Source organism: Mesorhizobium sp. M0408 (assembly GCF_040321495.1).
Taxonomy (GTDB): Bacteria; Pseudomonadota; Alphaproteobacteria; order Rhizobiales; family Rhizobiaceae; genus Mesorhizobium.
Window position 1 is genome coordinate 1 of sequence record NZ_JAMYRO010000021.1, and the last position, 57,671, is coordinate 57,671.

The following is a 57,671-nucleotide window of genomic DNA, read 5'->3' on the forward strand; positions in this document are numbered from 1 at the left end:
CCTTCGCTTCCCCCCCCCTCCTCCCCTCCTCCTATGCCCTGATCCACCTCCTCTCCCTCTGGGCGCCGGCTGCTGTTCTTTTCCGTCGGGGGCCCCCCCGCCCCCCGGGTGGGGGGGGGGGGGGGCGCCCCCCCCCCCCGCCCCGGCCGCCCCCCCCCCGCGCACTCCCACGCCCCCCTCCCCGGCCGCTGCGCGCCCACCTCTCCCCCCGCTTCGCGGTGGGCGAGGAACCCAAGTCTACGCCTTGCCTGGAAAACAACTAGGCCCGGTAAACCCACTGCTCCGGCACGCGCACCGAAATTTCCTCGCCGGCCGCGATCATGCCGGGCTTCTCGACCCAGGCGACGAGCCCGCGCAACCGTTTCGCCGCTTTCGGGAACAGCAGCGCGCCGGCCTCGACGTCGGCCATACCGGCATTCTCGGCGACCGACCTGCCCGCAATCCGGCAAGGCCCGTTCTGCGCGTCGATCTTGACGGTCGCGCCGCCTTTGAAGAACAGCAGCGTGCCGGACGGCAGCATCGAGAGGCGCGGCAGGCCTTCGATCAGGAGATTGGCGCCGATCCATTCCGGCTTGATCTCGGTAATGCCCATCCGTTCGGCGACGATCGCCAGCTCGTCCTCCGCCACGATCGACAATTGCCGTTCGTTGCGCATCTCGGTGCCGCGCGGATACCACGGCTCGCGCCCACCAGAGCGCCGCGTTGTGCCGGCGTGGAAATCGCCGTCGATGCCGTCGAAGCCGACTTGCAACTGATCCACTGCCCGTGTCTCGAAATGATCGAACGGTGCGAGGTAAAGCGCCGCCACCCTGGCGGCGAGTTTTCGCGACGGGACGATCTCGACCGGAGTTTCGGCTTCGGGAAAAAGATCCAGCATGGGTTCGTGCCTCGCGTGATACGCGCAATTAGCCGCGGTCAGCTCATCAGGTCCAGTCGAAAGCGCTGATGCTCCGATCAAGCGGACTGATGCGATTTGCCAGGCGCGCTCCGATGCGGGTGCCGTTCGCGCCGAGCTGATGCATGTCGCCCAAAAGCATGCCCTCGGGCTTGAACCGAGGGTGTGCAGCGGTTTTGGGACAACGACATGCGTAAAACAAAAATCTAGAGCATGCGCAATAGAGCGCCGCCGATCGAGTAGCCGGCGCCGAAGGCGCAGAGCAGGCCGTAGTCGCCGGCCTTCATGTCGGCATGGTTCTCCGACAGGGCGATGATGGCGCCGGCGGCGGCGGTGTTGCCGAGGCGCTCCAGCACCATCGGCGCGCGGTCGTGGTCGACGTCATGGCCGAACGACAGTTTCAGGATCATGGCGTTCATCCGCGCATTGGCCTGATGCAGCCAGAAGCGCCGGATCGCTTGCGGCGTCAGCCCGTGCTCGGCCAGGAATTCGACGATGAATTTGTGGCCGGCGACGGTGACTTCCTTGAACACCTTGTTGCCGATCTGCTTGATCAGATTGCCTTCCAGATCGATCATGTACGGATCGTCCTGGGTGGCGCGGGTATAGTAGCCGAGATTGGTGCGGATGCTGTTCGACATCTGTGTCCAGGCGCGCGTATCGAGCACCTCGAAGCGGCCCGGCCGCTTCTCGCCCTGGGCAAGCCCTTCGACGACCATCGACACGGAAGCGTCGCCAAAGATGAAATGCGTCTGCCGGTCGCGAAAATTGAGGTGTCCGGTGATGATCTCCGGCGTCGTCACCAGCACGCGTTTATGCGCCCCTGCCCGTACCAGATTGACCGCGATGTGCAACGCCGCCGCTGCCGAAGAGCAGCCAAGCCCCATATCGAAGCCGGCGCCTTTCGTGCCCAGCGCCTGCTGCATTTCGATGGCGATCGCCGGATAGGGCCGCTGATGGTGCGAGGCCGAGCAGATCACCAGGTCGATGTCGCCAGGCTTCAGCCCGGCATGATCGAGCGCCTTGCGGGCCGAAGCGATGCCGAACTCGGCCTCCAGCGACAGCGCATCGTCGGGCCGCGCCGCGAAGCGCGGCGCCATGCGGGTCGGATCGAGGATGCCTTCCCGTTCGATGACATGGCGGGTCTGGACGCCCGAGGCATGGACGATGAAGGCACTGTCCGATTTCTGCAGAAGCGGCTCGCCCGACACCTCGCGGCGGACGTTTTCCATATCCACCCAGCTGTTGAAGCTGGCGACGAGTTCCTCATTGGTGATCGAGGCTTCGGGGATTTCAACGCCGATGCCGCTGATGATGACGCGATGCATTTCCAGTTCGTCCCGTGCGCAGGCGTTGCGGCTTCGCCGTAAAAAGCTCGGCGCAACCTCTTTTGCACCTAGCCAGTTTATGCCGGCTTAAATCAAGTCCCTGGGACGGGTCTTTACCAGGCGCAGAGCTTGGTATTGGTCTGCGGGTTGTTCCAGCAGGCACCGTCATCGCGGCTGCGCACGAATTGCCCGGGCAGCGGCACGTTGCGGCGGCCGAGATTGACATAGCCATAGGCAAAACCCGGTCCGTCGATTTCCAGGACGTAGGTCGGATAGCCCGGCGCCGAGATGCGAAAGCTGCCGGCATCGTCCAGCGCCCGATAGCTGCACGAGAAATAGCCGTCGTCGCTGGTGAAGCAGCGCGCTCGCTTGGCCTCCGCCGATATAGACAAGGCAAGCACAGCGGCCGCACAAACGCTGCCGCCGAAACCCATCTTCTTCAGTGTCATCATCCACCCCCATGGCCCATGAAGGGCCTTATCCCTGCCCCAGCGAGATGCGCATGACGGCGAAAGCCGGTCAAGCATCCGCTGCTGGCTGTTTTTGGGTGTAGCTAAGAGTTTCTAAGCAGAACGCCGCGCCACGATGAAGAGACGGGGAAAGCGCAGCAATACCTTGCCGCTTGCCGTTTTCGGATAGGCTTCGCTGATCCCGGCCGTGTAGCGCTTCAGGAAAAGCTGCCGCTCGTTCTCGTCGAGCGGATCGAGGAACGGCTTCAGCCCCGTCGACTTCACCCATTCGACGATCGCCTCGGCATCGGCCAGCGGATGGTTGTAGATCGTGTGCCAGATATCGAGCCGATCCGAGAATGGTGACAAAAGGTCGTAGTAGAACGCGACCGGCGGCAGCGGCGCGCGGGCCGCGCGCTCGAGCTTTTCGGCAAACGGCATCTCGGCCGCGGTCTCCCGCATCAGCCGGTGCGAAGGCTCAGCCATATTGTCCGGCATCTGCACGGCAAGCGCGCCGCCGGGCGCCAAAAATCCCATCAGCCGCTGGAAGACCGCCGGATGCTCCGGCAGCCATTGAAACACCGCATTGGCAAAGATCACGTCGACCGGTTCGTTCGGCTGCCACGCCGCCGCATCCGCCAAGGCAAAGGTGACGCCGGGCAGGCGCGCCTTCGCCTTCTCGATCATGTCGAGGGAGGTATCGAAGCCGCTGATCTGCGCCTGCGGCCAGCGCTCGACCAGCAATTCGGTCGAATTGCCCGGCCCGCAGCCAATGTCGACCACCCGGCGTGGTTCCGGCACCGGCACCTGCGCAACGAGATCGCGCGCGGGGCGGGTGCGCTCGTCCTCGAATTTCAGGTAGAGGGCGGCGGACCAGTCGGCCATCTTGGTTCCTCAGATCATTTGAGAATTCGCCGCCCTGTAAATGTCTTACCGCGTCAGCCGCTTATACGTCATGCGGTGCGGATTGACCGCGTCCGGGCCGAGGCGGCGGATCTTGTCCTGCTCGTAATCCTCGAAATTGCCTTCGAACCATTCGACGTGGCTGTCGCCCTCGAAGGCGAGGATGTGCGTCGCCAGGCGATCGAGGAACATGCGATCGTGCGAGATGATGACGGCGCAGCCGGCGAAGCTCTCGAGCGCGTCTTCAAGTGCAGCCAGCGTTTCGGTATCGAGATCGTTGGTCGGTTCGTCGAGCAGCAGCACATTGCCGCCGGTCTTCAGCATCTTGGCCAGATGCACGCGGTTGCGCTGGCCGCCGGACAGGTTGCCGACCTTCTGCTGCTGGTCGCCGCCGCGGAAATTGAACGACGCGCAATAGGCGCGGGTGTTGGCTTCGAACTTGCCGAGCTTGACCACTTCGGCGCCGCCCGAGATCTCTTCCCAGACCGTCTTGGTCGGGTCGAGCGCGTCGCGGCTCTGGTCGACATAACCGAGCTTGACCGTCTCGCCGACGCGGATGGTGCCGGCATCGGGCTTTTCCTGGCCGGTGATCATGCGGAACAGCGTCGTCTTGCCGGCGCCGTTCGGGCCGATGACGCCGACGATGCCGCCGGGCGGCAGCTTGAATTCGAGATCGTCGATCAAAAGCGTGTCGCCAAAGCCCTTCGACAAGCCCTCGACCTCGATCACCACATTGCCGAGCCGCTCGCCATGCGGAATGACGATCTGGGTGTCGCTCGGACGCCGCTTGTCGGCTGCATCCAGCAGATCCTGGAACGCCTGGATACGGGCTTTCGACTTGGTCTGCCGGGCTTTCGGGCTGGACTGGATCCACTCGCGCTCGCGGCCGATCGCCCGCTGGCGCGCATCGTCCTCGCGGCCTTCCTGCTTGAGCCGCTTGGCCTTGGCTTCGAGATATTTGGTGTAGTTGCCTTCGTACGGGATACCGCGGCCGCGATCGAGCTCGAGGATCCAGCCGGTGACATTGTCGAGGAAGTAGCGATCGTGGGTGATGATCATCACCGCGCCCGGATAGGCCCGCAGATGCTTTTCCAGCCACGCCGTCGTCTCGGCGTCGAGATGGTTGGTCGGCTCGTCGAGCAGCAGAAGGTCGGGCTGGCGCAGCAAAAGCTGGCAAAGCGCGACGCGACGGCGTTCGCCGCCCGACAGCTTGGTGACATCGGCCTCCTTGGGCGGGCAGCCGAGTGCCTCCATCGCCATCTCGACCTGCTGTTCGAGATCCCAGAGGTTGAGCCGGTCCATCTCGTCCTGCAGCTTGGCCGACTCGTCCGCCGTCTCGTCGGAATAGTTCATCATCAATTCGTTGTAGCGCTCGATGATGGCGGTCTTGGCGGCGACGCCTTCCATGACGTTTTCGAACACGTTCTTGTTCGGATCGAGCGCCGGCTCCTGCGCCAGGTAACCGACGGTAGCACCCTCGGCCAGCCAGGCCTCGCCGCTCCACTCCTTGTCGATGCCGGCCATGATCTTGAGGATCGTCGACTTGCCGGCGCCGTTGGGACCGAGGATGCCGATCTTGGCGTCCGGATAGAAGGACAGATGAATGTTCTCGAGCACCTTCTTGGTGCCGTAGGCCTTGTTGAGGCCGGCCATGTGATAGATGAACTGGCGTGCCACGCGCGCTTTCCCTGAAAAGTCGACTGATGTCGGATTGAATGGAAGTTGGGGGCTATGTAAGCGATGCGGCCGCGAACGGCAAACAGTTTTGGCCCCAAGCGGATTTGGTCGCACCCACAAACGCTTAGCCGCTTCATTTCGTGCCGGCGCCCAGGCGAAAGCTCCGGTTAACCATTCCGCGTCAAACAATGTTGGATGGGAAATCGCTGGCAGCCGCGATTTCGGGGAGAGAGATCGGGCCGTGTTGAACAGTTTCCTGCTTTTTGCCGAAGCGGTTCTCTATTTCGGCATCATGGTCACGCTTTTCCGGTTCAGGGGCCGCATCGGCCTCGGCGTCTTTGTTTGCGCCCTTGGCGTCATGCATTTCCTGGAAACCTATCTCGCCAGCGTCTTCTACGTCGCGCTGCCGTTCGGCATGGTATCGCCGGGTTCGGCCGTGCTGTTTTCCGGCAAGCTGGTCATGCTGCTCCTGCTCTACATCAAGGAGGACGCGGCAACGGTCCGGCAGCCGATTTATGGCCTGCTGCTCGGCAATGCCCTGATGATCGGGCTCGTGCTGATCCTGCGCCTGCACGACATCGCACCGCTGCCCGACGGCAAGCTTCCCGACATCGGCTTCATCGACGAGATGGGCTGGCTGATGGTGTGGGGCACGACGCTGCTGTTCGTCGACGCCATCCTGATCATTCTGCTCTATGAAAAGCTCGGCAAATATCTGCGCAAGGCGCTTTTCACCCGCATCCTGGTCTCCGTCGCCTGCGTGCTCACCTTCGACCAGGCAGGCTTTTTCACGGCGCTGCATTTCGTCACCGGCGCGCCGGTCGCGGTGTTCTTCGGCGGCTGGTTCGCCAAGATGGCAGCGGCCCTGGTCTACAGCACCATGCTGGTCGGCTATATCAGGTGGTTCGAGGCGCGGCAGGTGCCGGCGGCGCGCGGGCTTTCCGACATTTTCGACACGCTGACCTATCGCGAGCGCTATGAGGCGCTGGTCGAGCATGTCGGTCGCGACGGCCTCACCGGCCTCCTGCACAGGGGGCGCTTCGACAGCGATGGCGAGGCCGCCGTCGCCGCCAGCCTGCGGACCGCCAGGGCGCTCAGCCTGCTGATCATCGATGTCGACCACTTCAAATCGATCAACGACCGCTTCGGCCACGCCGAGGGAGACAAGGTGCTGAAAGCCCTGGCAATTTTGCTTGGCGAACTTGTCGGGACCGAAGATCAATTGTTCAGGATCGGCGGTGAGGAATTCGCCATCCTCGGCTGGCGTCCGCAGCCGCTCGCCAGACTGCTGGGCGAAACCGTCAGGCAAGCGGTCAAGACGTCCGCGAGCACCAGCCGGTTCGACATTACCGTCAGCGCCGGCATCTCGACGGTCAGCGAGACGACCCGTTGCCTTGCCGATCTCTTTGCGCTGGCCGACCAGCGTCTCTACAAGGCCAAATCCACGGGACGCGATCGCGTTGTCGGCGAACCGGGCGGCAACGAAGCAGACGCCCGCAACACATGGACCAGGCCGGAGCGCAGCGCCGGCGCGTAACGCTGCCCAGGCCTGCGATTGGCTCAATCAGGATTGTTTGCGCCGCTGCCATCCGCCGATCGCAACCGAAACCGCCATCAGCGCGATCGCCAGCCATTTCAACGCGGTAATAATCGGGCCGGCTTCGATGTCGTAGGCAATGAACAGAAGAATGCCCGGTACCAGCAGGCCGCAGAGCACGAGCGTGATCCGGTTGATCTGCCATGACACTTTTGCCGCAAGCGCCTGGTCGCCGGGCACGGCGACAAGCGCGGCCCGCATTGCCTTCGGCGCCACCAGCGTGGTCGAAAGACGCAGCGAAATCGGCAGGCCGATGCCGATGATCAGGAAGGCGCATGCCGCCAGGAGCAGCGAAAACTTGATCGCACTGGTTTCGGCCGGTACCGGGAACAGCAGCGCCGCCAGCGGCAGGAAGACACAGAATATCCCGAGCGCGGCAATGGCGATGAAGATCGCCGCGTTGACCAGCGTGAACAATTGGTAGGTGCCGCCGCCGACGGGTTTGGCGAGCGTGGTCATGCGCGCCCACTCCACTTCGGTGTAGGAAAAGCCCGGCCACTCCATATGGCCGTCGCGGATCGCCGTCATGCCCTTGGCCCAGAACGCCAGCCGCGCCAGCGCGCCGCCCGTCATACCACTCATCGCCACCCCCTATGAATGATGCCCCCGGGATCATACCATCCCCGGTGCAAAGCGACAGTCGCGTACGGCCTGTTTACTGGAACCCGACGGCATCGACCGCGCCCTTCGGGCAGCCAGCCTTGGCTGTCGGCGCCGAGGCAAGCAGCAGGGCACCGAGCGAAGCGTTCGAAGCGATCGGGCCGGTCAGGCCGAGCGTCAGTTCGCCGATCAGCCGCCTGCCGTTCGAAGGATCGACCACGCAGGACACGCGGACCCGGTCGCCCGCGCCTTTGCCGAAGGCACTGTCGAAGGTGCTGCGGATCTGATCGGATGTCAGTTGCTTGCCGATGTTCTTGATGAAGAGATCGCGCACCGGCGACGCATTCATCGCGCGCATCAGGTTCAAAGCGACGGCGAAATACTCCTGCTGGCTCTTGCCGTAGCAGGTGCCGTGCTTGATCCATTCATGCCTTTCGAGGGCGGATGCGGTGCCCGGCATCACCTGGTCGAGTTCCGCTCGCGTTTTCGGGTCAAGGGTGACCGGCGGCAAGTCTCGCCAGTGCGCCGGATCGTCGTTCGCCTTGTCGCTTGCGGCGACCTGGCAATAGAAATTTCCGTTCGGCTGCGGCCACAACCCATGCAAGGTGAAGTGGGTCGCCTCGAAACCGGCGGCGGTCTGCGCACGGCATTCGGCCTTGCTGGATTTGGTCTCGCAGAAAGCCGGCTGCCAGCTCAGCGCGAAGACATATTCCGGCTTTCCGGACGCCGATGGCTTGTTCGGCTCGGCAGGCGCCGGTGCAGCCGGCATCGTCGACGCGCTGCCGCCCGAAACACGACCGCAGCTGATCTTAACCCAGCGGCGCTCCGGATCGGCGCCCGGCACGCGAATGAGATAGTGCGTGGGCGCGTCCTTGTTGCCGGCCAGCAGATCATAACTCTGACCAGCCGCGGTCGAGACATTGCCGGGATTCTTGCCGCTCTTGATCGCCTGCGTTGCCGGACAGGCGGCATCGGCGACGAAAGAGCCGGTCATCTTCACATCGGCGCGCGCCGCGCTTGCGCCAGCAAACGCAAGAAACACCGCCCCCCATATCGCCCAAATCCGCATTCCGGCACTCCTCGTGATTCACGCCGCAAGCTAGAAACTTGCGACATGTCAGACTTACGATTTCTTTCGCCCGGCCGTAAAAACAATCGCCAGCGCATTGAGACGGCTCCCGCGCGGTCGATCAGGATCCGCCCGCCTCCACCCGTTCCGTCAGGGTGCGCAGCAGATCAAGCGAGGCTTTCAGCGCGTCGGCGTCCATACCCTCCGAAACACGGTTCGCCCAAACATGCTGGCGTGTGCCGATATTCTTGACCGCTGCCCGGCCGGCATCGGTTATCGACAACAGCTTGGCGCGGCGATGCGCCGGGTTGTCGGCGTAGGCGGCAAGCCCCTCCGCAGCCAGTATGTCGGCCAGCCGCTGTACACTCTGACGGGCGAGACCCATGTCGCGGGCGATGTCGGCCACAGATTTCGGCTCCTTCAAAACTGCACCCAAAACCTGCCAGCGCGCTGCCGTCAGCCCGGTTGGAGCGGCCAGCCGCTCGGCCGCATCCAGAAAACTGCCGTTCATCCTGAACACGGCAAGCACCAGTTCGGTGAGCACATTTGCCGCTTCGGTCCTGGTCGTCATTTCTGGCCGGCCTCGATGGTCGCGACGAAATTATTAACGGCTTCGGCTACGACCTCCGGCTTGTCAAGCATCACCCAATGGCCGCTGCCCGCCACGATCTGGCGCGGAATGTCCGTGCGCAGCCGATAGAGCGCGGCTGGAGTGTCACTGGCCTCGGTAGCCAATACGAACATAGGCCCGCGATACGCATCGAGTGCCGGCTCCGGGTTCCATTCGGCCAGTGCCTTGCCGACACCTGCCCTCGCCGCCGGATCGACCACTGCCGCATCGGCCAGAACACGCTGGCGAACAGCCGCGTTAGGGCCGGCAATCGACGTGTAATAGGCGTTCAGGACATCACGGCCTTGCGGACCGGCCAGATCGCGGACAAAGCCGTCACGAATCGCCTGCGGCAGCGCACGAGGATCGGTCGCCGGGTCGACGAGCAAGACACCGGCGACCCGGTCGGCATGGCTGGCGGCATAAGCGAGCGCCACGCCACCGCCGCCGCTGTGCGCGACAATGAGAAACCGCTTCAGGCCAAACGCGTCGGCCACGGCACCGACATCCATTGCACGACCGTCATAACCATAGTCACCGTCCTGCGCCGGCGCGGAGGCGCCATGACCGCGAAAATCGAAGGCTACCGCCTCGCGGCCTTCGACGGAGAGCTGCATCACCCGGTCCCAGTGGGAAGCGCGGCTGCAATCTCCATGCAGGAACATGATCGGCAGGCCATTGCCGGCGTTGATCCTATAAGTGGCAAGCTGGCCTTGCGGGCCTGGAACAGTGGACGTCATCATGGATCATCTCCCTGGTTTCCTGACTGAACGCAGCAATCCCTGACAACAGGGTGGCCGTCGTGAAGGCGAAGCCCGCCAGCAAGATTGCACGCCGCGAAATGGCCCCGGTGGTTTTCATAGTCATACCCCCAATCTGCCGCTGACCATTTGACAGTATGCTGTCATGTAGTCACATTGACAGCATGCTGTCAACTACCGTCGAATGGGTACCCTACGTCCCTTGACGTCGATCGCTGCGTCGCCCAACAGTCGCCGACGGGAGCGAGACATGCCATTTGACAAGCAGAGGATGCTGGCATCGCCGACCGGCGCCGAGCTCAACCTTTATGTGAAACACGCCATCGGCCAACCGCGCGCCATTGTCCAGGTCAATCACGGGTTGGCCGAGCACGCGGCGCGCTATGCCCGTTTCGCCGATTTCCTTGGCGAGCGCGGCTACCAGGTCTACGCGCACGACCACCGTGGCCACGGCGCCACCAAGGCGCCCGACGCACCACCTGGCAGGTTCGCCGATGCGGATGGCGGTGCCAAGGTCATCGCCGATGTCGCCGCCGTCCATGATCTCATCGCCAGGGAACAACCTGGCCTGCCGGTCATCGTCTTCGGCCACTCCTTGGGCGCGTCGATCGCGCTGAACTTTGTCCTCCGCCACTCGGCGCGCATCCATGCCGCCGCGATCTGGAACGGCAATTTCTCGGCCGGACTGCTCGGCCAAATCGCGCTGGCCATGCTTGGTTGGGAAAAGTTCCGGCTTGGCTCAGACGTGCCGTCGCGCCTGCTGCCCCGGCTGACGTTCCGGGCCTGGGGCAAGGCGGTGCCCAATCACCGGACGCCGTTCGACTGGCTGTCGCGCGATGCCGTTGAAGTCGAGAAATACATCGCCGACCCGCTTTGCGGCTGGGACGCGTCGGTGTCGATGTGGCAGGACATCGTCATGATGACGCTGCATTGCGGCAGCGACCGCAATTTTTCCGGCGTGCGGCGCGACCTGTTCGTCAATCTGGTCGGAGGCGAGCAAGATCCGGCCTCGGACGGCGGCAAGGCGGTCAGCCATCTTGCCGGCCGGATGCACATGATGGGTTTTTCGAATCTCGTTTCAAAGGTTTACGCCAAAACCCGCCACGAAAGCCTGAACGAGATCAACCGAGACATCATCATGGAGGATTTTGCCGCCTGGGCCGACCGCGTGCTGAGGGCACAGTGATACTGGCCCATTGCAAGGGCCGTGACAGCGGCGCGCGGGATTGATAGAGGCTGCGCTTTCGATCAACCACGGTGATCCATGACTGAGCCTCCGCTCAAAGGCATCCGCGTCATCGAACTCGCACGCATCCTCGCCGGGCCATGGGCCGGACAGCTGCTTGCCGACCTCGGCGCCGACGTGATCAAGGTCGAGAGCCCGGACGGCGGCGACGACACCCGCAAATGGGGACCGCCCTTCGTCATCGGCCATGACGGCGAGAACCTTTCGGCCGCTTATTACCATTCCTGCAACCGCGGCAAGCGCTCCATCGCCATCGACTTCTCGACGCCCGAGGGTGCCGAGACGGTGCGCCGGCTGGTCGCGACATCGGATGTGCTGATCGAAAACTTCAAAGTCGGCGGACTGAAGAAATACGGCCTCGACTATGACAGCCTGAGGAAAATCAACTCGCGGCTGATCTATTGCTCGATCACCGGTTTTGGCCAGTCGGGACCGTATGCGCCGCGTGCCGGCTATGATTTCATCATCCAGGGCATGGCCGGCATGATGTCGATCACCGGCGAAGCCGGCCGCGAACCGCAAAAGGCGGGCGTCGCTATATCGGATGTTTTCACCGGGCTTTATTCGGTCATCGCCATCCAGGCGGCGCTTCGCCATGCCGAGAAGACCGGCGAAGGCCAGCATATCGACATGGCGCTCTACGACACCCAGATCTCGACGCTCGGCAACCAGAACCTCAACTATCTCGTCTCCGGACAGTCGCCGGTGCAGATGGGCAATGCGCATATGAACATCGCGCCCTACGAAGTGGTGCCGGTGAAAAATGGCCACATCATCCTGGCGGTCGGCAATGACGGCCAGTTCGCAAAGTTCTGCGCTGCCGTCGGCCTCGACGAGCTGGCGTCGAACCCTGACTTCGCCACCAATCCCGCCCGCGTCGCCAACCGGGCAAAGCTGCGCGAGCATATGATCGAGGCGCTGAAAGCCTTCGATCGCGACCCGTTGCTGGCCAGACTTGAGACTGCCGGAGTGCCGGCCAGCCCGATCAACAACATCGGCCAGATGTTTGCCGACCCGCAGACCATAGCGCGCGGCATGCGGCTCGACCTCGATGACGGCCATGGCAATCTCTTGCCCTCGGTGCGGGCGCCGATGGTCATGTCCGGCACGCCACTGGTCTATGAGCGCCCGTCGCCGCGTCTCGGCGAACACACCGAAGAAATCCTTGCCGAACTGGAGAGGTCAGGAAAATGAAGACCGGCGGACAACTCATCGTCGATGCGCTCGAAGCCAACGGAACGGACCGTATCTATTGCGTACCTGGCGAATCCTATCTGGCGGTGCTCGACGCGCTGCATGATTCACCGATCCGCACAATCGTCTGCCGCCAGGAGGGCGGTGCCGCAATGATGGCCGACTGCCATGGCCGCCTAACCGGCAGGCCCGGCATCTGCTTCGTCACCCGTGGCCCAGGCGCCACCAATGCCTCGGCCGGCATCCACATCGCGATGCAGGATTCAGTCCCCCTCATCCTGTTCATTGGCCAGGTCGCCAGCCACGCCAAGGGGCGCGAGGCCTTCCAGGAGGTCGACTACGTCAGGTTCTTCGGCGATATCGCCAAATGGGTGGTCGAGATCGACGACGCCGCACGCATACCCGAATTCGTCACACGCGCCTTTGCGGTGGCGACGTCCGGTCGCCCGGGCCCGGTCGTCATCTCGCTGCCCGAGGACATGCTGACCAGCCTCGCCGAGGCACCGGACGCCCGGCATTACACCCCTGTCGAGACGCAGCCCGGCGAAGCCGAGCTCGACGCACTGGAAGTGTTGCTCAACAAGGCAAAGCGGCCCTTCGTCATCCTCGGCGGTACGCGCTGGGACGCGCAGGCCGTTGCACGGATGCGGACGATAGCCGAAGCCTGGTCGCTGCCGGTCGGCTGCTCCTTCCGGCGCCAGATGCTGTTCGACCATCTCCACCCGAACTATGCCGGCGATGTCGGCATCGGCATCAATCCCAAGGTAGCAACCGCCATCAAGCAGGCCGACCTTGTGCTGCTGATCGGCGGCCGCATGGGCGAGATGCCGTCATCCGACTACACGCTGCTGAAGAGTCCCTACCCCGACCAGACGCTGGTCCATATCCATGCCGACGCCGGCGAACTCGGCCGCGTCTACCGGCCGGCGCTGGCGATCAATGCCTCGCCTGCCGCTTTCGTCGAAGCCTTTGCCAGACGCAAGCCGGCCGCAACGCCGGTGTGGGCGGCTGAGGCAGCGAAGCTGCACGCCGCCTATCTCGACTGGTCGACGCCTCCGGAGAGCGGCCCCGGCGCCGTCCAGATGGGGCCGATCATGAATTATCTCGAAACGATTCTGCCGGACGACGCCATCCTCGCCAACGGCGCCGGCAACTACGCCACCTGGGTGCATCGCTACCATCGCTTCCGGCGTTTCGGCACGCAGGCAGCACCCACATCCGGCTCGATGGGCTACGGCACGCCGGCGGCGGTCGCCGCCAAGCAGCTTTTCCCCGACCGCGACGTGATCGCCTTCGCCGGCGACGGCTGTTTCCTGATGAACGGCCAGGAATTCGCCACCGCCGTGCAATACGGGCTGCCGATCATCGTCATCGTCGTCAACAATGGCATCTACGGCACCATCCGCATGCATCAGGAGCGCGAATATCCCGGCCGTGTCGTCGCCACGGACTTGAAGAATCCCGACTTTGCTGCTTTGGCCCGTGCCTATGGCGGCCATGGCGAGACGGTGGAAAAGACCGCCGACTTCGCCGCGGCCTTCGAGCGAGCGCGGGCCAGCGGCAAGCCGTCGATCGTAGAGATCAGGCTCGACCCTGAAGCCATCACGCCGACCCGCACGATGACCCAGATTCGCGACAAGGCCTGACAAAACAGGATGATTGCCCTGTTTTGTCGTCGTGATCTGCCTATTTGGCCTTCTCGATCTGGCCGCGGATCTCGCCATCCGCGTGGGCCGCGGTGTGGATGTTGACGTAATATTTGCCTGCCTCAAGATCGGTGGCCTGGGCATCAGTCAATGTCGCCGAACCCTTGATCGGGCTCTTCAGCTTGCCTTCGAACGGCACCACCGGATCGGCGTTTTGACCCTTTGCCGCCGGGCCGTGAATGTGTGCGGCCTTCGCCGGCCCGCTGAGGCCGGAATATCTCACGGTCCAGCCGAGTTTCTTGGTGGCGGTGTTGAACCTGAGCGTGGCGGTGCCCTTGCCCTTCGTGGTGACGGGCGGGTTCTGCTGAGCACCATCGAGCGTCGCCGTCATCTTTATGGTTTCGGCCAAGGCCGGTGAAGCAGAGAAGATGGCTGCAGAAATGGCCAGCGCCGAAAGCATCGGCGTGAAGGACTGGATGCGCATGGAAACCTCCGTTGTGACACCCTTGAGGCGGGTGCACCGGCACAACGATTTTGCGAGCGGATGTTTCCGCCGGTAACGTTCATTTTACCTCCCACTAAAAAGGGGCGGTCGCCCGCCCCTTTTCCGCTACAAGCCAGTTTGACAGCCCTATTTGATGGCCTTGTCGGTGATCGCCGTCGTGTAGGCGCCGGTAGGCTCCTTGCTGATGATCTTCTGGTCGAGCAGCGCCTTGGCGGTGCGCTCGTAGGTCGCCGGATCGAGCTTGCCATCGGCATTGTCGATCAGCTTGGCGACTTCGCCCATCATGCGCTTTTGGTGATTCTCGTCCTGGCCGCCATTGTCCATGACAATGCCGGCCGCTTCGTCGGAATTGTCGACGGCGTATTTCCAGCCCTTCATCGAAGCGCGTACGAACCGCACCATCTTGTCCTCGAAGGCCGGATCCTTGAGCTTGTCCTCCAGGGCATAGAGCCCGTCTTCGAGCAGATCATTGCCCATGGCGGAATAGTTGAAGACGGTCAGCTCTTCCGGCTTGTAGCCGGCGTCGATGAGCTGCCAGTACTCGTTATAGGTCATGACCGAAATGCAATCCGCCTGCTTCTGGATCAGCGGCTGCACGTCAAAGCTCTGCTTGAGCACGGTGACGCCGTCCGGCCCGCCATCGGTCTTGAGGCCAAGCTTGTTCATCCAGGCATAGAACGGATATTCATTCCCGAAGAACCAGACGCCGAGCGTATGGCCCTTGAAGTCGGCTTCCGTCTTGACCGGACCGTCCTTCGGGCAGACCAACTCCATGCCGGCCTTCTTGAACGGCTGGGCGATGTTGACCAGCGGCACGCCCTTCTCGCGCGCAGCCAGCGCACCGCCCATCCAGTCGACGATGACGTCGGCGCCGCCGCCGGCAATAACCTGCTCCGGTGCAATGTCCGGTCCGCCGGGCTTGATGTCGACGTCGAGGCCCTCGGCGTCATAGAAGCCCTTGGCCTTGGCGACATAATAGCCGGCGAACTGTGCCTGGGTGACCCATTTCAGCTGCAGCGTCACCTTGTCCGCGGCCATCGCCTGGAACGCGGCAAGCGACATCGCGCCGGCCAGCATCGAAACAACAAGTCTTTTCATGTTTTACCCTCTGAAGTTAGCGCCCTAAACCCACCGCCCCTATCCACCACGGACAGAGGGATGCCAAAACGTGACTGCTCTCTCGAAAAGAGCGACCACGCCATAAAAGACCGAACCCGCAAGTGCTGCAACTGCGATTTCCGCCCACACCATATCGATGTTCATCCGCCCGACTTCCGTCGAAATGCGGAATCCCATGCCGACCACCGGCGTGCCGAAGAACTCGGCGACGATGGCGCCGATCAGCGCCAGCGTCGAATTGATCTTCAACGCATTGAAGATGAAGGGTGCCGCCGCCGGCAGCCGCAGCTTGAACAGCGTCTGCCAGTAGCTCGAGGCATAGGTGCGCATCAGGTCGCGCTCCATATGGCCGGAGGCGGCAAGCCCGGCGACGGTGTTCACCAGCATCGGGAAGAAGGTCATGATGATGACCACCGCTGCCTTCGACTGCCAGTCGAAGCCGAACCACATGACCATAATCGGCGCGACGCCGATGATCGGCAGCGCCGACACCATATTGCCGATCGGCAAAAGCCCGCGCCGCAGGAACGGCACGCGGTCGGCGGCGATGGCAACGAGGAAGCCGGCGCTGCTCCCCACCACATAGCCGAAGATAACCGCCTTGAAGATGGTCTGCCTGACATCGGCCCCCAGCACCGGCAGCGAGCCGACGATGCGTGCACCGATGGCGCTTGGCGGCGGCAACAGGATGAAGGGAATGCCGGCACCACGCGTCACCGCCTCCCAGATGATCAGGATCCAGGCGCCGAAGATGGCCGGAATGATCAGGCGCAGGGCGGTTGACGCCCAGCGCGATGTCGGGCGAAACGACGACAAGACCGTTACGCAGCGCCAGGCCAAAAACCACGCCGCGACGAGCAGCAGATAGAAGGATGCGCGAGCGCTGCCCTCATTGCCGGTTATGCCGGCGAGCAGCATCCACGCTGCGCCATGCGCGCCAAGGAACAGCAACACCACCCCGATCATCGGTGGAAAGTTGTCGGCCTCGATTGCCACGAGCAGCAAAATGAAAATCAACACCGTAGTCGCCATGCCGTAACCGGGCGTAGCACTGACGAGCGGCCAAAGAAGCAGCGCGCCGACAAGCAGGACAAGCGCGGCATACCCCTGCCAGGATCGAGGCGTGATTGAGGAAAGGCTCAGGATGGAGCTCATGCCGGCCTCCCGCCCATGGCGCGGTCGACAAGGCGCCCGGCGATGCCGACGACCATCACCAGCAGCGCCGCGACCACCGACCCGGCAACCAGAGCCGACCAGATGTCGATGGTCTGGCTGTAGTAGGCGCCGGCGAGCAATTTGGCACCGATGCCGGCGACGGCGCCGGTCGGCAACTCGCCGACGATGGCGCCGACCAGGCTGGCGGCCACCGCCACCTTCATCGAGGTGAACAGGAACGGCACCGAAGCCGGCACGCGCAATTTCCAGAAGGTCTGCGAGGCACTGGCATTATAGGTGTGCATCAGGTCGAGATGGGTGAGCTCGGGCGAGCGCAGTCCCTTCACCATGCCGACCGCCACGGGGAAGAACGACAGATAGGTCGAGATCAGCGCCTTCGGGATAAGCCCGGTGATGCCGACCGCCGCCAGCACGACGATGATCATCGGCGCCACCGCCAGGATCGGAATGGTCTGCGAGGCGATGATCCACGGCATCAGACTGCGGTCGAGCGTCGCCACATGCACGATGCCGACGGCGATGACGATGCCGAGCGCCGTGCCGAAAGCAAAGCCGAGCAGCGTCGACGACAGCGTCACCCAGGCATTGTAGACAAGGCTGCGGTTCGAGGTGATGCTACGCAGAAAGGTGTTTTCGAAAAAATTCACCGCCACCTGATGCGGCGCCGGCAGCGTCGGCTTCGGCTGTACCAGCGTCTTGCCGATGAATTCCACAACACCCGGCGTCTGATTGGCGCGGCGGTCGAGATCGCGCTGGAACGGCGCGTTGAGGATGACAGCCATGACGTACCAGACGACGACGACGCCCAGGAGGATCGAGGTCACCGGAACGATCTTGTCGCGAAACGAGTCCATCTAGTGGTCCTCGCAGGATGGGTGCCCTCCTCTCCCCAACGGGGAGAGGGTGGCCGGAGCGAAGCGGAGGCCGGGTACTTTTGCTACGGCAATCGTTTCTTTCGTCATCCTAGGGCGAAGCAAGGAGCGAAGCGACGCGGCGCAGACCCTAGGATCCATGCCGTTACCTCCCTGCTTCGCAACGGTGCGGAACATTACTCCCTCTCTAGAAGGAACAGCGGCTGCCTTGGCTTGCCGGGCGGATACCCTGAACCATGTGCACCCTTCGGCCGACGTCACGGCATGGATCCTAGGGTCTGCGCAGGCCGCTTCGCGGCTGCTCCGCCCTAGGATGACGAAGGCATGGGTGGCCCCGCTGGCCCCGACGGGGAGAGGAGGGAGGTCATCCCGCTCAATCATCATAGCTGTGCCCTGCCCTCAGCCCGTCGCGCACGCGTGCCGCGATGGCCAGGAACTCCGGCGTCTCGCGGATATCGAGCGGCCGCTTTTTCGGCAGCGTCGATTCTATGACGTCGCTGACACGCCCCGGGCGCGGCGACATGACGACGATGCGCGTCGACAGATAGACCGCCTCAGGGATCGAATGGGTGACGAAGCAGATAGTCTTGTTGGTCCGCTCCCAAAGCTCCAGCAGCTGTTCGTTGAGGTGATCGCGCACGATCTCGTCCAGCGCGCCGAACGGCTCGTCCATCAACAAAAGGTCGGCGTCGAAGGCGAGCGCCCGCGCGATCGAGGCGCGCTGCTGCATGCCGCCCGAAAGCTGCCAGGGGTATTTCTTCTCGAAGCCGCTGAGGTTGACAAGGTCGAGGGTTCGCTTGATGCGCGCCGCCTGCTCCGCCCTGGACAGGCCCATGATCTCCAGCGGCAGTGCTACATTGCGCTCGATCGTGCGCCACGGATAAAGTGCGGCCGCCTGGAAGACATAGCCATAGGCGCGGCTCTGGCGCGCCTGCTCGGGCGTCATGCCGTTGACGGAAATGCTTCCCGATGTCGGCTTCTCCAGATCGGCGATGACGCGCAGCAAGGTCGTCTTGCCGCAGCCGGACGGCCCGATGAAGGACACGAATTCCCCCTTGCCGATCGTCAGGTCGACATTCGACAGCGCCTGCACCGGACCATCATTGGTCTGGAAGGTCAGGCCAAGCTTGCTTGCCGAAACAACGGCTGGCGATACTCCCGTCATCGGCCGTAGCCTGTCGCTTCCGGCCACTGCGGCGCCGGCCGGAATCCCATTGATTTTACCCTGATGTTGCTTTCCACTCGCCCAGTCCTACTCGCCCCAGTTTTACTCGCCCCAGTTTTACGCGCCCCAGTTCTACGCGCCCCAGTTCTACGCGCCCTTGTCCCATCAGATAGACGCCCGGAGTTGCCCCGATGTCGCCCAAACCGACTTGCCATCTTATCCGCCCTGAAAGCTCTTATGAAGGCAAGCAGGGCCTGAGTTATTTCGCCGGCATCGCCGCCGAAACAGTCGGCTCGTCCGGCATCTGCATGCATCTGCTGACCATGCCGCCGGGTGCCCGCGCCAAGGCGCATATGCACGAAAACCATGAAACCGCGATCTATGTGCTCTCCGGCGAAGTCCATACCTGGTATGGCGACCGGCTCGAACAGCATATCGTGGTCAAGGCCGGCGATCTTTTCTATATTCCCCCCGGCGTGCCGCATCTGCCGGCCAATCTGAGCGACGGCCCCGCCTCGGCGGTCATTGCCCGCACCGATCCCAACGAACAGGAAAGCGTCGTCCTGCTGCCGGAACTGGACGGGTTGGTCGCCTGACGCCGGCATCGAGGCAGCGGTCGTCATCGGCACCGTCACGAACATGATTTCAGCGGCCCTATCTCCTCAAGGCCGGGAATGGTCACGAAGAAACCGTCCCCTCCTCTGTTGATGACCTTGACGACATCCGTGGTCGTGCCCTCCTCGCCCTCGGCGAAACAGGTGGAGCTCAACAACAGGGTGCCAGGCGCCGTCGTCAGTCGCTGTGCGAACTGGCAGCCGCTGCCATAGGTTTCGACGCCATCGGCGGTCAGCACGACATAATCGTCGCTGTCCTGATAACCGAGCCGTACACCAGCGCAACCGACCTCATTGCCAAAGGAGCCGGCAAGGACGTCAGCCGCCGCCGGCCCCGCGGCAAGGATCACCGCGGCCATTGAGATAATCGCTCCGTGGCTCGCCAAGCTCAAACGCCCGTCGCCGGGATGCCCGTCCGTTCTACCTTGCGCGGCGCGGAAATTTCCTTCCACGTCGACAGCGCCCGGTTGACCGCCGCGTTCGGCTCGCGAGCGACGAACTCGCCATGGCCGGGCTTCGCCTTGACCTCGTTTTCCTCGATCGACAGTTCGCCGCGCGAGAAGACGAAGCGCGGCAGGCCGGTTACCTCAAAACCTTCGAAGACATTGTAGTCGATCACCGACTGCTGCTTCTTGGCCGTGATCTTCTTCTTGCGCTTCGGATCCCAGACGACGATGTCGGCATCCGCGCCTTCGACGACGGCGCCCTTCTTCGGGTACATGTTGAGGATCTTGGCGATGTTGGTCGAGGTCACCGCGACGAACTCGTTCATCGTCAGCCGGCCAGTGTTGACGCCGGTCGTCCACAGCACCGGCAAACGATCCTCGAGCCCGCCCGTGCCGTTCGGGATCTTGGTGAAGTCGCCGACGCCGTTGCGCTTTTGTTTGGTGGTGAAGGCACAATGGTCGGTCGCCACCACTTGCAGCGACCCGGCCTGCAGGCCGGCCCACAGCGAATCCTGGTGCCATTTGTTGCGGAAGGGCGGGCTCATGACACGCCGCGCCGCATGGTCCCAGTCCTTGTTGAAATACTCGCTCTCGTCCAGTGTCAGGTGCTGGATCAGCGGCTCGCCGAATACCCGCATGCCTTTCTGGCGCGCCCGGCGGATGGCCTCGTGCGCCTGCTCGCAGGATACATGCACGACATAGAGCGGCACGCCGGCCATGTCGGCGATCATGATGGCGCGGTTGGTCGCCTCGCCTTCCACTTCCGGCGGACGCGAATAGGCGTGTCCTTCGGGGCCACTATTGCCCGCCGCCAGCAGCTTCTGCGACAGCGCCGCCACCACGTCGCCATTCTCGGCATGAACCAGCGGCAGCGCGCCAAGATCGGCACAGCGCTGGAACGACGAATACAGCTCATCGTCATCGACCATCAGCGCGCCCTTGTAGGCCATGAAATGCTTGAACGAGGTAATGCCCCTGTCGACGACGGTGGCCATCTCGTCGAACACCTGCTTGCCCCACCAGGTGATCGCCATGTGGAAGGAATAGTCGCAGGACGCCTTCGAGGTCTTGTTGTCCCACATCTGCAGGGCCTCGAGCAGCGATTGCTGCGGCGCCGGCAGACAGAAATCGACGACCATCGTCGTGCCGCCGGCAAGTGCCGCGCGCGTGCCACTCTCGAAATCGTCGGCCGAATAGGTGCCCATGAACGGCATTTCGAGATGGGTATGCGGGTCGATGCCGCCCGGCATCACATAGCAGCCGCTGGCGTCGAACTCATGGTCACCATGCAAATCCGACCCGATGCCGATGATCTTGCCGTGCTTGAACAGCACGTCGGCCTTCCACGTGCGGTCGGCGGTGACGATGGTCCCATTCTTGATGACTTTGGACATTTTCTTGTTCCCTTATTCTCTTCGCGCTTCTTGTGAGCGGCGTTGCGAGGCTATCCCATCATTGGAAATCATCGCCGTGTCGACCACCGCATGGAACAGCACGTCGGCGCCGGCCGCTGCCCATTCCTTGGTGATTTCCTCGGCCTCGTTGTGGCTGAGCCCGTCGACGCACGGGCACATCACCATCGCCGTCGGCGCGACGCGGTTGATCCAGCAGGCGTCATGGCCGGCGCCGGAGACGATGTTGCGATGCGTATATCCCAGGCGCTCCGCCGCATCCCGCACAGCCTTGACGCAGCCCGCGTCGAAAGTGACCGGATCGAAATGGCCGACCTGATCGATTTGATATTTGATGTCGAGCGCGTCGCAGATCGTGTCGATGCCTTCGCGGATGCGGCCGTCCATGGCGTCCAGCACCTCCTTTTCCGGCGAGCGGATGTCGATGGTGAAGACGGTGCGGCCGGCGATGATGTTGCGCGAATTCGGATAGACCTCCATATGGCCGACCGCACCGACGGCGTCGGGTTGGTAGTCCATGGCGATCTCGTGCACCAATTCGATCACCCGCGCCATGCCGAGCCCGGCATTGCGCCGCTTCGGCATCGGCGTCGAGCCGGTATGCGCCTCCTTGCCGGTCAACGTCACCTGCAGCCATTTCAGTCCCTGGCCATGGGTGACGACACCAATGTCGATGCCCTCGTCCTCGAGGATCGGGCCTTGCTCGATATGCAATTCGAAGAAGGCGTGGATCTTGCGCTCGCCGACTTTCTCGGTGCCCTTCCAGCCGATCCGTTCGAGCTCCTCGCCGAATTTCTTGCCATCCTTGTCGACATGCGAATAGACGTCGGCCTGATCGAGCACGCCGGCGAATACCCCGGACGCCATCATCGCCGGCGCAAAGCGGGCGCCTTCCTCGTTGGTCCAGTTGGTGACGACGATCGGATGCTTTGTCTTGATGCCGAGATCGTTGAGCGAGCGCACGACCTCCAGCCCGCCGAGCACGCCGAGCACACCATCATACTTGCCGCCGGTCGGCTGGGTGTCGAGATGGCTGCCGACATAGACCGGCGGCAGGCTGGCATCGGTGCCTTCGCGACGGGCAAACATCGTGCCCATCTCGTCGACGCCCATTTCGAGCCCCGCCTCATCGCACCAGCGCTTGAACAGATGCCGCCCTTCGCCGTCCTCGTCGGTAACGGTCTGGCGATTGTTGCCGCCGGCAATGCCGGGGCCGATCTTCGCCATCTCCATTATCGAATCCCACAAACGGTCTGAATTGATTCGCAAATTCTCGCCGGGGGCGGCCATATTCTAAAACCTCATTGGTTGCGGCACGCCAGCGTCCCCCTCCCCCTTGAGGGGAGGGTGGCCGCGAAGCGGTCGGGTGGGGTCGGCTGACATGCGCGCGACCTTATCCTTGACCACTTGTGCGACATGCCAGGCGCTGTTTATGACATCGGGCTCATCGACGCGAAAGATATCGAACCCGAGCGATCGCAGATAGGCATCACGGACGGCGTCGTGCCGTTTGCCCTTCTCCTGTTCGTGCAGATCACCATCGACTTCAACGACCAGCTTTACCGCAAGGCAAGCAAAGTCGACGATATAAGGCCCGATCGGACACTGGCGGCGGAATTTCATCCCGGCCGATTTCAATTCGCGCAGTTCATACCAAAGCAGCGATTCGCCTTTGGTCGCATGAACTCGAAGCGCGCGCGCCTTCTGGCGCATTTCGAAGCTCACGCGGGTCCGGGGCATCACAGGCACCTATGCGGCCGAAGGTCAGGCTGGCGCGTTGCCGCGCCGACCCCACCCGGCCGCTTCGCGGCCACCCTCCCCTCGAGGGGGAGGGAAAGCTGCGGCACATTCGTCAATCCACAGCCCTCAGCACTTCGCGCACATGGTCGATCAATTCGTTGATCTGACCCTTGGTGATGATCAGCGGCGGCGATAGCGCGATGATGTCGCCGGTGGTGCGGATCAATGCACCGCGCTCGAACGCCTTGACGAAAGCCGAGAAGGCCCGCTTCGTCGGCTGGCCGGCGATCGGCGCCAGCTCGATCGCGCCGATCAGGCCGATGTTGCGGATGTCGATGACGTTCGGCTCGCCCTTCAGCGAGTGCAGCGCGTCCTCCCAGTACGGCGCCAGTTCCTCGCCGCGCGTCAGCAGCCCCTCTTCCTTGTAGGTGTCGAGCGTGCCCAACGCCGCCGCGCAGGCGATCGGATTGCCCGAATAGGTGTAGCCGTGGAAGAACTCGATCATGTGCTCGGGCCCGGTCATGAAGGCGTCGTGGATTTCCTTCTTCACGAACACCGCGCCCATCGGGATGACGCCGTTGGAGACGCCTTTGGCGGTGGTCATGATATCCGGCGTGACACCGAAATAGTCGGCGGCGAACGGCGTGCCGAGACGGCCGAAACCGGTGATGACTTCGTCGAAGATCAGCAAGATGCCGTGCTTGGTGCAGATCTCGCGCAGCCTCTCGAGATAGCCCTTCGGCGGCAGGATGACGCCGGTGGAACCGGCCACCGGCTCGACGATGACGGCGGCAATGGTCGAGGCGTCGTGCAGTGCGACGATGCGCTCCAGCTCGTTGGCCAGTTCCGCGCCATGCTCCGGCACGCCCTTGGTGAAAGAGTTCTTTTCCGGCAGATGCGTGTGCGGCATGTGATCGACGCCGCCGAGCAGCGTGCCGAACATCTTGCGGTTGGTGACGATGCCGCCGACCGAGATGCCGCCGAAATTGACGCCGTGATAGCCGCGCTCGCGGCCGATCAGACGGGTGCGCGAGCCCTCGCCTTTTACGCGGTGATAAGCGATTGCCATCTTCAGCGCCGTCTCGACCGATTCCGAGCCGGAATTGGTGAAGAACACATGGTCCATGCCCTTCGGCGCGATGTCGACCAGCCGGTTCGCCAGCTCGAACACGATCGGATGGCCCATCTGGAACGCGGGTGCGTAGTCGAGCTCTGCCGCCTGGCTCTGGATCGCCTCGGTGATCTTCGGGCGGCAGTGGCCGGCATTGACGCACCACAGGCCGGCGGTGCCGTCGAGCACCTTGCGCCCGTCGCTGGTCGTGTAGTGCATGTCCTTGGCCGACACCATCATGCGCGGCGCCTGCTTGAACTGCCGGTTTGCCGTGAACGGCATCCAGAATGCGCTGAGATCGTTCGGCGTGACTTTCAGCCGGTTGGACATGACCAAGACTTCCCCTTGTAACCTGTTTCGGTGCGGCTAACGCTTGGTCTTTCCAACGCTTGGTCTTCGCGACGTTTTCGTGCTACGCAAATTTTTGACCGGTTGGACAAACGTTAGCACCGCCTTATCAGCGGTCAAGGGATTACTAGCGGAAATGCGGCTTTCGAAGTGCGCTCCACAGGGCGAGGAAAAACTGGTCCAGAGAATTGGTCCAGACACTCCTCCCAGCGAAGGTTTTGCGGGGTGACGGGGGCGGTCGAAAGCTCCGCTCCTCGCCGCACCCGCATTCAGCTGGAAAAGCGCGAGCTCATCCTGGAGGCGGCGCTCGAAGTCTTCTCGACCAACGGTTTTCGCGGCTCGACCATCGACCAGATCGCCGAAGCCGCCGGCATGTCGAAGCCGAACCTGCTCTATTATTTCCGCCGTAAGGAGGACATCCACGAGACGCTGATGCAGCGGCTTCTCGACACCTGGCTGGCGCCGCTGCGCGAACTCGACGATATCGGCGATCCCTTGACCGAACTGCGCAGCTACATCAGGCGCAAGCTCGAAATGGCGCGCGATTTCCCGCGCGAGAGCCGGCTGTTCGCCAACGAGATCCTGCAGGGCGCGCCGCGCATCATGCCGATGCTGGAAGGCGAGTTGAAGACGCTGGTCGACGAGAAAGCCAACGTTATCAAGGGCTGGATGCGCGCCGGCAAGATCGCCCGCACCGACCCCTGGCACCTGATCTTTTCGATCTGGGCGACAACGCAGCATTATGCCGATTTCGACGTGCAGGTCCGCGCCGTGCTCGGCCCCGATCGCGGCGGCGACGGCCGCTTCGAGGACGCCGCAAGATTTCTCGAGCAACTGTTCATCGACGGGCTGAAGCCGAAGGGCTGAGGCAGCTCGGCTGTCGCAAACCTCCCCCATTGCTTCGTCATCCTGGGGCGCAGCAAGGAGCGGAGCGACGCAGCGCAGACCCCAGGATCCATGCCGTGACCTCAGAGCGTTGCTGCAGTGCAGTATTCTGCTCCGCTGCATTCTTCGGCAGATGTCACGGCATGGATCCCAGGGTCTCCGCGACGCCGCTTCGCGGCTGCTACGCCCTGGGATGACGAAGCTGGGTTCACGCGCTGCGCCGCTCGGCCGGAAGCGTCTCCAGCAGCTGTTCGAGCTTGGCGATCGAGTTCTGCTCGGCGAGCGGCGTGTAGACGATCAGCTTCATGTCCGAGCCGTCGTCGATCGACAGGCTCATATGCTCGAACGCCATGGCGCCTGCCGTCGGATGCCTGACATGCTTCACACCCGACAGGTTGCGGGCCACATCGCGCAGCGGCCACCATGCCCGAAACTCCGGGCTTGAACGTGTCATCAGCGCGATCAGCCGCTCGAAATCCGGGTCGCCGACATATCTGGCGCTTTCTGCCCGGAATGACGCCAGCACGGCACGCGCCAGTTCCTCCCAGTCAACGAGCAGGCGCCGATGCTGCGGGCTGGTGAAAACCATATGGACGATGTTGCGGGCATCGCCCTCCAGCAGGCCATAGTCGCCGAATACGGCTGCCGCGGCAGAGTTCCAGGCCAGCACGTCCCAGCGACGCCCAACGACATAGGCCGGCTGCAGGACCAGGCTTTGCAGCATGTGCAGCAAGGGACCGTCGACCCTTTCCGGGGCGTCGACGCGACGCTCCGGCTGCGGACGGCCGGCAAGGATGAACAGATGCCGTTGCTCGGCCGCATCCAGACGCAACGCCTGACTGAGCGCCGTCAGCACCTCCACCGATGGCCTGACGTCGCGCCCCTGCTCCAGCCAGGTGTACCAGGTCGTGCCGACGCCGGCGATCATCGCCACCTCCTCGCGCCGCAGCCCGGGCGTGCGCCGGCGCAAGCCGGTCGAGATGCCGGTGGCCGAAGGCGTCAGCCTTTCGCGCCGCGAGCGCAGAAATGCGCCAAGCTCGCGGCGACGGCTGCCTTCGGCGGAGTGCGTGGTGGAATCCATCGGCGCTATTATAGCAGTACCGATACCAGGATAAAGTTTGAACTGTTTGGCATGCGTCTGGTGCCCCATCTTTCTGCTCAGAGCGATGACATGGAGGCTCTGAACATGGAACTGAAAGACAAGACGATCCTGATTACCGGCTCGACCGACGGCGTCGGCCGCGTTGTCGCGCAACGGCTCGGCGCCGGCGGCGCCCGCATCCTGGTGCATGGCCGCGACGCGACAAGGGGCAAGGCGATCGTGACCGAGATCGAAGCCGCCGGCGGCAAGGCCGAGCTGCTTGTCGCCGATCTCTCCTCCCTGGCCGAGGTCCGCCGCCTCGCCGAAGCCGTGCGCGCCAGGACTGACCGGCTCGATATCCTCATCAACAATGCCGGCGTCGGCACAGCCGGCCCCAACGCGAAACGGCAGGTCAGCGCCGACGGCTACGAGCTGCGCTTTGCCGTCAATTATCTCGCCGGCTTCCTGCTCACCACGGAGCTGCTGCCGCTGCTCAAGGCCAGCGCGCCGGCGCGCATCATCAATGTCGCCTCGGCCGGGCAACGGGCGATCGACTTCAGGGATGTCATGCTGACCCGCTCCTACGACGGCGTTCGTGCCTACTGCCAGAGCAAGCTGGCGCAGATCATGTTTACCATCGATCTGGCGGAGCAGCTGAACGGCACCGGCGTCACCGTCAACAGCCTGCATCCGGCAAGCTACATGAACACCACGATGGTGCGGCAGGCGGGCATCACGCCGTGGAGCTCGGTCGAAACCGGCGCCGAAGCCATCATCAATCTCGCCACATCGCCCACGCTGGAAGGGCGAAGCGGCCTCTATTTCGACGGCCAAAGGGAATCCCGCGCCGATGCGCAAGCCTATGACGCGAAGGCGAGGCAGCAGTTGCGTGAATTGAGCCTCGGTCTTGTCGGGCTCGCACCCGCTTCCGCCACATCGAAGAAAGAAAATTCATGATCGAGAAAACGCAGCACGCCGTGGTCGTCGGCGGCTCCTCCGGCATCGGCCTCGCCACCGCGAAAAAGCTGCTCGGCCCGGGGATGAAGGTGACGATCACCGGGCGCAGCCAGGAAAGGCTCGACAATGCATGGCAAAGCCTTGGCAGCGCGGTCGAAAAAGCTGCCTTCGACGCCGCGAAGCCGGACGAGGTTCGCCGGTTCTTCAGCGAACTCGGCCCTTTCGATCACCTGGTGCTGGCCGCCAGCGGCGGCAAGGGGCTCGGCCCGTTCGAAACGCTTGACCTGACCGACATCGGCGGCGGCGTCGACGAGAAGGTCCGGCCACAGCTCTCCTGCCTGCAGGCCGCCTTGCCGACGCTGAACAAGAGCGGCTCGGTGACTTTCATCTCGGCGGTGTCGGCGCAATTGTCAGCGCCGGGTATCGCCGGCATCGCCGCCGTCAACGGCATGCTGCTGACCGTGGTGCCGATCCTGGCGATGGAGCTGAAGCCGTTACGCGTCAATGTCGTGGCGCCGGGCGTCATCGACACGCCGTGGTGGGATTTCCTGCCCGATGAACAGCGCCATACGGTGTTTGCCGAGTATGCCGGCAAGACGCCGGTCGGCCGCATCGGCCGCGCCGAGGACGTCGCCAGCGCGATCGCATTCCTCGTCTCCAACGGGTTCATGACCGGCCAGGTGCTGACCTGCGACGGCGGCCTGCGCTTTGCGGCGTAAGCGGTGATGCGTCCACCGTTTCGGGACGGTCGCTGCTATGCCGCCTGCCCCATCAGCGAGAGAAACCCGCCGGTCAGCGCGACATTGGCGACAAACCCATTGATTCGGGCTGCGCGTTCCGGCCCCTGATGGTCCCAGAAATTGTGGAACATCGGCGTCGCGGCAATGAGGAACAGGATTAGCGCCGCCGCCGCGACAGCAGTCCACAAACCCGTCAACACCAACGCGCCGGCGCCGATCTGCAGGACGATGCCGGCCCACAGCGCCAGCCGCGCCTGCGGCACGCCGCGCGTCGCCATCAATTGGGTCACGAAAGCCCGGTTCTGGATGTTGCGCAGGCCGGCAAAGACGAAGGCGCCACCAAGCAGCAGACGGGCGGCAAATAGAATCTCGTTCTCAAAGTTTGCAAACATGTTCTTGATCTCCAACTGAAAACGGGCGCGCAGCTCGCGCGCCCGTCTCGTCGATCAGGCGGCCTTGGCTGCCGGCATCGGATGAAGGGCGTGGAACGGGATGCAAAGCCGGTTCCAGGTGTTGATCATGCCGAGCGCGACCGACAGCTTGACCAGTTCCTCTTCCGAGAAATGCTCGAGCGTCTGCACATAGAGTTCGTCCGAAACACCGCTTTCGGCGATCTTCGTCACCGCATCCGTCCAGGCAAAGGCGGCGCGTTCGCGTGCCGAAAATAGCGGCGATTCCTTCCAGGCCGAGACGAGATAAAGCCTCTGCTCAGTCTCGCCATCGCGCCTAGCCTCACGGCTGTGCATCTCGACGCAATAGGAGCAACCATTGATCTGCGATGCCCTGAGCTTGATCAGATGCAGCAGGCTCGCCTCGAGCCCGCATTCGTCGACCGCCTTGTTGAGTGCCGACACCGCCTTCATGATCTCCGGCGCCTTGGCGAAAAATTGCATCCGCTGTTTCATCGTCTTTCCTTTCATGCTTGCTTGGTTGAACTGGATTTCTGCGGCCGCTGATGGCGCGCCACAAAGGCGCAACTGGCAGCAATCGATCTCGGATCGCCTTCTGCCGCGTAAGTGGCCACGATGTCGGACAGCTTGGTTTCGGCAAGTGCGGCACGATAGGCGCGCTCGGCCTTCAGCATCGCGGCATTGATGCCGCATAGTTTGACGTAGGCCGATGCATCGAGCTTGACGGGACCGTTGCGGCGGATCTCGCCGCAGCGAAAGGCAGGTTCGCGCCCTTCGACAGCGAGCACGATATCGAGCAGCGTAATGCGCTCGGCCGGCCGTGCTAGCCGATAGCCGCCGGACGGCCCCGGCACTGATTCCAGAATGCCGGACGCAGTCAGCGCGTTGAGATGCTTAAGCAGATAGCTCGGCGACAGCCCGAACGCCTCGGCCATGGCAGCACCTGGCAAGGTCGCGGCGCCATCAACGCCGGCGAGCATCGCGGCGCAGTGGATGGCCGCTTCGACGCCTTCGCCCAGCTTCATTTCGCTCTCCTGTTCATGGATATAGATTATCGTGGATAACTTTTATCCGCAATAGGAAAGTCAAAAAGCGGCGCCATGAACGCCGCTTTTTTTTCGCAATGCTATTCCGCCGCCACCTTGGCCATCGGATTGTTCGGATGCGTCGTCCAGTTGGCATAGATCGGCGACACTGGCCTACCAGTGCGCTCGTCGATCGCGCCAACCGCCAGTGGCTCCATGGTGATGCAGTTCTCGACCGGACAGACATTGACGCAGAGATTGCAGCCGACGCATTCGGCCTCGATCACCTCGAAATGCCTGACGCCATCGACGATTGCGGTGATCGCCTGGTGCGAAGTGTCCTCGCAGGCAATGTGGCAGCGGCCGCATTTGATGCAGGCATCCTGGTCGATATGCGCCTTGGCGACGTAGTTGAGGTTGAGATACTGCCAGTCGGTGACGTTGGGCGTGGCACGGCCGACGATGTCGTCGAGCGTGGCATGGCCCTTCTCGTCCATCCAGTTTTCCAGGCCGGCGATCATCTCCTGCACGATCTTGAAGCCAAAGGTCATCGCCGCCGTGCACACCTGCACATTGCCGGCGCCAAGCGCCATGAATTCGGCGGCGTCACGCCAGGTGGTAATGCCGCCGATACCGGAGATCGGCAGGCCCTTCGTTTCCGGGTCGCGCGCGATCTCGGCCACCATGTTCATGGCGATCGGCTTCACCGCCGGGCCGCAATAGCCGCCATGCGAACCCTTGCCGTCGATCGTCGGCTCCGGTGCGAAACTATCGAGATTGACGCCGGTGATCGAATTGATGGTGTTGATCAGCGACACCGCGTCGGTGCCGCCGGCAAGGGCAGCGCGTGCCGGCTTGCGTATGTCGGTGATGTTGGGCGTCAGCTTGGTGATGACAGGCATGCGCGTATTGGCCTTGCACCAGCGCACCACCATTTCGATGTATTCCGGCACCTGGCCGACCGCCGCACCCATGCCGCGTTCCGACATGCCGTGCGGGCAGCCGAAATTGAGCTCGATGCCGTCAGCGCCGGTCTCCTCGACCACCGGCAGGATCGCCTTCCAGGCATGCTCCTCGCACGGCACCATCAGCGAGACGACGATCGCCCGGTCGGGCCAGTCCATCTTGACCTGCTTGATCTCGCGCAGATTGACCTGCAGGTCACGGTCGGTGATCAGCTCGATATTGTTCAGGCCAAGCAGGCGACGATCGGCGCCCCAGATGGCGCCGTAGCGCGGCCCGTTGACGTTGACCACCGGCGGCCCTTCTTCGCCGAGCGTCTTCCAGACAACGCCGCCCCAGCCAGCCTTGAAGGCGCGGATGACGTTATAGGCCTTGTCGGTCGGCGGCGCCGAGGCTAGCCAGAACGGGTTCGGCGATTTGATGCCGACGAAATTGTTGCGGATGTCTGCCATGCTCATGCCCTCCCGTTCGAGGTCAGTGCCCGATGAATGCTTTCCGCCGCGTCGCGGCCTTGTGCGACGGCCGAGACTGTCAGGTCGTCGCCGCCAAAGATGCAGTCGCCGCCGGCCCAGACGTTTGGCAGCGAGGTGCGGCCTTCGGCGTCGACCTTGATGCGGCCGGCTTCCAGGTCAAGCAAAGCCCCGCTGCCGTTGAGCGCAGCCGGGACAAAACTCTGGCCGATCGCCTTGAACACCTGGTCGGCGACGAGCGTCAGCCGCTCGCCGGTGCCGACGAGCCGGTCGCCGTCCATCGCGGTGTATTCGAGCTCGATCGCCGACACCTTGCCGCCGTCGGCAATGACCCGCTTCGGCTGCAACCAGTGCCGGATGATGACGCCGTTGGCGGCAGCCAGATCCTGCTCGAATTCGGAGGCGTTCATGTGCTCCGGGCCGCGCCGATAGCAGATCGTTACCTCTTCGGCTCCGAGCAGCTTCGATTGCACCGCCGCGTCGATCGCCGTCATGCCGCCGCCGATGACGACAACACGCCGGCCGACCGGCAGGCTGGCCAGATCACTGGCCTGGCGAAGCTCGGCAATGAACTCGACAGCATTGCTGACGCCCGGCGCCTCCTCGCCATCCGCTCGCAAGGCATTGACGCCGGCAAGCCCCATGCCGAGGAACACCGCATCGTAATTCCTGGTCAGATCCGACAGCTGGTAATCACGGCCGAGCGCCTTGCCGTTCTGGATGTCGATGCCGCCGATCGACGTGACATAGTCGACTTCAGCCTGGGCGAAATTGTCGACGCTCTTATAGGCGGCGATACCGTATTCATTGAGGCCGCCGGGCTTTGGCCGAGCTTCCAGGATGGTCACGTCGTGGCCGTAGCGGGAGAGCCGATGCGCGGCGGCAAGCCCCGCCGGTCCGGCGCCGACCACGGCGACCGTCTTGCCGGTCGGTTCGGGGCGCTCGTAGAACTGCTTGTTTTCGGCCATGGCGACATCGGTGGCGTAGCGCTGAAGGCGACCGATCTGCACCGGCTTGCCTTCGGCCACCTCGCGCACGCAGACTTCTTCGCACAGCGTCTCGGTCGGGCAGACGCGGGCGCACATGCCGCCCAAAATGTTCTGATCAAAAATAGTCTTGGCTGAGCCGATCGGATTGCCCGTCGAAATCTGGCGGATGAACAGCGGGATGTCGATCGAGGTCGGGCATGCATTCATGCACGGCGCATCATAGCAGAAATAGCAGCGGTCGGACTCGACCAGCGCCTCGTGATGATCGAGCGGCGGGTGCAGGTCGGCGAAGTTATCAGCATATTGGTCCGGCGAGAGCCGCCCGCCGGCAATGCCTTGCTTGAACTGGCCTTCTGGCATCGTCAGTTCCCCATGTTCTTGTTTTGGGGAAGGCTAGCACGTTTTATTTTTTTATCAATTGGTCAATTTTCGGTGCAAACCGCTGAAAGGGCTGAACAAAACATGATAGATGCACTCATGTTTTTTGAGCACCGTCCGTTGCGCCTCAAGGATGCGGCGCGCAGAATTGGCTATCAGGGCGGTAGGCGCTTGAGCATCGTGCGCGACTTTCAAACATTGGAGAAGGTGATGGACATTGTTCAGGAGGCGGTTCAGCGGTGGGAGCCTGTGCAAGATTTACCGCTGGCTGCCTGCCAGGTGTGGCGTCTGAAATCCGACAACTACTTTGAATTGGCCGTCGAAGGCGACTTCTTCGTCGGGACGTCCGAACGAACCCTCAAGATCAACTTCCACGGAGTGCTAGCAATTTCGGCTTATGACGACATGTTGGGAGTGACCCATGTCAGCGCTAGCAGCTCAATCCCCTTGATTGGCTCTGGCAGGCAAACCTCCTATAGATGGCCCCTCCTCCGAGTCGAGAACTCGCACTGGTTGCGATCAATACCCCGGGCCGACAGACGACTGTTCGCATTTCCTATTGCTCAGTCTCGAATGCACGGTAGAGGTGATTGCTCGTGAAGCCATAGCCGCTTGGATCTGATCACTGCGTTGCGCACCACGCCTTCCACAACCATTCCGGGCAGCGGGATAGGCCTTAGACTGGTGATGGTCCGCTCTGGTCAGGGAAGTGAGCGACATCCGGCGCATGGATCAACAACCCCTCGTTGACTGAGAGCAAAGTCGAAAACCGCAGGGCGCGCAACCCGGTAACATTTCCAATTTGCCGTCATCTTTTTTGGCCGCTGTCGGATTTTCGTCGTGAAGATCGTCCTAGAATGGATCGCGCATGATCGATGTACAAACCGCAAGGAGCACGACAATGCCACAGTCCCCCATGCCCTTCTTCTGGTACGAGCTGATGACCACCGATCTCGACGCCGCCGAGGCGTTTTACACCTCCGTGGTGGGCTGGAGGGGGCAGCCTTTCGAAGGGGCCCAGGGCATGCCGCGCTATATCGTCATGAATGTCGGCGAGCGCGGCGTCGGCGGGTTGATGACGCTGCCCGATGACGCGCGCAAGATGGGCATGCCGCCGGCCTGGGTCGGTTATATCCTCACCAGGGATGTCGATGCCGCAACGGCCTCCCTCAAGAAGGCTGGTGGCGCGGTTCACCGCGAGCCCGACGACATTCCTGGCGTCGGCCGCTTCGCCGTCGTTGCAGACCCGCAAGGCGCGATGTTCAACTTCCTGCAGCCCAGCGGCCCCGACCAGCCGCCGCTACAGTTGGCGACCCCCGGCAACATCGGCTGGCATGAGCTCTACACGTCAGACTGGAAGGCGGCGTTCGATTTCTATTCCAGCCAGTTCGGCTGGGAGAAGGGCGACGCCATGGATATGGGTCCGATGGGCGTCTATCAGCTTTTCGCCTTCGGCGGCGAGCCCGTTGGCGGCATGATGAACAAGCCCGAGCAGATCCCGGCGCCGGTCTGGCAGTTCTATTTCAACGTGCCCGGCATCGACGCGGCAGCCAAGCGCGTCACCGACAATGGCGGCAAGATCCTGATGGGTCCGATGGAGGTCCCCGGCGGCAGCTGGATCGTACAGTGCACAGACCCGCAAGGCGCGCACTTTGCTCTGACAGCGCCCGGGCATTAACGGCCGCGCTGATCGCGGGGCCGCCATCGTGCGGCCCCAAGGCTGCAGCACGCCTCACGACTCACTCACCGACAGTTGAATGCAGGCCGGACTATGTGAATGGTCCGGCCTTTGGCGATGACCTATGGCCGGGCTAGGTGAAAATGGAGTCGTAGATGAAGCTTTTCGAAGGCCTCGCCGGATATCAGCCGTTCGCCCTTGCCGCCTTGCGCATCATGACGGCGCTGCAGTTCATTGAGCACGGCACCCAGAAACTGTTCAATTTCCCCGTCGGCGACCATGCCGGCACCATGAGCGGGCTATCGCTGACCGCGGCCATCCTGGAATTCGGAGGCGGCATCCTGCTGGTATTGGGGCTTTTCACCAGGCCGGTGGCATTCCTTCTCAGCGGCGAGATGGCGATCGCCTATTTCATGGCGCACATGCCGCGCGACTTCTTCCCGGTCAACAACGGCGGCGATGCGGCAATATCGTTCTGTTTCATCTTCCTGTATCTGGTGTTCGCCGGCGCCGGCGCCCTGGCGCTGGACAACCGCCGCGGTGCCTGAAACGTCACCCACGCATCCGCTCGAAATTCGCGTCGAACAGCGGGATCCGCTGCATGCGCGCGGCGTGGCGTTTGCCCAGAAGCTCAATCTCGAAGCCGTCGGCTTCGTCGGCAATCTCTTTCGGCACATAGCCGATGGCGACGGACTTTTTCGAATGATGCGCGTAGCCGCCCGACGTGACCCAACCGCGCACGGCACCGCCGTACCAGATTGGCTCGTCGCCGATGACGTCGGCATCGACAGTATCGACGACAAAGGCCCGCAGCCGCAGTCTGCCGCCTTGCTTGCGCTCGGCCAACGCCGCCTGCTTGCCGATGAAATCGGCTTGCTTGCCGTAGGCGACGAAGCGGTCGAGCCCGGCTTCCAACGGTCCATAGATCGGCCGGTATTCGCGCGCCCATGAGCCGTAATTCTTCTCAAGCCGAAATGCGTTGAGCGCGCGCGAGCCGAACAGGCCGATGCCGAATTCCTCCCCCGCCGCCATCAGCGCCTGATAGGCGGCGCGCTGATATTCCGGCGCGACCCAGATTTCGTAGCCGAGATCGCCGGTGTAGCTGACCCGCCCGACCAGGCATGGCGCCATGCCAATGTCCATCTTGCTGATGGCCATGAACGGAAAGGCCGCATTCGACACGTCCGACCGTGTGACCTTTTCAAGAAGGTTCCGCGCGCTCGGCCCGGCGATCGACAGGCCGGTGAGTTTTGCTCCCGACGCTTCGATACTGACCGAGCCGTCCTTCGGCAGGTGCGCTTCGAACCAGCGCATGTGGTACTGCTCGGCGACACCGCTGCCGGCCAGGAACCAATCCTTACTTGCAGAATTTGGACCGCCGAGATTGGCCAGCGTGAAATCGCCGATTAGCCTGCCGTCTTCCTTCAGCATCGGCGCCAGCGTCATGCGGCCGGGCCTTGGCAACTTGCAGGCAAGCAGGCGGTCGAGCCAGGCGGCAGCGCCGTCGCCGGTTACTCTGTATTTGGCGAATGACGAGATTTCCGAGAGACCAACGCCCTGCCGAACCGTCTCCACTTCTTTCGCCACATGCTCAAAATCGCTTGAGCGCCGCCAGGAGAATTCGTCCTTGACGCCTTCGGGCGCGTACCACAGCGGCACCTCCAGCCCATAGGCGACCCCCCATTGCGCCCCTTTGGCCGACAACAGGTCGTAAACCGGTGTCGTCTTGAGCGGCCGGCCGGCCGGTAGTTCCTCGTTCGGGAAGCGGATCGAAAACCGCCGCGAATAGTTCTCGCGCACCTTGGCGTTGGTATAGGCCATCGTGGCCCAGTCGCCGTAGCGCGAAACGTCCATCGCCCAGATGTCGGCGCCGGGATCGCCCTCGATCATCCAGTTCGACAGCGCCAGGCCGACGCCGCCGCCCTGCGAGAACCCCGCCATGACACCACAGGCCACCCAGAACCCCGGCAGGCCGCGCACGGGCCCGACCAGCGGATTGCCGTCCGGCGCGAAGGTGAAGGGTCCGTTAATGATCTGCTTGATGCCGGTGTTCTGGAACGCCGGGAAATGCCGGAAGCCAACCTCCAGCGACGGTGCGATGCGGTCGATGTCGGGTTCGAGCAGCTCGTGGCCGAAATTCCATGGCGTCTGGAACTCGGACCATGGCTTGTTGGCCTTTTCGTAAGTGCCCATGAGCATGCCGCCGCGTTCCTGGCGCAGATAGAGCTCGCCGTCGAAGTCGACCGCATGGATGATCTCCGTGCCGGTCTTCTGGTTCCAGGCGGCGACCTCCGGCATGTCCTCGGTGATCAGGTACATGTGCTCCATCGCCAGCACCGGCAGCTCCAGCCCGACCATGCGGCCGACCTCGCGCGCCCACAGGCCGCCGGCATTGACGACATGTTCGGCCACAACCTCGCCCTTGTTGGTGATGACGCGCCACAGCCCGTCGGCGCGCCGCACGATGTCCTCGACCTTGGTGAAACGCTCGACCTCGGCACCAAGCTTCCTCGCCGCCTTGGCGTAGGCGTGGGTAACGCCGGACGGGTCGAGATGACCGTCCTCCTTGTTGCGGACGGCACCGACGAACTGCTTGGGATCGAGCAACGGCATCAGCTCGGCCGCCTCGTCAGGCGATATCTCCTCGAGCTCGATGCCGAGATAGCGGCCCTTGGCGACGACGCCGCGCAGCCAGTCGAGCCGCGCCTCCGTCGCTGCCAGCAAGACGCCGCCAGTCAAATGCACGCCGGTCGCCTGGCCGGACAGTTCCTCGATCTCCTTGTAGAGCGAGATTGTGTATTTCTGCAGCTTGGCGACATTGGGATCGCCATTGATGGTGTGCATGCCGCCGGCGGCGTGCCAGGTCGAGCCGGAGGTCAATTCATTGCGCTCCAGGAGCACGATGTCGGTCCAGCCGTGACGGGCCAGATGGAACAGCACGGAGCACCCGACAACGCCACCGCCGATAACCACGACCTTTGCATGCGATTTCATGGGATTCTCTCTGACGTCAACGAGTTGGATGGGAACGATGAATTCGGGGAGGAGCCCCACGAGCGCAAGCCTTCGATCATCACGGCTCGCTTTGCCCGATCGCTTCCTTGCGCTTGGCCACGTACGTCTCAAGCGCCTCGCGCCTGGAGACTTCCATCACCGGCTCGACATAGTCCTCCAGCGCCTTCTTCCAAAGCCTCGTCGCCCGCGCCGTGGCATCGAGCCCGCCAGCCTCCTGCCAGGCCTCGAAATTTTGCCAGTTGGACAGCATCGGCTGGTAGAAGGCTGTGGCGTAGCGCTCCAGAGTGTGCGGCTCGCCGAAGAAATGGCCGCCGGTCGGAACCGCACCCAGAGCCTCGACAGCAAGCTCGGCCTCGTTGACCTCGATCGGGCGCAAAAACTCCATCATGTGCTGGATCATCTCGACGTCGATGATGAACTTTTCGAACGACGCTGTCAGTCCGCCCTCTTGCCAGCCGGCGGCATGGTAGACGAGGTTGCCATGGCCGAGCACCGCGCCCCACAGCGCCATCAGCGTCTCATAGGCGCCTTGCGCGTCGGCGGCATTGGAAGCCGAGCCCGGCGTTGTGCGATAAGGCAGGTTGTAACGCCGCGCCAACTGTCCGGACGCGATATTCGCCTTGGTGTTTTCAGGCGTGCCGAACGCCGGCGCTCCCGATTTCATATCGACATTGGAGGTGAAGGCGCCATACATCACCGGCGCGCCGGGGCGGACGAGCTGCGTCAGCACCACGCCGAACAGCGCCTCGGCATTCTGCTGGGCGAGCGCGCCGGCAAGCGTCACCGGGCTCATCGCCCCCATCAGCGTGAATGGCGTTACCGCCACCGACTGGCCGAACTCGGCCATCGTCATCAGCCCCTCGGCCATCATCTCGTCGAAGCGGCGCGGCGAATTGACCGAAATGATCGTGGTGACGCCGGGATCGTCGCGCATCTCGTCAAGCGTCAGTCCGCGCGCGATTGCCATCATTTCGATGCCGTCGAGCGCCCTGCCGCGGCCGATGGCCGAGACGTGAAAGCTTTTGTCGGTCAGTGTCAGATTGGCGAAATAGGTGTCGAGATGACGGGAATTCGCCGGCAATTCTACCGGCGCGCAGACCTGGTTGCCTAGCATGTGGATGCAGTTGAAATGTTGCGCCAGCCGGACGAGATCGGAATAATCGCGCAAATTGCCGGCACGGCGGCCGCGCTCCATGTCGTGCACATTCGGCGGCCCGGCGACGAGCGTGAAGTTGATGGTATTGCCGCCGAGGTGGACGGCATGGGCGGGATTGCGCGGCGTCAGCGTATAGCTGGACTGCGTCGTCTTCAGCGCTTCCTCGATCATGCCGCGATCGATGCGGACGTTCATCGTGGCATGATCGACCTTGGCCCCGGCCTTCTCGAACAGCGACAGCGCCCGCGGGCTCATCACCTCGATGCCGAAATTCTCCAAGATATGCATCGACGCCTGGTGGATCGCCTCGATCTGGTCGGCCGAAAGCATCGCCATTGGCGGATAGGGATTGGTGACGCGGCGCAACGGCAGTTGCGGGATGGCGGTCGGTCCCCTGTTGCTGGTTCGCTCGGCGCCGCGCTTGCGTCTTGGTTCGCTCATGCCGCGCATCAAAGCGCCGGCACGAGGATCGAGCTGTCAAGAATCCGCCACCTGCGGGCGTGATTTTAGCCAAGGCGGCATTCCGGGAATTTCACATCGGCAAAAGCGACAACAAACGTCGGAATGGTTATACTTGTTCCGCGTCAGGCAAAGCGGCCGATGAGCCGTTAAGGAACGCAGCAAGATTCCTTTTATGTTTTCGGCCTAATGCTCTTGCAATGCGTAGGTTGAGTTTTAGTAAAATTGTGGCGATTGCCGTGCCGCTGGCGCTTTCGGCCTGCGCGACGCCGCCGAACCACATCAACGATGTCTGCGCCGTTTTCGACCAGAATGACGGCTGGTTCGACAATTGGCAGGCGGCGGCACAACGCACCGAGCAGAAATACGGCGTGCCGGTCCCAGTACTGATGGCGACGGTGCGCAAGGAATCCGGCTTCAAGAGCAACGCCAGGCCGCCGCGTACCAAGCTGCTGGGCTTCATTCCCTGGAAACACATCTCCAGCGCTACCGGTTTCTCGCAGGCGCTCGACGGCACCTGGGCGCAATATCAGAGCGAGACCGGCAGCTGGGCGGCGCGCCGCACCCGCTTTGCCGATGCCGTCGATTTCGTCGGCTGGTATCATTCCAAGACCGCCGAGACCCTCGGCGTCGCCCGCAACGACACCTACAATCTGTATCTCGCCTACTATCTCGGCTGGAATGCCTATAAGCACGGCAATCGCGGCGACGCCGACGTGCAGCGCTATGCGCATGCCACCGAACAGATGGCGCAGGACTACGCCGCGCAGCTACGGCAATGCGCGCCGCCCTAGCCTATTAACGGCTCTCAGCCGCCCTTGGGTTTGCGCGGCTTGCGCGTGGCGTCCTCGGCCTGTCGGCCGTCGCCGACAGTCGGCGGCATGATTGGTGCCACAGCGCTGTCGGCAGAGCTTGAGGTGCCGGTCTCTGAAACCTCGTCGCGAACCTCGTGACGGCGGGCTTTGGCGACCGCTTCGGCATTCTCCACTGCCTGGCCCTCGGCATCGGCTTCAACGCTGCCAGTCTTTCCATGCGGGCGCTTGGGCGGATCTCCGGCAAAGCCCGGGCCAACACCGTGGTTTGCATCATCCGGCACGCCCTCATTTGCGGCGTGCTCCTTGTCGAATTTGATCACCGGCTCCATTTTCGCCAGTACGTCGTCGGACAGCCAGCACAAGCTCATATGGCCGTCGCCGAGATTTTTTACTGGCGGCACCTTGGTTTCGCAAAGGTTGTCCGGCACCAGTTTCTTGTAGCCGCAGCGCGTCTGGAACGGACAGCCGGACGGCGGGTTCATCGCCGAAGGGATGTCGCCCTCCAGCACGACGTGCTTCTTGACCACGCTTGTGTCGGCGATCGGGATCGCCGACAGCAATGCCTCGGTATAGGGGTGATAGGGCGGCGCGAATATCTGGTCGGTCGTGCCTTGCTCAACGATATAGCCGAGATACATGACGACGACGCGGTCGGCGATGTAGCGCACAACCGACAGATCGTGGCTGATGAACAGCATCGTCGTCTTGTTCTTGCGCTGGATGTCCATCAAGAGCTCGGTCACCGCGGCCTGGACCGACACATCCAGTGCCGAGACCGGCTCGTCGGCCACCACCACCTTGGCGTCGCCGGCAAAGGCACGCGCAACGCCGATGCGCTGTTTCTGGCCGCCTGAAAGCTGGCGCGGCTTGCGTGTCTCGAATGCCCTCGGCAGCTTCACCAGGTCGAGCAATTCCAGCATCCGCTTGCGTCGGTCGGCCACCGAGTCGCCGACATTGAACTTTTCCAGCGTACGGATGATCTGCGAACCGACCGAATGGCTGGGATTGAGCGTGTCGAACGGATTTTGGAACACCATCTGGATCGATGACACCGTGTCGACGCTGCGCTTCTCGATCCCGGTCGACTGGATCTCCTTGTTGCCGAGCTTGACGCGGCCGGAGCTTGCCGTTTCGAGGCCGAGCAGCACCTTGGCCAGGGTCGATTTTCCGCAGCCGGATTCGCCGACGATAGCGACGGTCTCGGATTCGCGCGCCATGAACGAGATCGTCTCGTTGGCCTTGACGACACGGCCCTCGCTCGAGCCGAACACTTCGCTGCCGCCGACCTTGTAGTACTTCCTGAGGTCTTCGATCTGGAGCACCGGCGCACCGGGCACCACCCGCTCGTTGACCTTCTTGGCGCCGGGTGGCAGCGCCTCCCAGTCGATCTCGTTGAAGCGCACACAGCGCGAGAAATGCCCGTCATGGCCTTCGACCGCGATCATCGGAATTTCGGCGGCGTTGCAGACGCCCTCGACGAAATGGTGGCAGCGCGGGCCGAAATTGCAGCCCTTCGGCCGCTCGTGCGGTAGCGGCAACTGCCCCGGGATGGATATCAGCGGCCGCGAATTCTTGTCGGCGCCCGGCAGCGGGATCGAGCGGAACAGGCCTTGCGTGTAGGGATGGCGCATCCGGTCGAAGACGTCCTTGATCTTCCCGGTCTCCACCGCTTCGCCCGAATACATCACCGTGATGCGGTCGCAGGTCTCCAGGATCAGGCCGAGATTGTGCGACACGAAGATCATCGAGGTGCCGAACTTCTCGCCCAGCCCCTTGACCAGGTCGACGATGCCGGCCTCCACCGTCACGTCGAGCGCTGTCGTCGGCTCGTCGAGCAGAAGCAGCGCCGGCTTCGACAGCAGCGCCATGGCAATGACGATGCGCTGCTGCTGGCCGCCGGAAAGCTGGTGCGGGTAGGAACGCATCATGCGCTCGGGATCCGGCAGCTTCACCGCGCGCACCATTTCCAAGGCGCGTTTGTAAGCTTCGTCCTTCGACACCTTGTCGTGGATCAGTGGCACTTCCATCAGCTGGTGGCCGACCTTCATCGCCGGGTTCAGGCTGGCCATCGGTTCCTGGTAGATCATCGCGATCTTGTTGCCGCGGATGGCGCGCAGTTCCTCGTCGGACAATTCTCCCATGTCCTTGCCCTGGAATTTGATCTTTCCGCCGACGATCTTTCCGATGTTGGAGAGGTCGCGCATGATGCCGAGCGACACGGTCGACTTGCCGCAGCCGGATTCGCCGACAATACCCATCGCCTCGCCAGGCATGACCGTGCAGGAAAAATCCATGACGGCCGGGATCTCGCCCTTGCGGGTGAAGAAGGAGATCGACAGGTTCTCGATCTCGATGATCGGGCCATTGGTCGGCTTGGCGGGATTTCGAACTGCCTCATTCATGGGTCGCTCCAATCCTTGTTCTTCAGGCATATCGGGCCGAACCCGGCATCGATCTTCCCGGCGTCAATCTTTCCCGGCATCAATCTTTCATAGACTGTTCGCGCAGCGAATCCGCCAGGAGGTTGAGGCCGAGCACGAACGACATCAATGCGATCGTCGGCGGCAGCGCCGGGTGGATGAAGGAGCGCAGCAGCCGGCTGGCATCCTTGATCGCCGTGCCCCAGTCCGGGCTTTCCGGCGCCAGTCCCAGCCCGAAATAGCCGAGCGTGCCGAGCAGGATCGTGGTGTAGCCGATGCGCAGGCAGGCGTCGACGATCAGCGGCCCGCGCGCATTGGGCAATATCTCCCACAGCATGATGTACCAGGGCGATTCACCGCGCGTTTGTGCCGCCGCAACATAGTCGCGCGTTTTGATATCCATGACCAGGCCGCGCACGATGCGGAACACGCCGGGGCTGGAGGCGAACACCACCGCCACGAAGATGTTGAGCTGGTTGGGATCGATGTGGATGATCTTGAACGGATCGGCATCGAAGACAAGGCCTGCATAGATCCAGCCGCCAAGTACCAACGTCAGGCCAAGCAGGATATAGAGGCGGTCGGGGCGGTTCTTGTAGCGCGTCCAGAACAGCACACTGAAGAAGATGATCGGAAACAGGAAGAACAGCCCTGCCATCGCGTAGGGGATCGGCGTGTCCATGATGCCCGGCGTCACCAGCAGGTAGAACAGGAGGATCACCGGGAAGGCCAGCACAAGGTTGGCGAGGAAGGACAGCACCGTATCGATCTTGCCGCCATAATAGCCGGCCGGCAGGCCGAGCGTAATGCCGACCATCAGCGCAAAACCGGTCGCCGCCGGCGCGATGATCAGCACGATCTGGCTGCCATAGACCATGCGGGAGAACACGTCGCGGGCGAGCTTGTCGCCGCCGAAATAGTATACAAGTTTCGACGCCGGCTCGATTGCGCCCGGCAGCGCGTCCTTCATGATCGGCACTTGGGCGAGCGGATCGAAGGGCGAGATGGTCGACGCGAAGATCGCCGTAAACAGCCAGAACAGGCAGATGCCGACGCCGACGATGCCGACGCCGCTGTCGAAAAGCTGGCCGTAAAGGCCTAGCTTCTTCTTGTAGCCGAAGCTCGCCCCCATCACCAGGGCGAGAGCGATCCAGACCGGCCAGAAGCGGGTAAGCACGCCGAGTACGACGTTGAAGGCGCTGAGATATTCGACCTGCATCCGCCGGTCTCCTATTGAACTCTGATGCGCGGATTGAGGAACGCGTAGCCGACATCGGAGATGAGCTGTGTGATCAGGACGATAAACACCGAGACCAGCGAGCAGCCGAGCAGAAGATCGATGTCGTTGTTGCCGGCGGCCTCGACCAGGGTGTAGCCGAACCCCTGGTAGCGGAACATCACCTCGACGATGACGACGCCGGTGAGCAGCCAGGGGAACTGCAGCATGATGACCGTGAATGGCGCGATCAGCGCGTTGCGCAGAGCGTGCTTTATCACCACGCTGCCGAAGGAGAGGCCCTTCAGCCGGGCGGTTCGGATATATTGCTGTGTCATCACCTCCACCATCGAGGCGCGGGTCATGCGAGCGATGTAGCCGATGCCGTATATCGCCAGCGTCATCACCGGTAAGGTGAAATTATAGAAGGTGATGCCCTGGCTGGCCGAGGCCGCCGAACCGTTCAGCACGCCGAGCCAGGAGGCAAAGATCACGGTGAAGATAACGCCCGAAACATATTCGGGCGTCGCCGTCGAGGCGATCGAAGCCACCGACAATGTGCGGTCGGTGCGTGAACCCTCGCGCATGCCGGCGAGAATACCGATCAAAAGCGAGATCGGCACCATTACGGCCAGCACGCAGAGCATCAGGATGCCGGTGGCGCTGAGCGCCGGAAAGAGTTTCGAAGCGACCGTCGTCTTGAACTTGGTCGAGCAACCGAAATCGCCTTGCAGGATGCCGGAGAATGTCGGCACGACCGGATCGTTGCAGAAGGAGAAACGCTGTGCGGGCTTGCCGGTCGCCGGGTCGGTCACCGGCTGCTTGGGCATGATGCCCAGCCATTGGCCGTAGCGGATAAAGAAATTCTGCCGATAGCCATGGTTGACCAGCCAAGCCTCAAGCTGCTCGGCGGATGTGTGCATTTCGGTCTGGCTGATCGCGAGCTTCTTCAGATTAGGCCCGAGATTGACCAGGAAGAAGACGATCATCGTCAGGCACAGCATCGTCAATGCCATGGTGCCGAGACGCCTGATAACGAAAGAAAGCATGGCGGTCCCCTGCCGGTCGGGTTGGGGGGTGGAACCGGTTTGCAAGCCGTGCGCTGCCGCCAGCGGCAGAACAAGCCTTCAGACCAGTCCCAGATGCAATACCCTTTTTATTGCAGACCCAGGCCGAAGAGTCCGCAACTTTTTGCTGCGCCGACTTCCGGTCCAAGGACCATGCAAAGAGCGAGGGAAAGGGGCGAGACGCCCCTTTCCGGATCGTCCGGTCAGGCCTGCTCGAGCCAGACCTTGCCGTAGTCGCGCTCGAAGGTCGGGTGCATCTTGTAGTTCTGCACCGCCTTGACCGAATGGCTGTAGAGCTTGCGCCAATAAGGCTGGATGATAATGCCGGAATCCTGCAGGATCTGCTCGATGTCCTTCATCATTTCCTTGCGCTTGGCTGCGTCGGCAACCGCGAGCGCAGCGTTGAGCTTGGCATCCCACTCCGGATTCGACCAAGCCGTCTCATTCCAGGCTTCACCGGTACGATACCCGATCGCCAGAACCTGGACGCCGAGCGGCCGCATGTTCCAGTTGGTCATCGACAGCGGATACTTCGTCCAGTCGTTCCAGAAGGTCGAACCCGGCAGCACCGTACGTTTGACCTTGATGCCGGCGTCGCGCATCTGCGCGGCGATCGCATCGCCTGTGTTCTTGTGCCAGTCCTCGTCGACCGTGATCAGCTCGTGCTCGAAATCGGCCTGGCCGGCTTCCGCCATCAGCGCCTTTGCCTTCGCCGGGTCGCGAGCAACCTTCGGCAATTCGTAGTATTCCGGATGGATCGGGGCGACATGGTGGTTCTCGGCAACCGTGCCGGCATTGCCGTAGCCGAGCTGGAGGACGACAGCGTTGTCGACCGCGAGCTGCAGGGCGTTGCGAACCTTCTGGTCGCCGTAAGGCTTGTTGGCCACATTGGTGCGGCAGACGATCGTCGAGGCGGTGACGACCTCGGACTTCGCCAAGTCCATGCCGTCGAGGATCGACACATAGTCGGCCGAGGTTTCGAAATTGGTGTGCACTTCGCCTGCCTCGAAAGCGCTGACCATCGCCGCCGGATCGGTGCCGTAGTCGATGAACTCGATGCCGTCGAGGAAGACGTCACCATCCCACCATTTGTTGTCTTCGCGGCGCTTGTAGACCACTTTCTGGCCGACATCGTAGGAGACCAGCTCGAACGGCCCAGTGCCGATCGGGCAGGACTTGAAGTCGCCGCCTTTTTCGTCGAACGTCTTGTGGACGATGAGGCCGGGATAGTCGCACACGTTGGGAATGAGGGCGATATCCGGCTTGCTGAGCGTCAGCTTGATCGTGTGGTCATCGACCTTGGTCACCGCGCTCTCATCCAGCTTGTCGTCCTTGACCAGCGAACCGAGGCGACCCGGCATGGAATTGCCTTCGGCCTTCTTGTCGGCCCAACGCTTGAGGTTGAAGATGACGTCATCTGCGGTGAACGGATCGCCGTTGTTCCAGGTGACGCCCTTGCGCACATGCAGCGTGTATTCGGTAGCGTCGTCATTCACGTCCCAGGCTTCCAGCAGATAGGGGCGGAACGTGTATTCGGTGGTGTATTTGACCAGCGGCTCGAGCGCCTGGCGCTCGGCATTGGCGATTTCCGACCAGTCGGACTTGCGCGGATCCTTCGGATCCTTGATCCATTGCGCGACCTTCAGTATGCCGCCTTTCTTGCCCTTCACCTCTTCCGCCTTGGCCGGCGTGGGGTCTGCAAGGCCAAGCATGCCATAGGCCATCGCCGTCGAGGCGCCGAAGACGCTGGCGAGAGCCAGAAATTCGCGACGATCCATCTTGCCTGCCTTGGCATCTTCGGCCATGGCCAGGATGTGATCGGGAACGCGGTCGCCGTTACTCTTGTAGATCGTCATGACTAACTCCCATTGTTGGCTTTCTGCCTTTTAACATTCCGCATCCGCGCCATGATGTCAAAGACGGCACGGATTGGGAACATGCCAAGGAATGTGCAACTTTGAAAGCAGGGCGGTTCGCGCGATAACGACAGTCTTGGCGCAAATTTGCTACTGCGCCAGGGATTTCGTCTGAAATCTCAACGGGCAATTAAACTGGGACATTCGCCGCTGCGCCGCTCGTTCTTCAGGCAACCGGTTGTTCTGCGCGAACGGCCGGTTTCAATATTCCCGTTCGTAGAAAACACCGCCTTTGGCTTCGCCGGCGTCGGTTGCCTCGCCACGCAGCTTGACACCGCGCCCAACGTCGAGATCGACGGTTGCCTTACCCGAGCCCGGCCTGTCGCCCTTCTGGATCGTCACATAGGTACGGTCGTTGAGATACTTGCCCGCCGAGACGGCGGTGCCACCCTGTTCATCGGTGATTACGTCGAGATCGTCGACGCCGATTGCGCTGCGCAGGTTCTGCAGCAGGGAGGTCGAGCCGCCGACGCCGGCCAGTTGTCCGGCAGCCTCGGCAAGCTGCGCGATCTGCAGCGGCGACAGGTTCGACATCGAACGGCCGAAGATCAGCTGCGCCAGCACCTCATCCTCCGGCAACGCGGGTACCGAGGAGAAGGTGAATTTCGGGTTGTTCGCCTCGCCCGACACCACGATGGTCACGGTGGCGCTGGTCGTCTTCGATTGCGCCGTGAGATTGAGGTAGGGCACCAGAGAGCCGGAAAAGCCGACGGTGCCTTCCGTGAAGGTCAGCCGCTTGGCAAGGATCGTCAACCGCCCGCGCCGCAAGGTGAAGGTGCCGACCGCCTGGGGTGACGATGCCGGGCCGGTCAGCCGCAGCGAACCGCCGAGCTCGGCGTCGACACCCCTGCCCTGGATGAAGATCTGGCTCGGCGCATTGACCGTGACGTCGAGATTGAGGCCGCTGCCGCCGCCACCGCTGCTTGCAGCGGCCGGGCGCAACGCCTTGTCCTGGGCACGCACGGCGGCCGGCGCATTCTTGTGCTTGACGTTGAGCTCTGCCAGCGAGCCGGGCAGCTTTTCCGGTACGGTGATGACGGTCTTGGCCAGGTTGACGGTACCGGAAATCACCGGCGCGGAGATGAGCGGTCCCTTGACGGTCAGGTCGCCGCCAAGATTGGCGGTGACCACCTTGCCGTCGGTATAGCGGCCGTCGACGAGCTTGATCGACAGATCGGCCGGAAAACCCTTAGCCGGATCGATGCCGACGGTGCCGCTGGCCGAAAGGCTGCCGCGCGTCGACAGCGTGCCGGTCAGGCGATTGATCCTTGCCACGCCGCCACCGATGGCGACATCGGCAGTGATGTCGTTGATCGCAAGCCCCGAGCGCGCGTCGAGCAGGCGGGCGCCTGACGTGCGGACCGTGCCTGAGATCACCGGCGACGTCGCCGGGCCGCGCACCTGCACATCGACGTCGGCCGTGCCGCTCAGGGACAGGCCTTGCGCGGCGAGTGTCCTGGTGAGGAAGGCGAACGGCACCTTGCCGGAAAAGTTGAGATCAAGGGTAGGCGCGCCTGATGTCGTCATCGTGCCGCCGCCCTTGAGGCCGAGGCCGGCGGCATCGCTCATGTTGGCGTCGAACGTCAGTCTGTTGCCCGAATACGTACCTGAGGATGAAACGCCCATGCCGCCGAAACCTGCACCACGGGTCTGCGACGTCTGAACGCCTGCGGCGTCGATCTTGAAGGCAACGGCCGGATTGGCCGGCGCGCCCGTCACCTTCACCGTGCCTGAGATGGAACCGGCGGCATCGAGGCCCGGCGAAAAACTGTTGGCTATCGAGATCGGGATGCGGGCCAGCGTCGCGTTGAGGTCGAACGCCTGCCCAGCCTTGCCCGTGACCGTCGCCGTGCCGCCGCCGAGGTTGAGCACCAGCCTGTCGAGGCTGGTCACTCCATTGGCGATGTTGATGGTCGAGGCCTGGGCGATGGCCGCCTTGATGCCGCGGATGGTCGCCTCGCCGGAGGCAAGTTCGACCGTCGTCGTGCCCTTGACCGCCTTGACCCGGCCGGCCGCCCTCAGCGGAATATCCTTGACGGTGGCGCCACCGGAAAAGCCGGTCCATTCGCCGTCGCGCTTGAGATCGACGTTGACGCCCCGAATAGCCGTGCCGCCGGAAGTTACGCTGTCGGCACGGATTTTGCCCGAGATCACCGGTGCCGCCAGATAGTTGGCGATCAGCGCGTCGATGCTCACGGCCTTGGCCGAGACATCGCCGCGCGAGATCGAGGCCGTCGTCGCCTTGACGGCGACTTGCGGCACGGTACCCGCCTTGGAGAAGGCGATCGTGCCGCGCACATCGCCATCGGCCTTTTCCAGTGCCAGGGCCGCAAGCGGACCGATATCGGGCAGGTCGAGCGCCACGGTGCCGGCCGGCAGGAAGGCATCGTCGAGCGCCAGGTCGCCGGAGATACGGTTCTTGCCGAGCGACAGCAAAAGTCCATTGATGGCGCGTTTGCCGTCCGATGTCGCCAGCACGGCGCTGCCCTGCAGCGGTTGGCCGCCGACATTTCCGGTGAGTTGCACATTCGCAGCCGGGTTGGCGGCATCAGCCTTGCCGGTGGCAGTGAGCTTCAGACCGGTGATCTCGCGCGCCGCGACCGAAAGCCTGTCGCTGTTGATACTCAGCGACAGATCCGGCGCGGTGCTGGCGCCTTGCGCATTCAGCGCGAAAGAGATGGCGCCTTTGGCGTCCTTGGATAGCAGCGAGACGTCGCCTAGCGCGCCTTTGACGTCGGCGCTGAGCTTGTTGTCGGCAAGGCTCGCCTGGCCGTCTGCCGTCAGCGAACCGGACGACAGCCTGACGGTATTGGCGGTGACATTGCCATTGGCGTCCCGCTTCAGCGCGGCACTGAATTGCGTTCGCTCGGCGAGCACGCCACGTACCGACCCCGGCAGTGCCGCCGAGGCGGCGTCCGCCTTGACATTGAGGGCGATGGCGCCGTCGGCCAGCGAGACCCGCCCGTTGAAGCCGCTGTTCAACGCGTCGCTGGTCACCGTGCCGCTATCGATGACGATGGCATCGGCGGCAAGGCTGCCGGCGAGTTTGGCGGTGACCTTGCCGGCGATCAGCGGCGCGATAGTCGGATTGTCGAGGCCGATTTTTTCGGCAGTCACGGTGCCGGAGATCGGCCCGCTCCGGGCTTTCACGTCAAAGCGATCGGAGTGCAGCGCAAGCGTGATGCCCTCGATCTTAGCCAGATTGGTGGCGGCCGATGGCAGCGTCGCGGAAATGTCGAGCTTCGGCTGGGCGCCCTGCCCGGCCGCCGTTAGCGATATCGCCTGTAGCTCGAGCTTGATCGGGCTCTCCTTGCTGCCAAGTGACAACGGCAGGCTCGGACCGGTAGAGGCCAGGTCGAGCGAAAAATCGCTGGCACCGTTCGGATTGATGGTGCCGGCTGCCTTGCCGGAGATTTTCTCGCCGGCAAGCGTCGCCTGCTCGATGGCCAGGCCGCTGGCCGACGAGAAACGGCCTGCCGCGTCGAGATCCAGCGGCCCGAGGCCAGCCTGCCGGGTCTGGCTGGTTTCGGCGCCGCTGAGGCGGGCGGTGAAGCGAATATCTGGGGCAGCCGACGATCCGGTGACCTGCGCGGTGCCGCTGAGCGCGCCGACGGCATCGAGACCCGGTGAAAAATCATTGGCAAGCGCTGCCGGCACCGCCGACAAGGTGGCAGCGAGATCGAGCGTCTGGCCGGCCGTACCCGACACGGCAACCGAACCACCGCCGACACCGAGCGCCAATTTCTCTATGCTCACCCTGCCATTGGCGATTGTCAGCGCTGATGGCTGCGCGACAGCTGCCTTGATGCCGCGGATGGTCGCCTCGCCCGAGGCAAGCTCGATGCTGGTGGTGCCGTTCGCAACCCTGACCCGCCCGGACGCGCTGGCCGGAATGCCGGCGACCGTGGCGCCGCCGCTAAAGCCGGTCCAGTCGCCATCGCGCTTCAGGTCGACATCGATGCCGCTGATCACCGTGGTTCCGGAGGTGATCGTGTCGGCCTTGATCTTGCCGGCGATTGCCGGTGCTTTGAGATAATTGGCGACCAGCGCGTTGACGGCGATTGTCTTCGCCGCCAGTTCGCCGCGCGAAATCACGGCGCTCGTCGCATCGATCGCGACCGTCGGCGCTCCGTTGTCGTTCGCAAAGCGGATGGTGCCGCGCACGTCGCCGGCTACCGACTGGCCCGCGAGTGCGGCCAGCGGAGCAATATCGGCGGCATCGAGGGTCAACGTGCCGAGCGGCAGCAGGTTGTCGTCGAGCCCGAGGTCGCCGGAGACCTTGTTGTCGGCTAACGAGACGGCAAGTCCATTGATGGAGCGCTTGCCGTCGGTTGTGACCAGCGATGCCTTGACGTCGAGCGGCTGGTCGTCGACCGAGCCGGTCAGCGAGACATCGGCGGCTGGACTGGCGATATCGGCCTTGCCGCTCGCGCTCAGCTTGATCTGTTTCACCATATGACCGGACGCCGTCAGGCTGTCGCTGTTGGCCGAAACCGAGAAATCCGGAGCGCTGCGCGCGCCGCTTGCGGTCAGCGCGAAACCGACGGCGCCGCCGACCTTGGCGCCGACCAGCGGCGACAGCACCGATACGTCGCCCAGCGTACCCTTGATGTCGGCCCGGATATCGGTGCCTTGCGCACTGGCGGTGCCGCTGGCGCTAAGCGTGCCGGAGGTGAGTTGCAATGCGTTGGCGGCGAACGCACCGTCCGGGTCGCGTGTCGCGGTTGCGGAAAACTGCACGCGCTCGCCGAGAACCGAGCTGATTTGCGGCGGCAGCGCCGTCGAAGCCGCGTCGGCATTCATCTTGAGCGTCATCGACAGATCGGCAAGCGCCACTGTGGCTGTTACGGACGCATTGAGCGCGTCGCTGCGTAGCGTGCCGTCGTCGACGACAATCTGTTCCTTGCTGACGGAGCCGGCGAGACCGGCGCTGACCCTGCCCGTTATCAGCGGCGCCAAAGTCGCGACGTCGGTGTTCAGGTCGGCCGCCGTCAGCTTGATGGTGACCGGCCCGCTACGGTTCTGGATGTCGAAACCATCGGAATGCACTTGCCCGATCAGGTCGTCCACCCGCGTGCCGCCCGCCACCACCGAGACCAGCGACGCGCCGATATCGACCATCGGCGCCTTGCCACCGCCGAAAGCGCGGGCCGTGGCATCCTTGATCGCCACGGTTATCGGCTGCGCCTCGCTGCCGAGGCTGAGCACGATCGGCGGCCCCTTTGCGGCGAGCTTCACCGAAAGGTCGCTGGCGCCGTTCGGATCGACAATGCCTGTGGCGGTCGCGTGCACGGCGCCGCTGTCGATATTGGCGCGCTCGACATCGACGCCGCCGGCCGCGGTCGCTGTGCCGGCGAGGTCGAAGGTGGTCTTGCCGGCAAACAGCGGTTTCAGGGTTTCGGGCAGGAAGCGCTCGAATTCGCCATCGCCGTTGGCCTCGACATAATGACCCTTGTCGGTGAGCTGATGGCGACCGGTAAGCTGGGTGACGATCCGGCCGTCGACAACGAAGGTCCCTATGCCATTCCAGTTGGCGAGCGGTCCGGTGCCGGAAACGACAATGTTGACCGGCGGCGCGCCCGGCAGGTTGAGCAGGTTGGCGATGATGCCGCCGGCCGGCTCGGATGCCTTAAGGTCGAGGTCGAGCTTGTTGTCGGCCGGCGCGAAATGGGCTTTGGCGTCGACCGTGCCTTGCTTGCCGTCGTGGCGAACGATGTTGAGGTTGGTCTCGATCGCCAATGGTGAGGCGTCCGCCTTGAGCGCTCCCTTGGCTGCAAGTTCGGCGACACCGCTGCCGGCCAGAGCCTGCCCGAGCGCGATTTCGGGAAGGTCGAGTTGCCTGACGTCGATGGAAACCGGCAGCGTCGTCGCTCCGCTTTGGCTCGACTGTGTATTGGCCACCGGCAGCCTTGCCAACTCGATACGCTCGGCCCCAATGCGATCGGCGCTGAAGCTCTTCGACAGGAGTGCCAGCGGCGACCAATCGACGGCCACGTTGCGCGCCACCATCCAGGCGCCTTCGCGATCCTCCAGAACGACATGATCGACCCTCAGCGCGCCCGACCAGATACCGTCGATGCCGACGACAGTGACCTTGCGATCAGCGGTCGAGGCCATGGTCGAGATGATGCCGGCAAGGTTTTCTCGGCCGCGCTCGGTTTTGGTCAGCACGACGAGCGCCCCCACCGCTGCTGCCACGACGATGAGCAGCGTGTAGAAAAGGATACGGAGGATGCGCCTGAATATTGCCATCAGAATGCCTGGCCGATGCCGGCATAAATGCCGAAATGAGGATCGTCGGGGCCGCGGTTGAGCGGCACCGCCGCGTCGACGCGCAGCGGCCCGAACGCCGTCAGATAGCGCAAGCCTATACCCGCGCCGACCTTCATGTCCGAAAAATCGGGGACCTGCCTGGTCGACACCGTGCCGGCATCGACGAACGGCACGACGCCGATCTTGTCGGTGACGGCGATGCGCATCTCGACCGAGGTCTCGAAGAAGGAAAGCCCGCCGATCGGCTCTCCATTGCTGTCCTTCGGGCCGATGCCTTGATAGGCATAGCCGCGCACCGAACCGCCGCCGCCTGAGTAGAAGCGTCGATCTGCCGGAACATCTTGAAGACTGGCGCCGATGATAGAGCCGATGGCGACACGTTCGGCGAAAACGAATTTCGAGGCCGAATCGAGTGACTGGTAGGCCGACCCCTCGCCCTTCAGCTTGACAAACGCAGCCCCGCTCAAAATGTCGTAGCTCGGCTCGCCATAGGCCAGCACCCTGAAGCCCCGGGTCGGATTGAGCTTGCCGTCGCGATTGTCGTAGACATATTGCAGTGGAATGCTGGCGATCAGATAGGTGTGCTTGCCGAAAGCGTCGTGGATCCTCGAATAGTCCAGCGCGACTTGCGCGGAAACCGTCTGCTTCTTGTCGAGTTCGTAGGATAGGCCGGTGCTGCCCTTGACCGAGAAATGGTCGTAGGCGTCGGGGTGCTCCAGCACGGTATTGACGCTGGCAATGAATTTCGACGCCGGCCCGATCACGCCCGGCTTTTCGAACATGACGCCGGCATTGTAATTGAGCTGGGTCAAGTCGTTGCTGCCGATGCCGCTGATCTTGCCGTCGATGCGCAGCTTTTCGGCGCGGCCAAACAGATTGCGATGCCCCCAATAGCCTTCGAGGCCCAGCCCTTCGGTGTTTGAGAAGCTGCCGCCAATGCCGAAATAGCGTGGCTTGCGCTCGCTTACCTCGACACCGATCGGGATGTTGCCCTCGGCGTCGAGCGCGTCGGCTTCCTTCACCGTCACGCTGTTGAAGACCTCGAGCCCGAGCAGCCGGTCGCGCGCGTCGTCGATCTCATCCGGCGAATACTGGCGCCCGCGCTTAAGGCCGGTCATATATTCAGTGAAGTCGCGGTCGACCTTTTCCGTGCCCTCGACAGTGGTGTCGCCATAGCCGGCGACCGGGCCGGCCGCGACGGCAAGCGTCACGTCGAGCGTCGAACCGGCGTGCTCGGCGACGATCTCGCGGCCCGTCACCTTGGCCAGCGGCCTGCCTTCTTGCTTGAGTGCCCGCACGATCGCCGCCTCGGCTTTGAGCACGGCGCCCGAACTGGCGTCACCGCCGGCGATCAGGCCGAAATCGGCACTTGCCAGCCCCGCCGCATCGCCTTCCAGTCTGATGTTGCCAAGCGTGAATTTCGGCCCGGCTGCTATGCGTATCACCACCGGTATCGGCTGCGGACCCGAAAACTCGGCATCGGGCGGCAGATCGTCGAGCGGCTTGCCCTGAATAGTGATGGTGACGACACCCTCGTAGCGGGCGTCAGTGTAGAGTGCGGCAACAAGTTGCTCACGGTCACTGCGCGCCTTGGCCAGCAGGCCGAGAGAACCGGATACCGGGTGTTCCTCGTCGGCCTTCAGCGCCGAGGCGTTTTCGAGCTTCTCGGCGAGATCCTTGTCGGCGTCCGGCGCCTCGATCGTCACCGCATAGCGCAGCGGGTCGACGATATCGGCATCTTCGTCTTTGGATCCCCACAGCTTGATGCCGAAAATCTCGAAGGCTGCCGCACTTCCGGTTTCGGCAACAAGTGCCGTAGAGCACAACAATGCGAAAAGCAGGGCGCGCGAAAGCGCGCGCCGTGGCGCGGTTCCTCCCGACATCTGCCTTTCATACGCCGGCATTACGCTCCTAGCCTAGCTCGCAAACCTAAAATTGGAATGAAGTTCTGAAGCACTCGTAAAGGGGCCACAATCCAATTGCTGAAATAGACAGGGCTTGGAACTCACACCTTCTGCGTCGCCGCAAGAAAGCGTGATCCCCTGTCCTATGGAGCTACTACCGGTCACCGGCCGGAAAGCAAACCGTTGGCAGGCGGATCCTGCCGCGTCCCGATGTTGACAAGCGCGACTGAAGCTTGAAGATTTCTGGACGTAAGCACTTGTCTGGAGGGGTTTATGGCAATGCGCGCGGCTCGTGGTCTATCGATTCTTTTCCTTCTCTTTTTTGCCTGTGTCGCGCAAGCGGCCGAAGCCCGGCGGGTGGTGACATCGGACAATTCCGACTATTTCGGTTTCGATCTCAGATCCGACCAGAATGTCAGCCTCGACCAGTGCAAGACCACCTGCCTCGGCGACCCGGCCTGCCGCGCCTTCACCTACAACCTCAAGGCCAAATGGTGCTTCCTTAAATCCGATTACAATTCGTTGAAACCCTTCGGCGGCGCCGTCGCCGGCAAGATCGTCAACATCGATGGCGATCCCGACATCGGCGCGCCACCCGAACTCGCCTTCTTCCCCAACTGGATGGCCGACCAGGCCCAGCAATACCGCAACAAGCTCACTGGCCCGACCTACACCAAGCCGACAGAAGGGCTGACGGCGCTGAGGGCCGCCGCCGAACAGTCGGTGCTGACGGGCGATCATCGCTCGGCCATGCACAAATACGAAGCGGTGGTTTCGGTGTTGCCTTATGATGGCCAGCTCTGGCTCGAGCTGGCGCGCGAAACGCTTGCCGTCCATCCGACCGCCAACAGTTCTGAGCCGTCGACGCTGCCGGCGAACGCCACTTCCGCCGCCTTCAATGCCTACAAATTGCTGCGCACCACCAAGACGCGCGCCGACGTGCTGGCGCTGCTCGGGGACGGCCTTGATCGCCGCGATCTCTACAGGCCGGCCCTGCAGGCCTACGAGGCGAGCCTCGCTCTCGTCAATTCGCCGGCAGTCAGGGCCGCCTATCAGGATCTCAAGGCCCGCAAGGGCTTCCGCGTCATCGATCATACCGTCGATGCCGACACCAGCGCGCCACGCATCTGCGCGCAGTTCTCCGAGGAACTGGTCAAGACCGGCGTCGACTACTCGCAGTTCGTTACTGTCGACAACGCCGCTCCCAAGGGCGTCGAAGCCAAGGACAAGCAGATCTGCGTCGAAGGATTCGAGCACGGCCAACATTATGACGTGACCTTCCGCGCCGGCTTGCCGGCCGCCATTGGCGAAGTCACCGCGGCACCGGTGGTTCTGTCGATCTACGTGCAGGACCGCGCGCCTTCGGCCCGCTTCACCGGCGACAGCTTCGTCCTGCCCGCAGGCGCACGCCGCGGCATACCGGTCGTCACCGTCAACATGAATGCCGCCGAAATGAAGCTCTTCCGCGTCGGCGACCGCTCGCTGGCCCAGCTTCTGTCGGGATATCAGTTCCTGCGCCAGCTTGACGGCTACGACATTTCGAACATCTCCGAACAGATGGGCGAGCCGGTCTGGCAAGGCCAGCTCGACATCGCCAACGACCTCAACAAGGAAGTCACCACCTCCTTCCCAATCGACGAGGCTTTGCCGAAGCGCAAGCCCGGCGTCTATGTGCTGACCGCACAAGCCGTCAACGATCGCAGCGACGACTATGATTCGCACGCCACGCAATGGTTCGTCGTCTCCGATATCGGCCTGTCGACCTATACCGGACAGGATGGGCTGAACGTCTTTGCCCGTTCGCTCGCAACCGCCAAGCCGATCGCCGGCGCCGAGCTGACGCTGCTGGCCAGGAACAATGAAATCCTCGGCACCGCGACCACCGACGCGGAAGGGCGGGCGGTGTTCAATCCCGGCCTGACGCGCGGCGACAGCGGCATGGCCCCGGCCGTGCTGATGGCCAAACAGGGCGACGACGATTTCGTCTTCCTCGATATGGGCCGCGCCGGCTTCGACCTGTCCGACCGTGGCGTCGCCGGACGGCCGGCACCTGGCGCGCTCGACGTCTATGCCTGGACCGAGCGCGGCATCTACCGCGCCGGCGAAGATGTCCATGTCGCGGCTCTTGCCCGCGACAGTGCCGCCAAGGCGGTCGAGAACCTGCCGCTGACCTTCATCTTCTCGCGGCCCGACGGCGTCGAGGACCGCCGCATCGTCAGCGACGGCGCATCGGCCGGCGGTCACGCGGTCGACCTGCCGCTGGAACCCAACGCCATGCGCGGCACTTGGACGGTGGCGATCCATACCGATCCCAAGCAGGCGGCGGTCGCCAGCCAGATGTTCCTGGTCGAGGACTTCGTACCGGACCGCATCGAGTTCGACCTGTCCTCCGACAAGCAGGAGATCGCCCAGGGCGAGACCGCCAACATCACCGTCGACGGCCGCTTTCTCTATGGCGCGCCGGCCGCGGGCCTCGCGCTCGAAGGCGAATTGACGCTGTCGACCGCCCGCGACTGGGACCGCTTCAAAGGCTATTCCTTCGGTCTCGCCGACGAACAGTCGGCTGAACCGACAGTGACGCCCTTCACCGGCCTGCCGGTGGTCGGCGAGGACGGCAAAGCGACCTTCCCGGTCTCCGTCGATCAATTGCCATCCACCACCAAGCTGGTCGATGCAAAGGTCACTGTCAGGATGCGTGAAACCGGCGGCCGTGCCGTCGAGCGCTCGCTGAATATCGGCATCCGCCCGCAGGGCCACATGATCGGCATCCGCCCGGATTTCGACGACGACGAGGTGCCGCAAGGCGGCACGGCCAAGTTCAGCCTGATCGCTGTCGACCCAGACGGCAAGCGTGAGGCGCTGAAGGGCGCGCAGTGGTCGCTGGTCAAGGTCGAGCGCAGCTACCAGTGGTACCGCTCGAGCAACTCCTGGAACTATGAGCCGGTCACCTTCACCAAGGCGGTGGCCAACGGCCAGGTCGACCTGAGCGCCGATGGCGAGGCGACGGTGTCGCTGCCGGTCGACTGGGGCCGCTACCGGCTCGAGATCGAGACAGCGGATCCGGAAGGCCCGGCCACAAGCTACGAGTTCGACGCCGGCTGGTATGTCAGTTCCACCACCACCGAAACGCCCGACGGCCTCGAGATCGCCCTCGACAAGGATACCTATGCGGCGGGCGAAGTGGCCAAGCTCAAAGTGTCGCCGCACTTTGCCGGCGAGCTGCTCGTCACCATCGGCGCCGACAAGCTCCTGAAGACCGTCACCGCCAGCGTGCCGGCCGGCGGCAGCACCGTCGACATCCCGGTCGGCGACGACTGGGGTGCCGGCGCCTACGTCACGGCAACGCTGTTCAGGCCGGGCGATGCGCAAGA

Annotated in this window: 46 protein-coding genes (1 of these 46 running past the window's edge); 13 read left to right on the plus strand and 33 right to left on the minus strand. The window is 63.2% G+C overall.

What is annotated here, in order from left to right:
• Positions 1-259: 259 nt before the first annotated feature.
• The 5 genes from NKI67_RS23205 to ettA all read right to left on the minus strand — a co-directional run bounded on the left by NKI67_RS23205 (position 260) and on the right by ettA (position 5,252).
• Positions 260-877, minus strand: a complete 618-nt coding sequence (locus NKI67_RS23205; RefSeq protein WP_352637255.1) for an MOSC domain-containing protein — start codon at positions 875-877, stop codon at positions 260-262.
• A gap of 224 nt (positions 878-1,101) precedes the next feature.
• A complete protein-coding gene (locus tag NKI67_RS23210; RefSeq protein ID WP_352646996.1) occupies positions 1,102-2,223 on the minus strand; it encodes a beta-ketoacyl-ACP synthase III in 1,122 nt (373 codons plus the stop codon).
• 113 nt (positions 2,224-2,336) lie between these two features.
• Positions 2,337-2,672, minus strand: a complete 336-nt coding sequence (locus NKI67_RS23215; protein WP_023675887.1) for a hypothetical protein — start codon at positions 2,670-2,672, stop codon at positions 2,337-2,339.
• A gap of 114 nt (positions 2,673-2,786) precedes the next feature.
• Positions 2,787-3,557, minus strand: a complete 771-nt coding sequence (gene tam / locus NKI67_RS23220) for a trans-aconitate 2-methyltransferase (RefSeq protein ID WP_352646998.1) — start codon at positions 3,555-3,557, stop codon at positions 2,787-2,789.
• A 45-nt stretch (positions 3,558-3,602) separates the two neighbouring features.
• Positions 3,603-5,252: an energy-dependent translational throttle protein EttA gene (gene ettA, locus NKI67_RS23225; RefSeq protein ID WP_292659428.1), complete on the minus strand. Its 1,650-nt coding sequence runs from the start codon at positions 5,250-5,252 to the stop codon at positions 3,603-3,605.
• A gap of 241 nt (positions 5,253-5,493) precedes the next feature.
• On the opposite strand from ettA, the gene NKI67_RS23230 reads away from it, so the two are divergent.
• Positions 5,494-6,789, plus strand: a complete 1,296-nt coding sequence (locus tag NKI67_RS23230) for a GGDEF domain-containing protein (protein WP_352571800.1) — start codon at positions 5,494-5,496, stop codon at positions 6,787-6,789.
• A gap of 27 nt (positions 6,790-6,816) precedes the next feature.
• On the opposite strand, the gene NKI67_RS23235 is transcribed toward NKI67_RS23230, so the two are convergent.
• The 4 genes from NKI67_RS23235 to NKI67_RS23250 form a co-directional block, all read right to left on the minus strand.
• The gene (locus tag NKI67_RS23235) at positions 6,817-7,431 is read right to left on the minus strand and encodes a hypothetical protein (protein ID WP_156937311.1); all 615 of its coding nucleotides are present in this window, start codon (positions 7,429-7,431) and stop codon (positions 6,817-6,819) included.
• Positions 7,432-7,504: 73 nt separating this feature from the next.
• Positions 7,505-8,518 carry a ribonuclease T2 family protein gene (locus tag NKI67_RS23240; RefSeq protein WP_352571799.1) on the minus strand — a complete coding sequence of 338 codons (1,014 nt, stop codon included), beginning with the start codon at positions 8,516-8,518 and terminating at the stop codon, positions 7,505-7,507.
• Between the two features lie 121 nt (positions 8,519-8,639).
• Positions 8,640-9,089: a MarR family winged helix-turn-helix transcriptional regulator gene (locus NKI67_RS23245; RefSeq protein WP_352456202.1), complete on the minus strand. Its 450-nt coding sequence runs from the start codon at positions 9,087-9,089 to the stop codon at positions 8,640-8,642.
• The gene (locus NKI67_RS23250) at positions 9,086-9,871 is read right to left on the minus strand and encodes an alpha/beta fold hydrolase (protein ID WP_352456203.1); all 786 of its coding nucleotides are present in this window, start codon (positions 9,869-9,871) and stop codon (positions 9,086-9,088) included. Before NKI67_RS23250 ends, NKI67_RS23245 begins: the two co-directional genes overlap by 4 nt.
• A gap of 268 nt (positions 9,872-10,139) precedes the next feature.
• On the opposite strand from NKI67_RS23250, the gene NKI67_RS23255 reads away from it, so the two are divergent.
• The 3 genes from NKI67_RS23255 (at position 10,140) to NKI67_RS23265 (ending at position 13,975) form a co-directional block, all read left to right on the plus strand.
• Positions 10,140-11,075: an alpha/beta fold hydrolase gene (locus tag NKI67_RS23255; RefSeq protein WP_352571798.1), complete on the plus strand. Its 936-nt coding sequence runs from the start codon at positions 10,140-10,142 to the stop codon at positions 11,073-11,075.
• A gap of 78 nt (positions 11,076-11,153) precedes the next feature.
• Positions 11,154-12,329, plus strand: coding sequence for a CaiB/BaiF CoA transferase family protein (locus NKI67_RS23260; protein ID WP_352571797.1), 1,176 nt, complete (start codon positions 11,154-11,156; stop codon positions 12,327-12,329).
• Positions 12,326-13,975 (plus strand): thiamine pyrophosphate-binding protein, encoded by a 1,650-nt coding sequence (locus tag NKI67_RS23265; protein ID WP_352571796.1) that lies wholly within the window; start codon positions 12,326-12,328, stop codon positions 13,973-13,975. Before NKI67_RS23260 ends, NKI67_RS23265 begins: the two co-directional genes overlap by 4 nt.
• Before the next feature lie 40 nt (positions 13,976-14,015).
• Here the strand turns inward: NKI67_RS23265 and NKI67_RS23270 are convergent, their stop codons facing one another.
• The 5 genes from NKI67_RS23270 to NKI67_RS23290 form a co-directional block, all read right to left on the minus strand.
• A complete protein-coding gene (locus NKI67_RS23270) occupies positions 14,016-14,459 on the minus strand; it encodes a CHRD domain-containing protein (protein ID WP_352453392.1) in 444 nt (147 codons plus the stop codon).
• Between the two features lie 147 nt (positions 14,460-14,606).
• Positions 14,607-15,578: an ABC transporter substrate-binding protein gene (locus tag NKI67_RS23275; protein WP_352453393.1), complete on the minus strand. Its 972-nt coding sequence runs from the start codon at positions 15,576-15,578 to the stop codon at positions 14,607-14,609.
• A gap of 39 nt (positions 15,579-15,617) precedes the next feature.
• On the minus strand, positions 15,618-16,754 hold the full coding sequence (locus NKI67_RS23280) for an ABC transporter permease (RefSeq protein ID WP_352453394.1): 1,137 nt from the start codon (positions 16,752-16,754) through the stop codon (positions 15,618-15,620).
• The gene (locus NKI67_RS23285; protein WP_352647004.1) at positions 16,751-17,629 is read right to left on the minus strand and encodes an ABC transporter permease; all 879 of its coding nucleotides are present in this window, start codon (positions 17,627-17,629) and stop codon (positions 16,751-16,753) included. Before NKI67_RS23285 ends, NKI67_RS23280 begins: the two co-directional genes overlap by 4 nt.
• 391 nt (positions 17,630-18,020) lie before the next feature.
• On the minus strand, positions 18,021-18,812 hold the full coding sequence (locus tag NKI67_RS23290) for an ABC transporter ATP-binding protein (RefSeq protein WP_023675872.1): 792 nt from the start codon (positions 18,810-18,812) through the stop codon (positions 18,021-18,023).
• A 191-nt stretch (positions 18,813-19,003) separates the two neighbouring features.
• Between NKI67_RS23290 and NKI67_RS23295 the strand changes: the two genes are divergently transcribed.
• Complete coding sequence (locus NKI67_RS23295; RefSeq protein ID WP_023675871.1) at positions 19,004-19,408, plus strand: cupin domain-containing protein; 405 nt, start codon at positions 19,004-19,006, stop codon at positions 19,406-19,408.
• 35 nt (positions 19,409-19,443) lie between these two features.
• On the opposite strand, the gene NKI67_RS23300 is transcribed toward NKI67_RS23295, so the two are convergent.
• The 5 genes from NKI67_RS23300 to aptA all read right to left on the minus strand — a co-directional run bounded on the left by NKI67_RS23300 (position 19,444) and on the right by aptA (position 24,465).
• Entirely contained in the window at positions 19,444-19,785 is a 342-nt protein-coding gene (locus NKI67_RS23300) for a hypothetical protein (RefSeq protein ID WP_031211553.1), read from the minus strand.
• A gap of 29 nt (positions 19,786-19,814) precedes the next feature.
• Positions 19,815-21,266, minus strand: a complete 1,452-nt coding sequence (gene hydA / locus NKI67_RS23305) for a dihydropyrimidinase (protein ID WP_352647007.1) — start codon at positions 21,264-21,266, stop codon at positions 19,815-19,817.
• 12 nt (positions 21,267-21,278) lie between these two features.
• The gene (locus NKI67_RS23310; protein ID WP_352647010.1) at positions 21,279-22,574 is read right to left on the minus strand and encodes a Zn-dependent hydrolase; all 1,296 of its coding nucleotides are present in this window, start codon (positions 22,572-22,574) and stop codon (positions 21,279-21,281) included.
• Between the two features lie 3 nt (positions 22,575-22,577).
• Positions 22,578-22,997: an endonuclease domain-containing protein gene (locus NKI67_RS23315; protein ID WP_352647013.1), complete on the minus strand. Its 420-nt coding sequence runs from the start codon at positions 22,995-22,997 to the stop codon at positions 22,578-22,580.
• Between the two features lie 139 nt (positions 22,998-23,136).
• Positions 23,137-24,465 (minus strand): omega-aminotransferase AptA, encoded by a 1,329-nt coding sequence (gene aptA / locus NKI67_RS23320; RefSeq protein WP_352453401.1) that lies wholly within the window; start codon positions 24,463-24,465, stop codon positions 23,137-23,139.
• A gap of 243 nt (positions 24,466-24,708) precedes the next feature.
• On the opposite strand from aptA, the gene NKI67_RS23325 reads away from it, so the two are divergent.
• Entirely contained in the window at positions 24,709-25,350 is a 642-nt protein-coding gene (locus tag NKI67_RS23325; protein WP_254819042.1) for a TetR family transcriptional regulator C-terminal domain-containing protein, read from the plus strand.
• 226 nt (positions 25,351-25,576) lie between these two features.
• Here NKI67_RS23325 and NKI67_RS23330 read toward each other — a convergent pair whose 3' ends face one another.
• Entirely contained in the window at positions 25,577-26,449 is an 873-nt protein-coding gene (locus NKI67_RS23330) for a helix-turn-helix transcriptional regulator (protein WP_352637266.1), read from the minus strand.
• 105 nt (positions 26,450-26,554) lie between these two features.
• Here NKI67_RS23330 and NKI67_RS23335 point away from each other — a divergent pair, with 105 nt between their 5' ends.
• On the plus strand, positions 26,555-27,406 hold the full coding sequence (locus tag NKI67_RS23335; protein WP_352647015.1) for an SDR family NAD(P)-dependent oxidoreductase: 852 nt from the start codon (positions 26,555-26,557) through the stop codon (positions 27,404-27,406).
• Positions 27,403-28,125 (plus strand): SDR family oxidoreductase, encoded by a 723-nt coding sequence (locus NKI67_RS23340; RefSeq protein WP_352647017.1) that lies wholly within the window; start codon positions 27,403-27,405, stop codon positions 28,123-28,125. Before NKI67_RS23335 ends, NKI67_RS23340 begins: the two co-directional genes overlap by 4 nt.
• 35 nt (positions 28,126-28,160) lie before the next feature.
• Here the strand turns inward: NKI67_RS23340 and NKI67_RS23345 are convergent, their stop codons facing one another.
• The 5 genes from NKI67_RS23345 to NKI67_RS23365 all read right to left on the minus strand — a co-directional run bounded on the left by NKI67_RS23345 (position 28,161) and on the right by NKI67_RS23365 (position 32,363).
• On the minus strand, positions 28,161-28,538 hold the full coding sequence (locus NKI67_RS23345) for a DoxX family protein (protein ID WP_023675861.1): 378 nt from the start codon (positions 28,536-28,538) through the stop codon (positions 28,161-28,163).
• Positions 28,539-28,592: 54 nt separating this feature from the next.
• Positions 28,593-29,051 carry a carboxymuconolactone decarboxylase family protein gene (locus NKI67_RS23350; RefSeq protein WP_023675860.1) on the minus strand — a complete coding sequence of 153 codons (459 nt, stop codon included), beginning with the start codon at positions 29,049-29,051 and terminating at the stop codon, positions 28,593-28,595.
• Between the two features lie 11 nt (positions 29,052-29,062).
• Positions 29,063-29,581, minus strand: coding sequence for an RrF2 family transcriptional regulator (locus tag NKI67_RS23355; RefSeq protein WP_023675859.1), 519 nt, complete (start codon positions 29,579-29,581; stop codon positions 29,063-29,065).
• A 101-nt stretch (positions 29,582-29,682) separates the two neighbouring features.
• On the minus strand, positions 29,683-30,996 hold the full coding sequence (gene preA, locus NKI67_RS23360) for an NAD-dependent dihydropyrimidine dehydrogenase subunit PreA (protein WP_023675858.1): 1,314 nt from the start codon (positions 30,994-30,996) through the stop codon (positions 29,683-29,685).
• 2 nt (positions 30,997-30,998) lie between these two features.
• Complete coding sequence (locus tag NKI67_RS23365; RefSeq protein WP_352647018.1) at positions 30,999-32,363, minus strand: NAD(P)-dependent oxidoreductase; 1,365 nt, start codon at positions 32,361-32,363, stop codon at positions 30,999-31,001.
• On the opposite strand from NKI67_RS23365, the gene NKI67_RS23370 reads away from it, so the two are divergent.
• From NKI67_RS23370 to NKI67_RS23380, 3 genes are all read left to right on the plus strand, one after another.
• A complete protein-coding gene (locus NKI67_RS23370) occupies positions 32,340-32,981 on the plus strand; it encodes a hypothetical protein (RefSeq protein ID WP_352647020.1) in 642 nt (213 codons plus the stop codon). The two genes, NKI67_RS23365 and NKI67_RS23370, sit on opposite strands and share 24 nt — an antisense overlap.
• Positions 32,982-33,282: 301 nt before the next feature.
• Positions 33,283-34,059, plus strand: coding sequence for a VOC family protein (locus NKI67_RS23375; protein WP_352647022.1), 777 nt, complete (start codon positions 33,283-33,285; stop codon positions 34,057-34,059).
• A gap of 155 nt (positions 34,060-34,214) precedes the next feature.
• Positions 34,215-34,607, plus strand: coding sequence for a DoxX family protein (locus NKI67_RS23380; protein WP_023675853.1), 393 nt, complete (start codon positions 34,215-34,217; stop codon positions 34,605-34,607).
• A gap of 4 nt (positions 34,608-34,611) precedes the next feature.
• On the opposite strand, the gene NKI67_RS23385 is transcribed toward NKI67_RS23380, so the two are convergent.
• On the minus strand, positions 34,612-37,053 hold the full coding sequence (locus NKI67_RS23385; RefSeq protein ID WP_352647023.1) for a GcvT family protein: 2,442 nt from the start codon (positions 37,051-37,053) through the stop codon (positions 34,612-34,614).
• Between the two features lie 79 nt (positions 37,054-37,132).
• Positions 37,133-38,671 (minus strand): trimethylamine methyltransferase family protein, encoded by a 1,539-nt coding sequence (locus tag NKI67_RS23390; protein ID WP_023675851.1) that lies wholly within the window; start codon positions 38,669-38,671, stop codon positions 37,133-37,135.
• 218 nt (positions 38,672-38,889) lie between these two features.
• Between NKI67_RS23390 and NKI67_RS23395 the strand changes: the two genes are divergently transcribed.
• The gene (locus NKI67_RS23395) at positions 38,890-39,483 is read left to right on the plus strand and encodes a transglycosylase SLT domain-containing protein (protein WP_352647025.1); all 594 of its coding nucleotides are present in this window, start codon (positions 38,890-38,892) and stop codon (positions 39,481-39,483) included.
• Positions 39,484-39,497: 14 nt separating this feature from the next.
• On the opposite strand, the gene NKI67_RS23400 is transcribed toward NKI67_RS23395, so the two are convergent.
• The 6 genes from NKI67_RS23400 to NKI67_RS23425 all read right to left on the minus strand — a co-directional run bounded on the left by NKI67_RS23400 (position 39,498) and on the right by NKI67_RS23425 (position 54,300).
• Positions 39,498-41,906, minus strand: coding sequence for a dipeptide ABC transporter ATP-binding protein (locus NKI67_RS23400; RefSeq protein WP_352647027.1), 2,409 nt, complete (start codon positions 41,904-41,906; stop codon positions 39,498-39,500).
• Positions 41,907-41,985: 79 nt separating this feature from the next.
• Complete coding sequence (locus NKI67_RS23405; RefSeq protein WP_023675848.1) at positions 41,986-43,143, minus strand: ABC transporter permease; 1,158 nt, start codon at positions 43,141-43,143, stop codon at positions 41,986-41,988.
• A gap of 11 nt (positions 43,144-43,154) precedes the next feature.
• A complete protein-coding gene (locus NKI67_RS23410) occupies positions 43,155-44,189 on the minus strand; it encodes an ABC transporter permease (RefSeq protein WP_023675847.1) in 1,035 nt (344 codons plus the stop codon).
• 221 nt (positions 44,190-44,410) lie between these two features.
• Positions 44,411-46,063 (minus strand): ABC transporter substrate-binding protein, encoded by a 1,653-nt coding sequence (locus NKI67_RS23415; RefSeq protein ID WP_352647029.1) that lies wholly within the window; start codon positions 46,061-46,063, stop codon positions 44,411-44,413.
• A 261-nt stretch (positions 46,064-46,324) separates the two neighbouring features.
• Positions 46,325-52,375, minus strand: coding sequence for a translocation/assembly module TamB domain-containing protein (locus tag NKI67_RS23420; protein WP_352647031.1), 6,051 nt, complete (start codon positions 52,373-52,375; stop codon positions 46,325-46,327).
• Positions 52,375-54,300, minus strand: coding sequence for an autotransporter assembly complex protein TamA (locus NKI67_RS23425; protein ID WP_352647034.1), 1,926 nt, complete (start codon positions 54,298-54,300; stop codon positions 52,375-52,377). The genes NKI67_RS23420 and NKI67_RS23425 overlap by 1 nt, the downstream gene beginning before the upstream one ends.
• A gap of 273 nt (positions 54,301-54,573) precedes the next feature.
• Here NKI67_RS23425 and NKI67_RS23430 point away from each other — a divergent pair, with 273 nt between their 5' ends.
• On the plus strand, positions 54,574-57,671 hold the 5' portion of the coding sequence (locus NKI67_RS23430; RefSeq protein ID WP_352647037.1) for an alpha-2-macroglobulin family protein. Its footprint extends 2,377 nt past the window's final position; only the first 3,098 of its 5,475 coding nucleotides appear in the window; the start codon lies at positions 54,574-54,576; its stop codon lies off the right edge, out of view.

Coding starts and splice junctions, on each gene's coding strand:
- NKI67_RS23400 (WP_352647027.1), bottom strand. CDS start 41,906: ATGAATGAGGCAGTTCGAAATCCCGCCAAGCCGACCAATGGCCCGATC.
- NKI67_RS23235 (WP_156937311.1), bottom strand. CDS start 7,431: ATGAGTGGTATGACGGGCGGCGCGCTGGCGCGGCTGGCGTTCTGGGCC.
- NKI67_RS23425 (WP_352647034.1), bottom strand. CDS start 54,300: ATGCCGGCGTATGAAAGGCAGATGTCGGGAGGAACCGCGCCACGGCGC.
- NKI67_RS23420 (WP_352647031.1), bottom strand. CDS start 52,375: ATGGCAATATTCAGGCGCATCCTCCGTATCCTTTTCTACACGCTGCTC.
- NKI67_RS23375 (WP_352647022.1), top strand. CDS start 33,283: ATGCCACAGTCCCCCATGCCCTTCTTCTGGTACGAGCTGATGACCACC.
- NKI67_RS23355 (WP_023675859.1), bottom strand. CDS start 29,581: ATGAAGCTGGGCGAAGGCGTCGAAGCGGCCATCCACTGCGCCGCGATG.
- NKI67_RS23350 (WP_023675860.1), bottom strand. CDS start 29,051: ATGAAACAGCGGATGCAATTTTTCGCCAAGGCGCCGGAGATCATGAAG.
- NKI67_RS23275 (WP_352453393.1), bottom strand. CDS start 15,578: ATGAAAAGACTTGTTGTTTCGATGCTGGCCGGCGCGATGTCGCTTGCC.
- NKI67_RS23335 (WP_352647015.1), top strand. CDS start 26,555: ATGGAACTGAAAGACAAGACGATCCTGATTACCGGCTCGACCGACGGC.
- hydA (WP_352647007.1), bottom strand. CDS start 21,266: ATGTCCAAAGTCATCAAGAATGGGACCATCGTCACCGCCGACCGCACG.
- NKI67_RS23270 (WP_352453392.1), bottom strand. CDS start 14,459: ATGCGCATCCAGTCCTTCACGCCGATGCTTTCGGCGCTGGCCATTTCT.
- NKI67_RS23415 (WP_352647029.1), bottom strand. CDS start 46,063: ATGACGATCTACAAGAGTAACGGCGACCGCGTTCCCGATCACATCCTG.
- NKI67_RS23265 (WP_352571796.1), top strand. CDS start 12,326: ATGAAGACCGGCGGACAACTCATCGTCGATGCGCTCGAAGCCAACGGA.
- NKI67_RS23340 (WP_352647017.1), top strand. CDS start 27,403: ATGATCGAGAAAACGCAGCACGCCGTGGTCGTCGGCGGCTCCTCCGGC.
- NKI67_RS23285 (WP_352647004.1), bottom strand. CDS start 17,629: ATGGACTCGTTTCGCGACAAGATCGTTCCGGTGACCTCGATCCTCCTG.
- NKI67_RS23365 (WP_352647018.1), bottom strand. CDS start 32,363: ATGCCAGAAGGCCAGTTCAAGCAAGGCATTGCCGGCGGGCGGCTCTCG.
- preA (WP_023675858.1), bottom strand. CDS start 30,996: ATGGCAGACATCCGCAACAATTTCGTCGGCATCAAATCGCCGAACCCG.
- NKI67_RS23380 (WP_023675853.1), top strand. CDS start 34,215: ATGAAGCTTTTCGAAGGCCTCGCCGGATATCAGCCGTTCGCCCTTGCC.
- NKI67_RS23405 (WP_023675848.1), bottom strand. CDS start 43,143: ATGCAGGTCGAATATCTCAGCGCCTTCAACGTCGTACTCGGCGTGCTT.
- NKI67_RS23215 (WP_023675887.1), bottom strand. CDS start 2,672: ATGACACTGAAGAAGATGGGTTTCGGCGGCAGCGTTTGTGCGGCCGCT.
- NKI67_RS23300 (WP_031211553.1), bottom strand. CDS start 19,785: ATGGCCGCGGTGATCCTTGCCGCGGGGCCGGCGGCGGCTGACGTCCTT.
- NKI67_RS23290 (WP_023675872.1), bottom strand. CDS start 18,812: ATGACGGGAGTATCGCCAGCCGTTGTTTCGGCAAGCAAGCTTGGCCTG.
- NKI67_RS23260 (WP_352571797.1), top strand. CDS start 11,154: ATGACTGAGCCTCCGCTCAAAGGCATCCGCGTCATCGAACTCGCACGC.
- NKI67_RS23210 (WP_352646996.1), bottom strand. CDS start 2,223: ATGCATCGCGTCATCATCAGCGGCATCGGCGTTGAAATCCCCGAAGCC.
- NKI67_RS23310 (WP_352647010.1), bottom strand. CDS start 22,574: ATGGCCGCCCCCGGCGAGAATTTGCGAATCAATTCAGACCGTTTGTGG.
- NKI67_RS23390 (WP_023675851.1), bottom strand. CDS start 38,671: ATGAGCGAACCAAGACGCAAGCGCGGCGCCGAGCGAACCAGCAACAGG.
- NKI67_RS23245 (WP_352456202.1), bottom strand. CDS start 9,089: ATGACGACCAGGACCGAAGCGGCAAATGTGCTCACCGAACTGGTGCTT.
- NKI67_RS23205 (WP_352637255.1), bottom strand. CDS start 877: ATGCTGGATCTTTTTCCCGAAGCCGAAACTCCGGTCGAGATCGTCCCG.
- NKI67_RS23280 (WP_352453394.1), bottom strand. CDS start 16,754: ATGAGCTCCATCCTGAGCCTTTCCTCAATCACGCCTCGATCCTGGCAG.
- NKI67_RS23295 (WP_023675871.1), top strand. CDS start 19,004: ATGTCGCCCAAACCGACTTGCCATCTTATCCGCCCTGAAAGCTCTTAT.
- NKI67_RS23330 (WP_352637266.1), bottom strand. CDS start 26,449: ATGGATTCCACCACGCACTCCGCCGAAGGCAGCCGTCGCCGCGAGCTT.
- NKI67_RS23410 (WP_023675847.1), bottom strand. CDS start 44,189: ATGCTTTCTTTCGTTATCAGGCGTCTCGGCACCATGGCATTGACGATG.
- NKI67_RS23345 (WP_023675861.1), bottom strand. CDS start 28,538: ATGTTTGCAAACTTTGAGAACGAGATTCTATTTGCCGCCCGTCTGCTG.
- tam (WP_352646998.1), bottom strand. CDS start 3,557: ATGGCCGACTGGTCCGCCGCCCTCTACCTGAAATTCGAGGACGAGCGC.
- aptA (WP_352453401.1), bottom strand. CDS start 24,465: ATGTCCAACCGGCTGAAAGTCACGCCGAACGATCTCAGCGCATTCTGG.
- NKI67_RS23250 (WP_352456203.1), bottom strand. CDS start 9,871: ATGATGACGTCCACTGTTCCAGGCCCGCAAGGCCAGCTTGCCACTTAT.
- NKI67_RS23395 (WP_352647025.1), top strand. CDS start 38,890: ATGCGTAGGTTGAGTTTTAGTAAAATTGTGGCGATTGCCGTGCCGCTG.
- NKI67_RS23315 (WP_352647013.1), bottom strand. CDS start 22,997: ATGCGCCAGAAGGCGCGCGCGCTTCGAGTTCATGCGACCAAAGGCGAA.
- NKI67_RS23385 (WP_352647023.1), bottom strand. CDS start 37,053: ATGAAATCGCATGCAAAGGTCGTGGTTATCGGCGGTGGCGTTGTCGGG.
- NKI67_RS23240 (WP_352571799.1), bottom strand. CDS start 8,518: ATGCGGATTTGGGCGATATGGGGGGCGGTGTTTCTTGCGTTTGCTGGC.
- NKI67_RS23255 (WP_352571798.1), top strand. CDS start 10,140: ATGCCATTTGACAAGCAGAGGATGCTGGCATCGCCGACCGGCGCCGAG.